The sequence below is a fragment of the Streptomyces sp. NPDC031132 genome, assembly GCF_055570595.1.
In genome coordinates this window covers 56,600-107,287 of the sequence record NZ_JBVIGX010000024.1, presented here as the reverse complement: position 1 = coordinate 107,287, position 50,688 = coordinate 56,600, and the positions used below count along the sequence as shown (strand labels likewise).

The 50,688-nt window shown below is 73.8% G+C and carries 45 protein-coding genes, 1 tRNA gene and 1 riboswitch (1 of these 47 running past the window's edge); of the genes, 30 read left to right on the top strand and 16 right to left on the bottom strand.

What is annotated here, in order from left to right; translation table 11 throughout:
* Positions 1 to 238: 238 nt before the first annotated feature.
* Entirely contained in the window at positions 239 to 1,090 is an 852-nt protein-coding gene (locus ACZ49B_RS28335; RefSeq protein ID WP_468311294.1) for a LysR substrate-binding domain-containing protein, read from the bottom strand.
* Between the two features lie 165 nt (positions 1,091 to 1,255).
* On the opposite strand from ACZ49B_RS28335, the gene ACZ49B_RS28330 reads away from it, so the two are divergent.
* Both ACZ49B_RS28330 and ACZ49B_RS28325 read left to right on the top strand, forming a co-directional pair.
* Positions 1,256 to 2,308 (top strand): bile acid:sodium symporter family protein, encoded by a 1,053-nt coding sequence (locus ACZ49B_RS28330; RefSeq protein WP_468311270.1) that lies wholly within the window; start codon positions 1,256 to 1,258, stop codon positions 2,306 to 2,308.
* A gap of 9 nt (positions 2,309 to 2,317) precedes the next feature.
* Positions 2,318 to 2,749, top strand: coding sequence for a (2Fe-2S) ferredoxin domain-containing protein (locus tag ACZ49B_RS28325; protein ID WP_468311268.1), 432 nt, complete (start codon positions 2,318 to 2,320; stop codon positions 2,747 to 2,749).
* Positions 2,750 to 2,869: 120 nt separating this feature from the next.
* Here the strand turns inward: ACZ49B_RS28325 and fdhD are convergent, their stop codons facing one another.
* Entirely contained in the window at positions 2,870 to 3,706 is an 837-nt protein-coding gene (gene fdhD, locus ACZ49B_RS28320; protein ID WP_468311292.1) for a formate dehydrogenase accessory sulfurtransferase FdhD, read from the bottom strand.
* A gap of 218 nt (positions 3,707 to 3,924) precedes the next feature.
* On the opposite strand from fdhD, the gene ACZ49B_RS28315 reads away from it, so the two are divergent.
* The 11 genes from ACZ49B_RS28315 (at position 3,925) to ACZ49B_RS28265 (ending at position 16,653) form a co-directional block, all read left to right on the top strand.
* On the top strand, positions 3,925 to 4,866 hold the full coding sequence (locus ACZ49B_RS28315; protein ID WP_468311267.1) for a beta-ketoacyl-ACP synthase III: 942 nt from the start codon (positions 3,925 to 3,927) through the stop codon (positions 4,864 to 4,866).
* Between the two features lie 160 nt (positions 4,867 to 5,026).
* Positions 5,027 to 5,488 carry a hypothetical protein gene (locus ACZ49B_RS28310; protein ID WP_468311265.1) on the top strand — a complete coding sequence of 154 codons (462 nt, stop codon included), beginning with the start codon at positions 5,027 to 5,029 and terminating at the stop codon, positions 5,486 to 5,488.
* Positions 5,489 to 5,632: 144 nt separating this feature from the next.
* Positions 5,633 to 5,717: transfer RNA gene (locus tag ACZ49B_RS28305), tRNA-Leu, on the top strand.
* A 104-nt stretch (positions 5,718 to 5,821) separates the two neighbouring features.
* Complete coding sequence (locus ACZ49B_RS28300; protein ID WP_468311263.1) at positions 5,822 to 6,307, top strand: hypothetical protein; 486 nt, start codon at positions 5,822 to 5,824, stop codon at positions 6,305 to 6,307.
* Positions 6,308 to 6,513: 206 nt separating this feature from the next.
* Positions 6,514 to 8,109 (top strand): serine/threonine-protein kinase, encoded by a 1,596-nt coding sequence (locus tag ACZ49B_RS28295; protein ID WP_468311290.1) that lies wholly within the window; start codon positions 6,514 to 6,516, stop codon positions 8,107 to 8,109.
* Between the two features lie 216 nt (positions 8,110 to 8,325).
* Entirely contained in the window at positions 8,326 to 10,149 is a 1,824-nt protein-coding gene (locus tag ACZ49B_RS28290) for an AMP-dependent synthetase/ligase (protein WP_468311289.1), read from the top strand.
* A 113-nt stretch (positions 10,150 to 10,262) separates the two neighbouring features.
* The gene (locus ACZ49B_RS28285; RefSeq protein WP_468311261.1) at positions 10,263 to 11,531 is read left to right on the top strand and encodes an ABC transporter substrate-binding protein; all 1,269 of its coding nucleotides are present in this window, start codon (positions 10,263 to 10,265) and stop codon (positions 11,529 to 11,531) included.
* 10 nt (positions 11,532 to 11,541) lie between these two features.
* Entirely contained in the window at positions 11,542 to 14,451 is a 2,910-nt protein-coding gene (locus ACZ49B_RS28280; protein ID WP_468311259.1) for an ABC transporter permease subunit, read from the top strand.
* Positions 14,448 to 15,221: an ABC transporter ATP-binding protein gene (locus ACZ49B_RS28275; protein ID WP_468311257.1), complete on the top strand. Its 774-nt coding sequence runs from the start codon at positions 14,448 to 14,450 to the stop codon at positions 15,219 to 15,221. Before ACZ49B_RS28280 ends, ACZ49B_RS28275 begins: the two co-directional genes overlap by 4 nt.
* A gap of 105 nt (positions 15,222 to 15,326) precedes the next feature.
* Positions 15,327 to 16,175: an aldo/keto reductase gene (locus ACZ49B_RS28270; RefSeq protein WP_468311255.1), complete on the top strand. Its 849-nt coding sequence runs from the start codon at positions 15,327 to 15,329 to the stop codon at positions 16,173 to 16,175.
* A 7-nt stretch (positions 16,176 to 16,182) separates the two neighbouring features.
* Complete coding sequence (locus ACZ49B_RS28265) at positions 16,183 to 16,653, top strand: RICIN domain-containing protein (RefSeq protein WP_468311254.1); 471 nt, start codon at positions 16,183 to 16,185, stop codon at positions 16,651 to 16,653.
* Between the two features lie 84 nt (positions 16,654 to 16,737).
* On the opposite strand, the gene ACZ49B_RS28260 is transcribed toward ACZ49B_RS28265, so the two are convergent.
* Positions 16,738 to 17,043 (bottom strand): 4a-hydroxytetrahydrobiopterin dehydratase, encoded by a 306-nt coding sequence (locus ACZ49B_RS28260; RefSeq protein ID WP_468311253.1) that lies wholly within the window; start codon positions 17,041 to 17,043, stop codon positions 16,738 to 16,740.
* A 207-nt stretch (positions 17,044 to 17,250) separates the two neighbouring features.
* On the opposite strand from ACZ49B_RS28260, the gene ACZ49B_RS28255 reads away from it, so the two are divergent.
* On the top strand, positions 17,251 to 19,065 hold the full coding sequence (locus ACZ49B_RS28255; RefSeq protein WP_468311252.1) for a hydroxysqualene dehydroxylase: 1,815 nt from the start codon (positions 17,251 to 17,253) through the stop codon (positions 19,063 to 19,065).
* Positions 19,066 to 19,090: 25 nt separating this feature from the next.
* Entirely contained in the window at positions 19,091 to 19,882 is a 792-nt protein-coding gene (locus ACZ49B_RS28250) for a helix-turn-helix domain-containing protein (RefSeq protein WP_468311250.1), read from the top strand.
* Here the strand turns inward: ACZ49B_RS28250 and ACZ49B_RS28245 are convergent.
* Positions 19,868 to 20,290, bottom strand: coding sequence for a hypothetical protein (locus ACZ49B_RS28245; RefSeq protein WP_468311248.1), 423 nt, complete (start codon positions 20,288 to 20,290; stop codon positions 19,868 to 19,870). The two genes, ACZ49B_RS28250 and ACZ49B_RS28245, sit on opposite strands and share 15 nt — an antisense overlap.
* A 311-nt stretch (positions 20,291 to 20,601) precedes the next feature.
* Here ACZ49B_RS28245 and ACZ49B_RS28240 point away from each other — a divergent pair, with 311 nt between their 5' ends.
* The 4 genes from ACZ49B_RS28240 to ACZ49B_RS28225 all read left to right on the top strand — a co-directional run bounded on the left by ACZ49B_RS28240 (position 20,602) and on the right by ACZ49B_RS28225 (position 25,038).
* Positions 20,602 to 21,636, top strand: a complete 1,035-nt coding sequence (locus ACZ49B_RS28240; protein WP_468311247.1) for a hypothetical protein — start codon at positions 20,602 to 20,604, stop codon at positions 21,634 to 21,636.
* Positions 21,633 to 22,196 carry a toxin-antitoxin system, toxin component gene (locus ACZ49B_RS28235; protein WP_468311245.1) on the top strand — a complete coding sequence of 188 codons (564 nt, stop codon included), beginning with the start codon at positions 21,633 to 21,635 and terminating at the stop codon, positions 22,194 to 22,196. The genes ACZ49B_RS28240 and ACZ49B_RS28235 overlap by 4 nt, the downstream gene beginning before the upstream one ends.
* A 122-nt stretch (positions 22,197 to 22,318) precedes the next feature.
* Entirely contained in the window at positions 22,319 to 23,806 is a 1,488-nt protein-coding gene (locus tag ACZ49B_RS28230) for an NAD(P)/FAD-dependent oxidoreductase (protein ID WP_468311243.1), read from the top strand.
* A complete protein-coding gene (locus tag ACZ49B_RS28225; RefSeq protein WP_468311241.1) occupies positions 23,803 to 25,038 on the top strand; it encodes an MAB_1171c family putative transporter in 1,236 nt (411 codons plus the stop codon). The genes ACZ49B_RS28230 and ACZ49B_RS28225 overlap by 4 nt, the downstream gene beginning before the upstream one ends.
* 22 nt (positions 25,039 to 25,060) lie before the next feature.
* Here ACZ49B_RS28225 and ACZ49B_RS28220 read toward each other — a convergent pair whose 3' ends face one another.
* Both ACZ49B_RS28220 and ACZ49B_RS28215 read right to left on the bottom strand, forming a co-directional pair.
* Positions 25,061 to 26,314 carry an NADH:flavin oxidoreductase/NADH oxidase family protein gene (locus tag ACZ49B_RS28220; RefSeq protein ID WP_468311239.1) on the bottom strand — a complete coding sequence of 418 codons (1,254 nt, stop codon included), beginning with the start codon at positions 26,312 to 26,314 and terminating at the stop codon, positions 25,061 to 25,063.
* A gap of 183 nt (positions 26,315 to 26,497) precedes the next feature.
* Positions 26,498 to 27,382, bottom strand: a complete 885-nt coding sequence (locus ACZ49B_RS28215; RefSeq protein ID WP_468311237.1) for a bifunctional 5,10-methylenetetrahydrofolate dehydrogenase/5,10-methenyltetrahydrofolate cyclohydrolase — start codon at positions 27,380 to 27,382, stop codon at positions 26,498 to 26,500.
* A gap of 62 nt (positions 27,383 to 27,444) precedes the next feature.
* Positions 27,445 to 27,525: riboswitch (ZMP/ZTP riboswitch) on the bottom strand.
* Positions 27,526 to 27,632: 107 nt separating this feature from the next.
* On the opposite strand from ACZ49B_RS28215, the gene ACZ49B_RS28210 reads away from it, so the two are divergent.
* Both ACZ49B_RS28210 and ACZ49B_RS28205 read left to right on the top strand, forming a co-directional pair.
* Complete coding sequence (locus tag ACZ49B_RS28210) at positions 27,633 to 28,394, top strand: class I SAM-dependent methyltransferase (RefSeq protein WP_468311235.1); 762 nt, start codon at positions 27,633 to 27,635, stop codon at positions 28,392 to 28,394.
* Between the two features lie 225 nt (positions 28,395 to 28,619).
* Positions 28,620 to 30,209 (top strand): RNA polymerase sigma factor, encoded by a 1,590-nt coding sequence (locus ACZ49B_RS28205; protein ID WP_468311233.1) that lies wholly within the window; start codon positions 28,620 to 28,622, stop codon positions 30,207 to 30,209.
* Between the two features lie 14 nt (positions 30,210 to 30,223).
* Here the strand turns inward: ACZ49B_RS28205 and ACZ49B_RS28200 are convergent, their stop codons facing one another.
* The 6 genes from ACZ49B_RS28200 to ACZ49B_RS28175 all read right to left on the bottom strand — a co-directional run bounded on the left by ACZ49B_RS28200 (position 30,224) and on the right by ACZ49B_RS28175 (position 38,021).
* Positions 30,224 to 32,026, bottom strand: coding sequence for a vWA domain-containing protein (locus tag ACZ49B_RS28200; RefSeq protein WP_468311231.1), 1,803 nt, complete (start codon positions 32,024 to 32,026; stop codon positions 30,224 to 30,226).
* Positions 32,027 to 32,096: 70 nt separating this feature from the next.
* Positions 32,097 to 33,158 carry an ATP-binding protein gene (locus ACZ49B_RS28195; protein ID WP_468311229.1) on the bottom strand — a complete coding sequence of 354 codons (1,062 nt, stop codon included), beginning with the start codon at positions 33,156 to 33,158 and terminating at the stop codon, positions 32,097 to 32,099.
* Positions 33,159 to 33,260: 102 nt separating this feature from the next.
* A complete protein-coding gene (locus ACZ49B_RS28190; protein ID WP_468311227.1) occupies positions 33,261 to 33,701 on the bottom strand; it encodes an SRPBCC family protein in 441 nt (146 codons plus the stop codon).
* A gap of 84 nt (positions 33,702 to 33,785) precedes the next feature.
* Positions 33,786 to 35,171, bottom strand: coding sequence for an amino acid permease (locus ACZ49B_RS28185; protein WP_468311226.1), 1,386 nt, complete (start codon positions 35,169 to 35,171; stop codon positions 33,786 to 33,788).
* 76 nt (positions 35,172 to 35,247) lie between these two features.
* The gene (locus ACZ49B_RS28180; protein WP_468311224.1) at positions 35,248 to 37,461 is read right to left on the bottom strand and encodes a phage holin family protein; all 2,214 of its coding nucleotides are present in this window, start codon (positions 37,459 to 37,461) and stop codon (positions 35,248 to 35,250) included.
* A 155-nt stretch (positions 37,462 to 37,616) separates the two neighbouring features.
* The gene (locus ACZ49B_RS28175; protein ID WP_468311222.1) at positions 37,617 to 38,021 is read right to left on the bottom strand and encodes a hypothetical protein; all 405 of its coding nucleotides are present in this window, start codon (positions 38,019 to 38,021) and stop codon (positions 37,617 to 37,619) included.
* Between the two features lie 127 nt (positions 38,022 to 38,148).
* On the opposite strand from ACZ49B_RS28175, the gene ACZ49B_RS28170 reads away from it, so the two are divergent.
* Together ACZ49B_RS28170 and ACZ49B_RS28165 are read left to right on the top strand one after the other, a co-directional pair.
* A complete protein-coding gene (locus ACZ49B_RS28170) occupies positions 38,149 to 38,922 on the top strand; it encodes an MBL fold metallo-hydrolase (protein WP_468311220.1) in 774 nt (257 codons plus the stop codon).
* Complete coding sequence (locus ACZ49B_RS28165; protein ID WP_468311218.1) at positions 38,919 to 39,572, top strand: DedA family protein; 654 nt, start codon at positions 38,919 to 38,921, stop codon at positions 39,570 to 39,572. The genes ACZ49B_RS28170 and ACZ49B_RS28165 overlap by 4 nt, the downstream gene beginning before the upstream one ends.
* A 51-nt stretch (positions 39,573 to 39,623) precedes the next feature.
* Here the strand turns inward: ACZ49B_RS28165 and ACZ49B_RS28160 are convergent, their stop codons facing one another.
* The 3 genes from ACZ49B_RS28160 to ACZ49B_RS28150 all read right to left on the bottom strand — a co-directional run bounded on the left by ACZ49B_RS28160 (position 39,624) and on the right by ACZ49B_RS28150 (position 42,773).
* Positions 39,624 to 40,718: an MBL fold metallo-hydrolase gene (locus ACZ49B_RS28160; RefSeq protein ID WP_468311287.1), complete on the bottom strand. Its 1,095-nt coding sequence runs from the start codon at positions 40,716 to 40,718 to the stop codon at positions 39,624 to 39,626.
* An 89-nt stretch (positions 40,719 to 40,807) separates the two neighbouring features.
* Positions 40,808 to 42,025, bottom strand: a complete 1,218-nt coding sequence (locus ACZ49B_RS28155) for an aminotransferase class I/II-fold pyridoxal phosphate-dependent enzyme (RefSeq protein WP_468311216.1) — start codon at positions 42,023 to 42,025, stop codon at positions 40,808 to 40,810.
* A gap of 175 nt (positions 42,026 to 42,200) precedes the next feature.
* Positions 42,201 to 42,773, bottom strand: a complete 573-nt coding sequence (locus ACZ49B_RS28150) for a TIGR03086 family metal-binding protein (RefSeq protein ID WP_468311214.1) — start codon at positions 42,771 to 42,773, stop codon at positions 42,201 to 42,203.
* Between the two features lie 194 nt (positions 42,774 to 42,967).
* Here ACZ49B_RS28150 and ACZ49B_RS28145 point away from each other — a divergent pair, with 194 nt between their 5' ends.
* The 5 genes from ACZ49B_RS28145 (at position 42,968) to ACZ49B_RS28125 (ending at position 48,822) form a co-directional block, all read left to right on the top strand.
* Positions 42,968 to 43,786, top strand: coding sequence for a methyltransferase domain-containing protein (locus tag ACZ49B_RS28145; protein WP_468311212.1), 819 nt, complete (start codon positions 42,968 to 42,970; stop codon positions 43,784 to 43,786).
* An 87-nt stretch (positions 43,787 to 43,873) separates the two neighbouring features.
* Positions 43,874 to 44,317 carry an SRPBCC family protein gene (locus tag ACZ49B_RS28140; RefSeq protein WP_053689660.1) on the top strand — a complete coding sequence of 148 codons (444 nt, stop codon included), beginning with the start codon at positions 43,874 to 43,876 and terminating at the stop codon, positions 44,315 to 44,317.
* A 270-nt stretch (positions 44,318 to 44,587) separates the two neighbouring features.
* Positions 44,588 to 45,421 carry a M55 family metallopeptidase gene (locus ACZ49B_RS28135; protein ID WP_468311285.1) on the top strand — a complete coding sequence of 278 codons (834 nt, stop codon included), beginning with the start codon at positions 44,588 to 44,590 and terminating at the stop codon, positions 45,419 to 45,421.
* A 1-nt stretch (position 45,422) separates the two neighbouring features.
* Positions 45,423 to 46,814: a M20/M25/M40 family metallo-hydrolase gene (locus ACZ49B_RS28130; protein WP_468311210.1), complete on the top strand. Its 1,392-nt coding sequence runs from the start codon at positions 45,423 to 45,425 to the stop codon at positions 46,812 to 46,814.
* A 13-nt stretch (positions 46,815 to 46,827) separates the two neighbouring features.
* Positions 46,828 to 48,822, top strand: a complete 1,995-nt coding sequence (locus ACZ49B_RS28125) for a prolyl oligopeptidase family serine peptidase (protein ID WP_468311208.1) — start codon at positions 46,828 to 46,830, stop codon at positions 48,820 to 48,822.
* Between the two features lie 25 nt (positions 48,823 to 48,847).
* On the opposite strand, the gene ACZ49B_RS28120 is transcribed toward ACZ49B_RS28125, so the two are convergent.
* A complete protein-coding gene (locus tag ACZ49B_RS28120) occupies positions 48,848 to 49,594 on the bottom strand; it encodes a hypothetical protein (RefSeq protein ID WP_468311206.1) in 747 nt (248 codons plus the stop codon).
* An 11-nt stretch (positions 49,595 to 49,605) separates the two neighbouring features.
* On the opposite strand from ACZ49B_RS28120, the gene ACZ49B_RS28115 reads away from it, so the two are divergent.
* Entirely contained in the window at positions 49,606 to 50,184 is a 579-nt protein-coding gene (locus ACZ49B_RS28115) for a GNAT family N-acetyltransferase (protein WP_468311204.1), read from the top strand.
* A 4-nt stretch (positions 50,185 to 50,188) separates the two neighbouring features.
* Positions 50,189 to 50,688: the 5' portion of an arginase family protein gene (locus ACZ49B_RS28110; protein ID WP_468311202.1), read on the top strand. It continues 400 nt past the right edge of the window; the window shows 500 of its 900 coding nt (coding positions 1-500); its start codon is at positions 50,189 to 50,191; its stop codon lies off the right edge, out of view.

The following is a 50,688-nucleotide window of genomic DNA, read 5'->3' as shown; positions in this document are numbered from 1 at the left end:
CCCCGCCCCCCCCCCCCCACCCCCCACCCCCCCCCCCCCCCCCCCCCCCCCCCCCCCCCCCCCCCCTCCCCCCCCCTCCCCCCGCCCCCCCCCCCCCGGCAGCGGCGCCGCAGACGCGAAGGGTCCGGGGTGTGCACCGGGAAACGGAGAAAGGGCGGGGGCGGGGAGAGGAGCCCCGCGCAGCGGCAGCAGCCCGCGCGGCGGGCCCGGGGGCTCGGGGGGCGGCCCCCGGTCAGGGTCAGGCGGGGCGGGTCAGGCGGTCCGCGCCCGAGAGGATCGCGGCAGCCAGCGCCTCCGCCGCCTGCGAGCTCCGCTCGCCCCGCAGCAGCGCGAACTCCACCGGCCCCAGCTCCGGCAGCCCCGGCACCCGCACCAGCCCCGGCGGGATCAGCCCCCGCGTGTGCGCCATCACGCCCAGCCCGGCCCGCGCCGCCGCGACCAGCCCGCTCAGGCTGCCGCTCGTGCACGCGATCCGCCACCCCCGCCCGGCCCTCTCCAGCACCTCCAGCGCCCGGGCCCGGGTGATCCCCGGCGGCGGGAAGACGATCAGCGGCACGGGCCGGTCCGGGTCCACCCGCAGCCCCTCCGCGCCGATCCACACCATCCGGTCCCGCCACACCAGCCGGCCCCGCTCGTCCCCCGGCCCGCGCCGCTTCGCCAGGACGAGGTCGAGCCGCCCCGCGTCCAGCCGTTCGTGCAGGGTCCCGGACAGCTCGACCGACAGCTCCAGTTCCACCTCGGGATGCTCGTGCCGGAAGCCCTCGAGGATCTCCGGCAGCCGGGTCAGCACGAAGTCCTCCGACGCCCCGAACCTCAGCCGCCCGCGCAACCGCGTCCCCGTGAAGTACGCCGCCGCCCGCTCGTGCGCCTCCAGGATGGTCCGGGCGAAGCCCAGCAGCGCCTCGCCGTCCTCCGTCAGCTCCACGCTGTGCGTGTCCCGCAGGAAGAGCTGCCGACCCGTCGCCTCCTCCAGCCGCCGTACGTGCTGGCTGACCGTGGACTGCCGGACGCCGAGCCGCCCGGCGGCCTGGGTGAAGCTGAGCGTCTGGGCCACCGTGAGGAACGTGCGCAACTGGACGGGGTCGTACATGGCGGGCATGGCTCCATGCTGCCACGGCCATCACGAACCGCAATGACAGTCAGTGCGGTGTGCGGGTTTCCCGATCACCGGCCCGAGCGCCACGATGAGGGGCACCCGGGCACCAGGGGCACGCCCCCGCCCCGCCGCCACCACGACAGCGAGAGAGCCCCGTACATGCGCCGCCCGCAGATACCCTCCCGGCTGCCCCTGGACCCGTACGTCCTGGCCCTCCTCGGCACCGTCGGCCTCGCCGCGCTGCTGCCCGCCCGCGGTCCGGCCGCCTCCGTCGCCGAGGGCGCCGCCACCGGGGCCGTGGCCCTGCTCTTCTTCCTCTACGGTGCCCGGCTGTCCACCCGCGAGGCCCTCGACGGCCTGCGCCACTGGCGGCTCCACCTGACCGTACTGGCCTGCACGTTCGTCCTCTTCCCGCTGCTCGGCCTGGCCGCCCGAGGGCTGGTCCCCACCCTCCTCACGCCCCCGCTCTACAGCGGACTGCTCTTCCTCTGCCTGGTCCCCTCGACCATCCAGTCCTCGATCGCCTTCACCTCGATCGCCCGCGGCAACGTCCCCGCGGCGATCTGCGCGGGCTCCTTCTCCAGCCTCGCGGGCATCCTCCTCACCCCGCTCCTCGCCGCCGGCCTGCTCGGCAACAGCGCGGGCGGGTTCTCACTCGACTCCCTGCTCAAGATCGTCCTCCAGCTCCTGCTGCCCTTCCTGCTGGGCCAGGTGCTGCGCCCCTGGGTCGGCGGTTTCCTGGTCCGCAACAAGAGGGTCCTCGGCTTCGTCGACCGCGGCTCGATCCTGCTCGTCGTCTACGCCGCCTTCAGCGCGGGCATGGCCGCCGGGATCTGGCACCAGGTCAGCGTCCCGCGCCTGGCCGCCCTGCTGGCGGTGGAGGGCGTACTGCTCGCCGCCATGCTCCTGGTCAGCTGGTACGGGGCGAAGCGGCTCGGGTTCGGGCGGGCGGACCGGATCGCCATCCAGTTCGCCGGGTCGAAGAAGAGCCTCGCGGCCGGACTCCCCATGGCCAGCGTGCTGTTCGGGGCCCAGGCGAGCCTCGCGGTGCTGCCGCTGATGCTGTTCCACCAGATGCAGCTGATGGTGTGCGCGGTGCTGGCCCGCCGCCGTGCCGGGGACCCCGGGGCCACAGCGGGCGCCGAACTGCCCGCCGGACATGTGGTGGAGGTCTCCCCCGGCGCCCAACACCCGGCCCCGCAGGCTCGGTAACGTGCGGCGGTGACTTGGATTCGCCCGCTCGCCGCGCACGCCGAACGCCCCTGCACCCTCGTGGTCTGCCGCGGCTGCTGCTGCGGCGACCCCCGCAAGAACCCCGGCTCCGACCACGCCGGCCAGCTGGCCCGGCTGCGCGAGGCCGCCGCCGCGTCGGGGGGCCGGCTGGCCGTCCGTACGAGCGACTGCCTCGGGCCGTGCGCGCAGGCGAACGTCATCGTGGTCCAGCCCACCACCGAGGCCCGCCGCCGCGGCGCCCGCGCGACCTGGTTCGGCTGGGCCCTGGACGACACCGCGACCGACGAGGTCATCGCGTGGGCGGAATCCGGCGGCCCGGGCGTCACCCCGGTCCCGGCGACCCTGGACCTCCACCGCATCGACCCGCCCGAGCCCCAGCCCAGGCCGGAAGCGAAGCGCCGCACCCGCCGGGGCCGCTGACCGGAGGGTCCCAGGGCCGCCGGGCCGCCCGGCCACGGCCGACGGGCCACGGCCGACTGCCGACGAGCCGAAGCACCGTAGGGCCGTAGGGCCGGACCTCGGAAACGCGCCGGGGAGCCGCTACAGAGTGATCCGTTCCTCGCCCGCGTAGATGTTCATGTTCTGTCCGCGCAGGAAGCCGACCAGGGTCAGGCCCGACTCCAGCGCCAGGTCCACGGCCAGCGAGGACGGCGCCGAGACGGCGGCCAGGATCGGGATGCCCGCCATCACCGCCTTCTGCGCGAGCTCGAACGAGGCCCGGCCGGACACCAGCAGCACCGCGCCCTCCAGCGGGAGGAGTCCGGCCCGGAACGCCCGGCCGACGATCTTGTCGACGGCGTTGTGCCGGCCGACGTCCTCCCGCAGGTCCAGCAGCTCGCCCTGCGGGGAGAACAGCCCGGCCGCGTGCAGGCCGCCGGTGCGGTCGAACACCTTCTGCGCCGCACGGAGCCGGTCCGGCAGCTCGCCGAGGAGCTCCGCGGGAATCCGTACGGTGTCTTCGGCCGCGCTCCGCTGGAGCGGGAAGCGGGTCGCCGTGCGCACCGCGTCGAGGCTGGCCTTTCCGCACAGGCCGCAGGAAGAGGTGGTGTAGACGTTCCGTTCGAGCGTGATGTCCGGAAGCGGGACGCCGGGCGCGAGCTGCACGTTGACGACGTTGTAGGTGTTCGAGCCGTCCTCCGTCGCCCCCTCGCAGTAGGTCACGGCCCGTACGTCCGACGCGGAGCCGAGCACGCCCTCGCTCACCAGGAAGCCCACCGCCAGCGCGAAATCGTCGCCGGGGGTGCGCATCGTGATCGCGAGCGGCTTGCCGCTCAGCCGTATCTCCAGCGGCTCCTCGGCGACCAGCGTGTCCGGGCGGACCCCGGTCACCCCGTTCCGCACCCGGATGACACGACGGCGCTCGGTGACCCGTCCCATGGTGATCAGCCCGCCCGTTCTGTCCTCGTCGCGCACCTCGTCGTGCAGCTGACGAGCCCATTCTCCCGGATCGCCGTTCCACGGCGCTCCCGGCAGGAAGATCCTCCGGAATCTCCAAATTCAGGGCAGGTAATCCTGTTGGGTCACGTGCACATGTACCCACCAGTAGCAGGTCAAGCTGGGTGATCCTGACTTCCGTACGAGGGGGGACCCCGCCCATGACCGGTTCACGCGTGGTGGCGCTAGGGCACTACCAGCCCGCGAAAGTGATCACCAACGAGGACCTCGCGGCGATGGTCGACACCAACGACGAGTGGATCCGCTCCCGGGTCGGCATCAAGACCCGGCACATGGCGGGCCCCGACGAACCGGTGGACGAGCTGGCCTTCCAGGCCGCGGGCAAGGCCCTCGCCGGCGCCGGCCTGTCCCCCGACGACATCGACCTCGTCCTGGTGGCCACCTCCACCGCGATCGACCGTTCGCCCAACATGGCCGCCCGCGTCGCCGCCAAGCTGGGCATGGGCGGCAGCCCGGCCGTCATGGACCTCAACGTCGTCTGCTCGGGGTTCACCCACGCCCTGGCGACCGCCGACCACGCGATCCGGGCCGGCTCGGCCACCCGGGCCCTGGTCATCGGCGCCGACAAGATGACCGAGATCACCGACTGGACCGACCGCACCACCTGCGTGCTGACCGGCGACGGTGCCGGCGCGGCCGTGGTCGAGGCCTGTGAGGAGCCGGGCATCGGCCCGGTCCTGTGGGGTTCGGTCCCGGAGATGGGCCACGCGGTCCGGATCGAGGGCTCCCCGCCGGTCTTCGCCCAAGAGGGCCAGTCCGTCTACCGCTGGACCACCAGCCAGCTCCCGCCGCTCGCCCGCAAGGTGTGCGAGAAGGCCGGGGTCACCCCCGAAGAGCTGGCCGCCGTCGTCCTGCACCAGGCGAACCTGCGGATCATCGAGCCGCTCGCCGCGAAGATCGGCGCCGTCAACGCGGTCGTCGCCCGCGATGTCGTGGACTCCGGCAACACCTCGGCCGCCAGCATCCCGATGGCCCTCTCGAAGCTGGTCCAGCGCGGCGAGATCCCCACCGGCGCCCCGGTCCTCCTCTTCGGCTTCGGCGGCAACCTCTCGTACGCGGGCCAGGTCATCCGCTGCCCTTAGGGGGTGTCTTGGCCGGGGCGTAGAGGGCAGGGTGACTCCTCAGGGGCATACGACCTGAGATGTACGCGGATCCCGCCCGGTGGAAGGACGCGCCGGGCCGGGGCGGGGCCGGAGGATGAAGGCACGCACGCCATCCGCCGCCGAGGGAAGCGAACGCCGCATGATCCGCAGGTCCGTCATCCTGACCACCGCCGCAGTCGTCTCGGCCGTGGGGCTCGCGACCGTGGTCGCCCTCCCGGCCGCGGCCGACTGGTACGGGAACCGCCACCAGGAGGCGGGCACGTACGCGACGGGCGCCGAGGCGAAGACGGCTCGGGCCTCGGTCCCGCGCTGGTTGGCGGACGACGCGACGTCGGTGCAGTACGCGATGAAGACGACGGGCGGCGACCGCCTGCTGACGGCCACCCTGCCGGACGAGCGGCTCCCGACCCCGTGCACGACGGAGCCGCGGCCACACGCGCAGGAGGTCCCGCTCGCGGAGGACTGGTTCCCGAAGGACGCCCGGGGGAAGGCCACCGCGCGCTGCGGCCTGTACTACGCCTACATGGACGGCACCACCCTCTACGCGTGGCAGCACAACGACGACTGGCTGAGGGCCGAGCGCACCGCGGCGGCCCGCTGACCCGCGAGACACGGCGTCTCGCTGCCCCTTCGGGGGCATGCGTGCAGGTCAGCGAGCGGCCCGGGCCCGAATACCTGGTCGGAACCACTCCGATCCTTTGCTATTGTTGTCCTTGTCGCCGCGGGAAACCGGGGCCGACCACCGGTCCGGGTGGCGGAATGGCAGACGCGCTAGCTTGAGGTGCTAGTGCCCTTTATCGGGCGTGGGGGTTCAAGTCCCCCCTCGGACACAGAGCATCAACCCCACTTCGGTGGGGTTTTTTGCGTTCCCGGCGCGGGCGCCGTCGCACAGCCGTGGTTTCATGCCTGATCAACAGGAGATGAGGGGGGACTCATGACAGGAACCGTCGTGGTGCGGGCGGACGAGCCGGGGCTGGGCCGGGCAGGGACCTTCCACGTGGTCGTCGACGACGTGGTGGTCGGCCGGGTCGAGCAGGGAACCACCGCACGGTTCCCGGTAGCCGTCGGCACCCACACGGTACGGGTCGCCGGGAAGGACCGGACCCGCTCCAACACCGTGACGGTGGAAGTGGCCGAGGACCAGGACTCCTTGGTCACGGCCCAGGGGACCGGTCTGAAGGCCGCCGTCCTGCTTCCCCTGCTCGCGGGGATCACGGTCCCCCCGGTCTACGTGGTCGTCTCCATCGTGCTGATCGCCGTGCTGTTGCGCGCCTGCCCCGGCCTGCTGTTCCGGGTCCGGGCCGATGGTGGCACCGCCCAGGGTGCGGCGGTCGCCGAGGAGGAGTACACCGGGACCGGCTTGTGGTGGGAGTCGGACCCGGCGCTCGCCAAGCGGTTCCGCAGCAATTCCAACACCTGACGCTCCCGGTGCACGGCCCCGCTCCCTCGATTCCGGCGCCGTGGGCTTGCGTTGCCCGCCCCTGTTCGCAGAGGGAGGCTCCTGATGTGCGGCATCATGGGGCGCCACGGGGTCGGAGGGGAAGCAACGTGTCGCACGACGGGCCGGACAGCAGCATCGTGATCGCCGGGCGGTACCGCCTGGAGAAGCGGTTGGGCAGAGGCGGCATGGGGACCGTCTGGCGGGCCTCCGACGAGCTGCTCGGGCGTCCCGTCGCCGTCAAGGAGCTCCATGTCGACGGGGGCGCCGACGCCAAGGCCGCCCTGCGGGAGGCCCGGACCGTCGCCCAGGTCAGGCATCCGCACGTCGTCGTCGTCCACGACGTCGTGGAGCACGACGGGCGCCCCCACATCGTCATGGAACTCGTCGACGGCGGCTCGCTGGCCGACCGGCTCGGCACCGAAGGGCCGCTCAACCCCGCCGAGACCGCGCGCACCGGGCTGGCCCTGCTCGGCGCCCTGACCGCGGCGCACGCGCGCGGCGTGCTCCACCGGGACGTCAAGCCGGCCAACGTCCTCATGGAGGCCGGGACGGGCCGGGTGGTGCTCACCGACTTCGGCATCGCACGGCTCGCCGGGTCCACCACGATCAGCGAGACCGGCGCGTTCGTCGGCTCGCCCGAGTACACCTCCCCCGAGCGCATGCAGGGAGCCGAAGCCGGACCCGAGTCCGACCTGTGGTCGCTCGGCGTCCTGTTGTGCGCGGCGCTGACCGGTGAGTCGCCCTTCCGCCGCGATTCGCTCGGCGGGGTCCTGCATGCCGTCGTGTACGACGAGATCCGGCCGCCCGCACAGGCGGGGCCGCTGGTTCCGGTCATCCGCGGCCTGCTGGAACGCCTCCCGGAGCGGCGGATGGGGGCGGCGGAGGCCGAGCGGCTGCTGTCGGCGTACGTGAGCACCGGCAAGGTCCCCGTCATCGCCGACCGGGTACCGGCACCGGTTCCGGTGACCGCGCCGCCGACCGGGACCGCGTCCGGCGCCGGCGCGGGCGCGGGCGCCGCGGTCGGCTACTCGCCGACCGAGCACGTCCCACAGCCGTCCGCCCGGCGGGCCCGGCCCGCTCTCCGGGCGGGGCTGATCGCCGCGCTGTTCGCCGTCGCGGTCGCCGGCGCCGTGGCCGTCACCTCGCAGTTCGGCGGCCGGTCGGCGGACGGCGCACGGGAGACGACGCCTGCCGCCACCGCCTCCGGATGGAGCCGGGCCTCCGCCGGCGCCGCCGACGCCAAGCCCGCGCAGACCTTCACGCCGACGGCGACACCGGCCCGTACCGCGCCCCCGTCGGCGCCTGCGGCCGCCAAGCCCGCGCCCGCCGGCTACCGGTCCGTCTCCGACCCGGCGGGCTTCAGCCTTGCCGTACCCGACGGCTTCCAGCGCTCCACCGACGCCGAGCGGGTCTTCTACGTGTCGCCGGACGGGGCCTTCCGGATCGGCGTCAAGGTGAAGCCGGCAGTGTCCGACGGGCCGGTCGCCGTCATGCGGCTCTCGCACGCGAGCGGCCCGGCCACGAACCCCGGTTACCGCGACGGCACGGTCGTCCCGACCACCCACGACGGGCTGCCCGCCGCCCTCTGGGAGTTCACGTGGAACGGCTTCACCGCTGCCGAAGGCGCCCGGCACACCTTCGACGTCTGCTGGGACGAGAACGGGCGCATGTACGACGTGTGGGTGTCCGCGCCCGTCGGCCGGCTCGCGGAGGCGCGGAGCCACTTCGACGCGGCGCTGGACTCCTTCGTTCCGGGCGGGCCGGCAGCCGTGGACCACTGAGCCCGCGCCCCGCCGCCTCCCGTCCGGCGCACGATCGGCGGGGCGCCCGGCGTTTCCGGGCCGTCGCCGCGGGGAGTGTCTCCCGGACGGCCCTTCCGCACCTCCGGCCGGCCCTTCCCCAGCTCCCTGGGGAGGTCTTGTGGAGGTCTTCGCACGGTGATCAACCGCGGGGAGGTGTGGGGTAGCGTCGCCGCGCTGCGCGGAGAGGAGCGGGGCATGCGCGAGATCACCGTCCCACCAGTCGTTGTTGCGGCGCCCGTCGGCGGGCTCGCCGACGCCGTCTTCCGGCATGCCCAGGAGGATCCCGGCCGGGTGGTGCTCGGACGCAAGACCGACGGGGTCTGGCGGGACGTGACGTCCGGGGAGTTCGCCGCCGAGGTGCTCGCGCTGGCGAAGGGGCTGCTGGCCCAGGGGGTCCGGTTCGGGGAGCGGGTCGCCGTCATGTCCCGGACCCGGTACGAGTGGACCCTGTTCGACTTCGCCCTGTGGGCGGTCGGCGCGCAGCCCGTCCCCGTCTACCCGACCTCGTCCGTCGAGCAGGTGCACTGGATCCTGCAGGACTCCGACTGCACCGCCTGCGTCGTCGAGGACGAGGACCAGGCCATGACCGTCGGGTCCGTCATCGAGCGCCTCCCGCACCTGAGGCGGCTGTGGCAGCTCGACGCGGGGGCCGTCGAGGCGCTCGTCGCGGACGGCCGCGGGGTCGCCGACGACCTGGTGCACCGGCACCGCGCCGCGGTCACGCCCGACGCCGTCGCCACCGTGATCTACACGTCGGGGACCACGGGGCGCCCCAAGGGCTGTGTGCTCACCCACGGCAATTTCATGTACGAGGCCGACACGATGGTGGCCCGCTGGGAGTCGGTCTTCCAGGCCGGGCCGGGCGAGCAGCCCTCCACGCTGCTGTTCCTGCCGCTCGCCCACGTCTTCGGGCGGATGGTGGAGGTGGCGGCCGTCCGGGCGCGGGTGAAGCTCGGGCACCAGCCGGTGCTGGCTGCGGCCGAGCTGCTGCCGGACCTCGCCGCGTTCCGGCCGACGTTCGTCCTGGGGGTGCCGTACGTCTTCGAGAAGGTCTTCGCTGCGGCCCGTCGCAAGGCGGAGGCGGAGGGGCGCACGGGTCCCTTCGACCGGGCGGTCGAGGCGGCCGTACGGTACGCGGAGGCGCGCGAGCAGAAGGCGTTCGGCCTCGGGCCGGGCCCTTCGGCGACGCTGCGCATGGAGCACCAGCTCTTCGAGAAGCTGGTGTACGGGAAGGTCCGCGAGGCGATGGGCGGCCGGGTGCGGCACGCCATGTCGGGCGGGTCGGCGATGTCGCGCCGCCTCGGGCTGTTCTTCGACGGGGCCGGGATCACGGTGTTCGAGGGCTACGGGCTGACCGAGTCCTGCGCGGCGGCCACCGCGAACCCGCCGGGCGCGACGAAGTACGGCACGGTGGGCCGGCCGATCCCGGGCAGTACGGTGCACATCGCCGACGACGGGGAGGTCTGGCTGCACGGCGGCCACATCTTCAGCGGGTACCTCAACGACCCCCGTTCCACGGAGGAGGTGCTCCGCGGCGGCTGGCTGGCGACGGGCGACCTGGGCCGGCTGGACGAGGACGGGTACCTCACCATCACCGGGCGCAAGAAGGAGATCCTGGTGACCTCCAACGGCAAGAGCGTCTCGCCGACCGCGCTCGAGGAGCGGGTGCGTTCGCATCCGCTGGTCGCGCAGTGCGTACTGGTGGGCAACGACCGGCCGTACGTGGCCGCCCTGCTCACGCTGGACATGGAGGGGATCGCGCACTGGCTGTCGATGCGCGGCCGCCCGCAGATACCCGCGGCGCAGCTGGTCCACGACCCGGATCTGACGGCGGAGGTCCGGCGGGCGGTGGTGGCCGCGAACACGCTGGTCTCGCAGGCCGAGGCGATCCGCACCTTCCGGGTGCTGGCGGAGCAGTTCACGGAGGAACAGGGTCTGCTGACGCCCTCGTTGAAGCTGAAGCGGCGGGCGATCGAGAAGGCGTACGCGATGGAGGTGGCGGCCCTCTACCAGCCCTGACGGTCCCTGCACCAGATAGCTGACGATGCGTCACTTGACCTTTGTCCGCGATATTGACGATCCGTCAGGTCGCCCACAGAATGCGGGGATTCCGACCGGAGGGGATCCCACACATGTTGCGACCGATCCGCACCCTGGCCGCCGCGGCGGCGGCGCTCGCGCTCGTCTCCGCCTGCAACTCCGCCTCCGAGAGCGGCTCCCCCGGCAAGCCCGACGCGGGCGCGGCCGCCAACTTCCGCGGGGTGACCGACCGGTCGATCAAGGTCGGTGGCATCGTCTCCATGACCAGCGCCAGCGGCTACAGCAAGAAGGACACCGATCTCGGGGCCAAGGCCCGGTACCTGCGGGCCAACGCGGAGGGCGGGATCCACGGGCGCACGATCGAGTACCTGGGCGCGGAGGACGACGGCCAGGACCCCGCCAAGAACATGGCCGCCGCCCGCAAGCTCGTCCAGCAGGACAAGGTCTTCGCGATCTCCCCGATGAGCTCGGTCACCTTCTCCGGCGCCGACTTCCTGGAGCAGGAGAAGGTCCCCACCTTCGGCTGGGGCACCCTGCCCTCCTTCTGCGGACCCAAGTACATCTACGGGTTCAACGGCTGCCTGGTCCCCTCCCCCGGCGGCACCCTGAACCAGACCTGGCCCGAGGGCATCGCCCAGATCCTCGGCGGGGCCAAGGGCAAGTCCGTCGCGGTCATCGCCAACGACAGCGACGCCGGAAAGTTCGGCATCCGCACCTTCCAGCAGGGCTTCGCGAGCGCCGGGTTCACGGTCTCCTACGCCAAGGCCTCCGTGCCCGCCACGGCGGTGCCGAGCGACTGGTCGGCCTATGTGAAGGACATCCTGGCCGGCAATGACGGCAGGGCTCCCGACGCCGTCGTATCGGTCATGCAGACCCCCAACAACATCGGCCTGTTCACCGCCCTCAAGCGCGCCGGGTACAAGGGCGTGCTCTCCGACCCCACCGACTACGACCCGGGGCTGCTCGCCAAGGACGCCACCAAGCAGGCGCTCGACGGGGTGCACGTCCTGCTCCAGTTCGAGCCCTTCGAGTCGACGAGCCCGGCCATGGCGCAGTTCAAGGCGGACATCAAGGCCGCCTCGGGTGGTCAGGAAGTCCCGCTGAACATGCACATGTTGACCGGTTACATGTCGGCGGACCTGTTCGTGTCCATCGCGCAGAAGGCGGGCAAGGACCTCACGGTCACACACTTCCAGAACGCCGCGCAGAGCTTCTCCGACGCCGGCACCCTCGTAGGCGACCGGGCCGAGCCCAAGGGGCAGAAGGACAGCTTCGGCTGCGGTGCACTGGTCCAGCTGAAGAACGGGGCGTACGAGGTCTCCGTACCGTTCAAGTGCCACGCGCCGATCCCCTTCAAGTAGGCCCGGTCCCATGGGAGATCTGCTCGTCTTCGTCCTGAGCGGTCTGGTCTCCGGAGCCCTGTACGCACTGCTCGCCACCGGGCTGGTGCTGTCGTACTCGGCGTCCGGGCTGTTCAACTTCGCGCACGGGGCCACCGCCTACCTGTGCGCGCTGACCTTCTACGAGGTGCACTCCGGGCTGGGGTGGCCGGCGGTCCCGGCGGCCCTGCTGGTGGTGTGCGTACTGGCCCCCGGGCTCGGGTGGGGGCTGGACCGGCTGATGTTCCGGCGGCTGGCGCGGGTCGGCGAGACCGCGCAGATCGTGGCCACGATCGGGCTGCTGGTCGCGCTGCCGTCGGCCGGGTTGTGGGCCGTCGAGCTGCTGGGGGATGCGGGCGCGCCCGTGAAACCCGCGGAGAACCAGTTCGGGCTGCCGGGGGTGGGGCCGAGCCCGGCGAAGTCCTGGCAGCTCACGGACGGCGTCGGCATCGACTCCGACCAGCTGATCACCTGGGTGGTGACGGCGTTCGTGGCGGTGGCCCTGTGGGTGCTGATGCGGCACACGCGGCTGGGGCTGCAGCTGCGGGCGGCCGTCGACAACCGCTCGCTGACCGAGCTGCGCGGGATCAGCGCCGACCGGCTGTCGTCGGTGGCGTGGATGATCGCCTCCGCGCTGGCGGGACTGGCGGGGGTGCTGGCGACGCCGCTGCTGGGGCTGTCGGCGCACGACTTCACCCTGTTCCTGTTCGTCTCGGCGACGGCGGCGGTGCTCGGGCGGTTCGCGTCCGTGCCGCTCGCGTTCGCGGGCGGGCTGGGGCTGGGGGTGCTGCAGAACCTGGTGGCCGGGTACGCGTCGTTCGCCGAGGGGATCACCGGGTTCCGGACGGCGGTGCCGTTCCTGATCCTGTTCGGCGGGCTGCTCGTACTGACCCGGCGGGCCCGGACGGCGGGGACCGCGGCCGTGGACGCGGCGCCCGTGGACCATCTGGCGGGAGCCTCGTGGGGACGGCGCTGGGGGGTGTGGGCAGCGGCCGCCGGGGTGTTGTGCGTGGCGTTCTACACGGTGACCACGCCGTTCTGGAGCGGGCTGCTCGCGCAGGGGCTGGCCCTCGGGCTGGTCTTCATGTCCTTCACCGTGGTGACCGGGCTCGGTGCGATGGTGTCGCTGGCGCAGGGCACGTTCGTGACGGGGGCCGCGCTGGTGGCGGGGCTGCTGATGAGCCGGGGCTGGCCGTTCGTGGCGACGCTGGCGGTGGGGACGTGCGTGGCGGCGCTGCTCGGGGCACTGGTCGCGCTGCCGGCGCTGCGGCTGGGTGGGCGGACACTGTCGCTGGCGACGCTGGCGCTGGCGTTCCTCGCGGACCAGGTGCTGTTCCAGCTGCGCTGGCTGCGGAACGGTGACTCCGGGTGGTCGGTCCCGAGGCCGGTGTTCGGGCCGGTGGACCTGGGGGACGACCGCGCGCTGGGGGTGGCGCTGGTGGTGGTCGTCGCGGTGTGCGCGGCCGGGCTGAGCGCGCTGCGGAACTCGCCCTCGGGGCGGGCGATGCTGGCCGTACGGTCGGCGCCCGCGGCGGCGATGGCCTCGGGGGTGTCCGTACTGCGCACGAAGCTGCTGCTGTTCACGCTGTCGGCGGGGCTGGCCGGGTTCGGGGGCGTGCTGGTGGCGTCGTACAACACCCGGATCACGGCGACGGACTTCACGGCGATGACGGGGCTGGTGTGGCTGGCGGTGGTGGTGGCGGCGGGGGTCCGGCGGCCGCAGTACGCGGTGGTCGCGGGGGTGGTGTTCGCGGTGGCCCCGCGTCTGCTGGCCGACTACGTGACGGAGTCCGCGCACCTGCCGGTGATCCTGTTCGGCCTGGCGGGGTTGGCCCTGGCCAACGATCCGGACGGGTATTGCGCCGCCGTTCCGGTGCGGCTGGCCCTGCGGGCGGCCAGGGCCTCCGGCGGGGGTGCGGGGGCGGCCGGGGCCGCCGGGGCCGCGGGGGTTGCCGGGGCCGCCGAGCCGGTGGGGGCTGCCGAGCCGGTGGGGGCTGCCGAGCCGGTGGGGGCTGCCGAGCCGGTGGGGGTTGCCGGGGCCGCTGCCCTCGCGGGGGCTGCCGAGCCGGGGCCGGAGGCGGGCCCTGCGGGGCTTTCCCCCACCCCGCCCCTTCCCGAAACCGGGCTGCGCCCGGCCCCCTTGCCGGGGCTCCGCCCCCGGACCGCCGGGCTTCGAACGCCGGCCGGGCCGGGCGGGCACCACCCCGGCGCGCCCGCCCTGGAGCTGCGCGGGGTCACCGCCGGGTACGACGGGGGACTCGTACTGCACGGGGTCGACCTGGCCGTCCGGAAGGGCGAGATCCTCGCCGTGCTCGGGCCGAACGGGGCCGGGAAGAGCACTGCCTGCCGGGTCGCCGCCGGACTCCTGCCCGCCGTGAACGGAGCGGTCCTCGTACGCGGGCGGGACGTGACCCGCGAGCGGGCCGTACGGCGCGCCCGGTCCGGGGTGCTGCTCGCCCCCGAAGGGCGCGGCATCTTCCCGGCGCTGACCATCGAGGAGAACCTCGCGCTGTACCTCCGCGAGGCGGACGCGCGGGCCGCCGTCTACGACCGGTTCCCCCGGCTCGGGGAGCGGCGGGGCGTCCTCGCCGGGGCGCTGTCCGGCGGGGAGCAGCAGATGCTGGCCCTCGCACCGCTGCTGCAGCGCCCGCCCGAGGTGCTGATCGCCGACGAGCCTTCGCTGGGGCTCGCTCCCCGCGTCGTGGAGGAGGTGTACGCGGTGCTGTCCGAGTTGCGGGGCGCCGGGACCGCGCTGTTGCTGGTCGAGGAGAAGGCCGCGGGGATCCTCGGAGTCGCCGACACCGTCGCGTACCTCTCCCGGGGCCGGGTGTCCTGGTGCGGTCCGCGCGCCGAGGTGGAGGCCGACCGGCTCACCGCGGCCTATCTGGGGATGGCGCGATGACGGGGCCTTACGTACTGGAGGGCGCCGGGATCAGCGTCCGGTTCGGCGGGGTGAAGGCCCTCACCGGGGTGGACCTCGGGGTCCGGGCCGGCGAGGTGTGCGGGCTGATCGGGCCGAACGGGGCCGGGAAGACCACGCTGTTCGACGTGCTGTCCGGGATCCGGCGGCCCGACCGGGGCCGGATGCTGCTCGACGGGACGGACATCACCCGGCGCTCCCCGGTCTGGCGGGCCCGGCACGGGATGCGCCGGACCTTCCAGCGGCAGCAGCTGTTCGGGCAGCTGAGCGTGGCCGACAACGTGCTCGTCGCGCAGGAGTGGCGCGGTGGCGGGGGCGGGATCGCCGCCGACCTCCTCGGCTCCCCGGCCCGGCGCCGCCGCGAGCGGGAGCGGCGGGAGCAGGGCGGGCGGGTGCTCGCCTCCTGCGGGATCGGCGCGCTGGGGGCGGCGTACGCGGGCGGGCTGCCGGTCGGTCAGGCCCGCATGGTCGAGCTGGCCCGCGCCGTGGCAGATCCGCCACGGGTGCTGCTGCTGGACGAACCCGCGTCCGGTCTGTCGGCGCCCGAGCGCGATCAGCTCGCGGGGGTCGTGCGGCGGCTGGCCGAGCAGGAGGGGTGCGCGGTGCTGCTGGTGGAGCACGACGTGGCCTTCGTGATGGACCTGTGCACCCGGGTGGTCGTCCTGGACCTCGGCACGGTCCTCGCCGGGGGCACCCCCGCCGAGGTCCGTGCCGATCCGCTCGTCCGGGAGGCCTACCTGGGAACGTCCTGACGGTGTGTCCGGTCCCGGTGCGCCGCCCCGGCGGGAATACGCTCGCCGGGGCGGCGGGTCGTCGCCCCTCGTACCCCGTCCGTCGATCCGAGGGAACAGCCAGACGTGAACGACGCCCCCGCCATCCGGCTCAACAACGGCACGCTCATGCCCCAGCTCGGGTACGGCGTCTTCCAGGTCCCGGACTCCGAGGCCGCGCAGGCGGTCGGGGCCGCGCTGGAGGCGGGGTACCGGAGCATCGACACGGCGGCCGCCTACGGCAACGAGGCCGGCACCGGCGAGGCCATCGCCGCCTCCGGGCTACCGCGCGAGGAGCTCTTCGTCACCACCAAGCTGTGGAACGGGCGTTCCCGGACCTGGCAGCGCGACGACGTGCTGCGCGCGCTCGACAACTCCCTCGCCAAGCTGGGCCTCGACCACCTCGACCTGTACCTGATCCACTGGCCGCGCCCGATGCGCGACGACTTCCTCACGATCTGGAAGACCTTCGAGGAGATCGCGGAGAGCGGCCGCTCCCGCGCGGTCGGCGTGTCGAACTTCCGCCCGGCCGACCTGGAACGGCTCGGCGCCGAGAGTGCGCTGGTCCCGGCGGTGAACCAGATCGAGCTGCACCCGCTCTTCCCGCAGGCCGAGCTGCGCGCCCTGCACTCCCGGCTCGGCATCGCCACCGAGGCCTGGTCCCCGCTCGGCCAGGGCAAGGAGCTGCTGACGCTCCCGGCCGTCACCGAGGCCGCCGCCCGGCACGGGCGCTCCCCCGCCCAGGTGGTACTGCGCTGGCACCTCCAGCTCGGGAACATCGTGATCCCGAAGTCGGTGACGCCCTCCCGGATCCGGGAGAACCTGGACGTCTTCGGCTTCGAACTGGACGCCGCCGACCTCGCCGCGCTGGACGCACTGGGCACGGGTCCCACGGCCGGGCGGATCGGGCCGGACCCCGCCGCCTTCGACGTCTGAGGCGCGGATGAGCCTGCCCGACGGGGTCTACCTGATCCGGAACGTCGCCAGCGGTCTGCTGCTCCAGCTGGAGGGCGGTACGCGGGTGCGGACGGGGCCCGAGGATGCGGCCGGTCCCCCGGCCGCCCGGCAGTGGCGGATCTCGCCCGTGCACAGCGGCGGCGGGATCGTCCACGTCGTCAGCGTGCACAACGACAAGCGGCTCGATGTCGCGAACGCGTCGACGGAGAGCGGCACCCGGGTCCAGGTGTGGCGGCCGAACGCGTTCGGCGCGCAGGAGTGGATCGTCGAGGAGCATCTCGACGATCCCGGTGTGGTGTCCCTGATCGCCTGTATCAGCGGGCTGCCGCTGGAGGGGGACGACGAGGGCCGTGCCCTCCAGTGCGAGGACACCGACTCGCCGTCGCAGTGGTGGCGGCTGGAGCCGGTCCTTCCCGGCCCGGGCAGGGCGGGTGGGGCGGGGACGGCCTCGTCGTAGCGCGCCGGGCGGGCGGGTTCGCACCGGGGTGCGGGGGCGCCGTCGGCTGCTCCCGCACCCGCCCGTGACCCCCGCCCGTCGTGATCAGCTCGCGCCGTGGACGGGGGCGAGGGCCTCGACCCGCTCGGCGAGCGCGAAGTCGGCGCCGGTGACGGCGTCGCCGGCGCTGTGCGTGTTCACCGACACCCGGACCGTGTTGTAGCCGAGGGTGAGGTCGGAGTGGTGGTTCAACTCGTCCTGGACCGCGGCGATGTGGGTGACGAGAGCGCTCGCCGCGAAGTGGGTTCCCAGCCGGTAGGTGCGGATGATCCGGTCGTCCTCGAAGGCCCAGCCGGGGAGTTCCCGCAACCGGTCCTCGATCTCCTTCTGCGAAAGCGGCTCGTCTGCCATCGGCATGCTCCTTCACCGTTCGTGGACCGACTCCTGACGTGGAGTCAAGGTTCCCACAGCGCACGCCGGAGGGAGGTTTCGCGCCATAGTGCGTGCGGGTACTTCCGCGCCTTCCGGGTCTACGGTGCCGCCCCTATGCTCCTGCGCCGGACGTGACTGTTACCGCCGGTAATGCACACCCCACCGAAGACTCCGAAGGGCTTCCTCATGACGCGCACGGGCAGTTCGAGGCGCACGTTCATCGCGGGCGCGGGGGCGGCGGCCACCGCCGGGGCGCTGGGGGCCTCCGGGGCCCTGGCCGCCCCCGCCCAGGCCCAGAGCCAGACCCGGTCCCCGGCCGCGGCCCCGGCCCCGAAACCCACCGGCCGCCGCGTCGCCGTCCTCGGCGGCGGGGTCGCCGGGCTCACCGCGGCCCACGAACTCGCCGAGCGCGGCTACGCCGTCACCGTGTACGAGCGCCGGGCGCTCGGCGGCAAGGCGCGCAGCATGGACGTCCCCGGCAGCGCCCGCGGCGGCCGCCGGCCCCTGCCCGCCGAGCACGGCTTCCGCTTCATCCCGGGCATCTACCACAACCTGCCCGACACGATGCGGCGCATCCCCTTCCCCGGCAACGCCCACGGCGTGTGGGACAACCTCGTCGCCCCGCCCGAGATGATGTTCGCCCGGGCCGGCGGCCGCGAGGACCTGCGCGCGCCCATCCCCTGGCCCGGCCACTCCTCCGCCGAGCTGACGCCCGACGAGATCCGCCGTGCCCTGACCGGCATCCTGCAGTCACTCGTCCGGCTGCCGCCGCACGAGACCGCGTACTTCGTCGACCGCGTGCTGGTCTTCCTCACCAGCTGCGACGAGCGCCGCAACGAGGTCTGGGAGCACACCCCCTGGTGGGAGTTCGTACGGGCCGCACAGATGTCGAACGAGTACCAGCGCATCCTCGCCGTGGGCATCACCCGCAACATCGTCGCGACCAAGGCCGAGGAGGCCTCCACCCGTACCGTCGGCGCCCTGGGCGAGGCCTTCGTCTTCAACGCACTGGGCCGCGGCGCGGACGGGCCGCCGGACCGGATCCTCAACCTGCCGACCAACGAGGCCTGGATCGACCCGTGGGAGGCCCATCTACGCTCCCTCGGCGTGGAGTTCAGGATCGGCTGGACGGTGCAGGAGGTGCAGTACGGCAACGGCCGGGTGAGCGGGGTCGTGGCGCTGGACCCGGCGGGGGCCCGGCAGACCGTCACCGCCGACCACTACGTCAGCGCGCTGCCGGTCGAGCACGCCCGGCGCACCTGGAGTGCGGGGCTGCGGGCAGCGGACCCGATGCTGGGCCGCTGCGACCGGCTGGAGACCGACTGGATGACCGGCATCCAGTTCTACCTCACCGAGCGCGCACCCCTCGTCCACGGGCACCTCAACTGCATCGACTCGCCCTGGTCGTTGACGGCGATCCAACAGGCCGAGCACTGGCCGGCCCGGGACTTCCCTGCCGACTACGGCGACGGGGTGGCGGTGGACTGCCTGTCGGTGGACATCTCGGACTGGGACGAGCCGGGGATCCTGTACGGGAAGACGGCCAAGCAGTGCACCCGCGAAGAGGTCGCCCGCGAGGTGTGGGCGCAGCTGAAGGCCTCCCTCAACGACACCGGCAAGGCGCTGCTGACGGACCGCACCCTGCACTCCTGGTTTCTGGACCCGGGGGTGGACGGGCTCGGCACCCCGAATCCGACCAATCAGGACCAGCTGCTGATCCACCCCACCGGCACCTTCCACAACCGGCCGAGCGCGGACACCCGCGTCCCCAACTTCTTCCTCAGCGGGGACTACGTGGCCGTCGACATCGACCTGGCGACGATGGAGGGCGCCAACGCCTCGGCCCGCGCCGCCGTCAACGCCCTGCTGGACAGGGACGGTTCGAAGGCGGAGCGGTGCACGGTCCTGTCGATGTACCGGGCTCCGGAGTTGGAGTCCTTCAAGCGGCACGACCTGTGGCGCTACCGGCTCGGTCTGCGCAACGTCTTCGACCTGGGCTGACACCCTCTGGGCTACCGTCGTGGGCATGACCTCCACCTCGTCCGTCGGAGCCCTGCTGCGTACCTGGCGGGAGCGGCGCGGCATCAGCCAGCTGGAGCTGGCGGGCCGCGCCGACTCCTCCTCCCGCCACATCAGCTTCATCGAGACCGGCCGGTCCCGGCCGAGCGAGGAGATGCTCCTGCGGCTCGCGGACCGCCTCGACGTGCCGGTGCGCGAGCGCAACGCCCTGCTCCTCGCGGCCGGTTACGCCCCGCGCTACGCACAGACCCCGCTGGACGACCCCTCCATGGAGGCGCTGCGCGAGGGCCTGGAGCGGCTGCTGACCGGCTACGAGCCGTATCCGGCGCTGGTCGTGGACGCCACGTACCAGGTCGTCGCCGCCAACCGCGGCATCGCGGTGCTGCTCGACGGTCTGCCGGAGCACCTGCTGGTGCCGCCGCTCAACGCCATGCGGATCACCCTGCACCCGGAGGGCCTGGCGCCGAGGATCCGCAACTTCGCGCAGTGGCGCGGGCATCTGCTGGCACAGATGGAGCGGCAGATCGCACTGGCCCGCTCCGCACCGCTGCGCGCCCTGTACGAGGAGGTGTCCGCCTACCCGGTCGCCGACCGGCCGGGGGACGCCGCACCCGAGGACGCCGTCCCGCGCATCGCGCTGCCTCTGGTGATCGAGCACGACGGGCACCTGCTCTCCTTCGTGTCCTCGATCGCCACGTTCAACACGCCGATGGACGTGACCGTCGCCGAGCTCGCCGTCGAGACCCTCCTGCCGGCCGACGCGGCCACCGTGAAGTACCTGCGCTCACTGGGGACTTGAGCCGGAACGCAGCGCCAGCCGCTGGAAGAGGGCGAAGGCCCCGACGACGAGGGCCTGCAGCGGGATCCACACCAGGCCGGCCGTGGTGGGCGCGTCCCAGAGGAAGAGCGAGGCCAGGCTGACGGCCACCCAGGCGCAGTTGGCCTCGACGACGCCCTTCACCGCCGGGACCGGCGGTCGGCGGCGCGTGGCCAGCCATCCGACGCCGGCCCCGAAAAGGGTCAGGAACAGGCCGAGTTCGAACAGGGTGGCCTGGCCGACGCCGAGGATCCGGCCGAGCGGGGCCGAGAAGGCGGCGTACGCGAGGCCGTTCCCGGCGGTGACCACGGAGTCGAGCGCGAGGAGCCGGCGCAGCGCGGTCTGCGGGACGGTGGTACGGGCGGCGCTGCCGGGCAGGGTTGCGGACATGGCGGATCAGCCTCCGTCGAGGGTCGGGGCGGGGCACGGCCGGGCGGCCACGCACTCGAATGCGCTGGTGGGGACGGGTCCCGAGGCCGAGTGCGCGGACTCGGGACCCGATGGCTCCACTGTGCCCCGCGGCCCGCAGCGGGGTCGATTACCTCCGGGGTCATGCCGGGCCCGTCGGCGGTCGTGCCCAACCTTCTTTGACTCACATCGCAAGAAAGGTGGGAGATCTCCTGTTTCGCCGGGGGGCTGCGGGCTACGCTGCACGGAGCCGAAGCTCTCGAACGTCCTCTCGACATACGGAGAACCTCACGGTGCCAGCCGCTGCCCGACCCGACCTGGCCTCGGCCTGGGCCCGCGTCGCGGCATTGGCGGAGCGCAGCGACCGGGACCCGGCCGAGGTGCTGTCCCCCGAGCGGCTGAGCCGTCTCTGCGGGGTCGAACCCGCGCTCGTCCCCCGGCTCGTCGCCGGGACGGCGCCCGAAGTGCCGCTGTACCGGCGGGTGCACCGGCGCTTCCTGCGGCTGCGGGCCACCCGCCGCGACAAGCACGGCCGGGAGTGGTCCCTCGCCGCCATCGCGGAGGACTTCCAGGCGCCCGGCGCCTCCCTCGGCCCCCTCAACGCGGGCACCGGGATGCCCCGGCTGGGCCACGCGGCGGGCGTGCAGCGGTTCTTCGGGGTCTACGCCGGCTTCCTCCTCGCCGACAGCCAGTGCGCGGTGGAGCACGCCCTCGCCACCAGGGGCGCCGACGCCGTGGACGACCTCGAGCACCTCTCGTACCTGACGGGCATGCCCCCGCACGACATCCGACTCACCCTCGACGGCGCACCGCCCCGGCTCCCGCTCAAGGAGCAGGTGCACCAGCGGTTCGAGCACCTGCGCCGCACCCGGCTGCGCGCGAACGGCCAGCCCCACTCCCTCACGGCCATCGCCCACTCCTTCGACGCGTCGGGGCAGTCGCTGACCCGTCTCGCGCGCGGTGAGGGCCTGCCCAACCTCGCGGCGGCCGCCGGGATCCAGCGCTTCTACGGGGTCGACGGCGGCTTCTTACTGGCCGACGACACCGAGGCGCTCGCCACCGCGCTCTCCGGGATCGAGCACGAGCTGGAAACCGCCGGACGGAACGCCGAAAACCCGGTGCTCGCCGTGCTGCGGGCGCACGATGTACGGAGCATCGTCACGCGGGCCGGACGGCTCTCTCCGGCGGGCTGGAAGTCGCTGGCCGACCACCTCGACGACCTGCTGGCCCGCGAGGGCCAGCTGGGGCGCCCGGGCGCGGGCAGTGAACGCCCGCTCCGCGCGGCGGTGCCCGACGACCGTAAGGCTGCCGAGGGGGGAGCGCCATGAGGACCACACGGACCATGCGGAAACTCGGCGGAGATCTGCTGGCGGATGCGCGCCTGGCGCAGCCGGCCGATGCCGCCGAGATCATCGGGAGTCTGTGCGCCGCGTACGGCCGCCGGCGCGGCGGCCGGCCGGTGGAGTTCCGGTTCGCCGGATTCCCGCCCGACACGGCCAGCGGGCTGTGGCTGGAGATGGAGGAGCGCGACCTGCTCGTCATCGAGGAGCGCACCCGGCCCGAGCACCAACTCGTCATCGCCTGCCACGAGTTATGGCACTTGGAGGAAGGCACGTGTGACAGCCACGGTCCGGGCATGGCCGTGGCGGCGCGGCTCACGGGGCAGCGGGGCGATCTCGCCGAGCTGCTGCACTCGGAGGCCGGACTGGGCAGCGTGGTCCGGCAGGCGGCCGCCCGCGCCGACCGGGAGGATCCGGCGGAGATCCGGGCCGAGACCTTCGGGCTGTACCTCGGCCAGGTCCTGAAGGCGTACTTGCCGGGGCCCCGCGAGGAACGGTTCCCCGAGGCGATCGAACGCATCAAGTCCTCGCTCGGATGGGGCCGTTGAGTGCACGTCCCCAGGGCGTACCGATGACGCGCGTACCGATGACGCCCCGGTGACCACCGCCTTCCCCGTCGATGCACCTCACGTGCCGCTGCCCCCGCACGGCCCTGACAGAGAGCACCACGATGACCCAGTCTTCCCCGCCCCGCCACGTCGTCGTCATCGGCGGCAGCATGGCCGGCCTGCTCGCTGCGGCCGTGCTCGCCGAGCACGCGACGGTCACGATCATCGACGCCGACACGCTGCCCGACAGCCCGGCGCCGCGGCGCGGACTCCCGCAGGCCCGGCACGTCCACGTCATGTGGTCGGGCGGGGCCCGCGCCATCGAGAAGATACTCCCGGGCATCACCGACGACTGGACGGCGGCGGGCGCGATCCGCCGCAGCCTGCCCACCGACCTGGTCACCAAGACCGCCCAGGGCTGGATCCCGCGCTGCGGGGAGAAGCAGTTCAACATCTCGTGCAGCCGCGACCTCCTCGACGCGGTGGTCCGCGCCCGGGTGACCGGCCTGCGCGAGGTCACCACGCTCCAGCTGAGCCGCGTACAGGCCCTGGAGGGTACGGCGGCCCGCGTCACCGGCGTCCGCGTCGACACCCCCGACGAGACGGGCCGGCTGCTGACCGCCGACCTCGTGGTGGACGCGAGCGGGCGCGGCTCCCGGGCCCGGGCCTGGCTGCGCGAACTCGGGGTCGGCGGGATCAGACAGGCCCAGGTCGACTCCGGCCTGGTGTACGCGACCCGGATCTTCGAAGCCCCCGCGGGAGCCCACGAGATGGGCTTCCCGATCGTCAACGTGCAGTCCGATCCGCGGGTGCGCGTACCCGGGCAGACGGCCACGATCGTGCCCATCGAGAACGGCCAGTGGCAGGCCACCCTGTCCGGCACCCGAGGCGGCCAGCCCACGGGAGACCCCGAGCAGTTCATCCCGTTCGCCAAGGGCATCCGCGATCCCGTCGTCGGCGAGCTCCTCGAGGGCAGGAAGCCCCTCACCGATGTCGCCGTCACCCAGGGCACCGCCAACCGCCGGGTCTACTTCGAGAAGGCGGACCTGCCCGACGGCTTCTTCGCCGTCGGCGATTCCGTCGCCACCTTCAACCCGCTGTACGGACAGGGCATGACGGTCGCCGCCCAGGGCCTGCTGGCCGTACGCGCCCTGCTGCGCGCCAGGGGCCTCGCCCATCCCGGCTTCGGCCGCGAGGCACAGCGCGCGCTCGTCCCGCAGGTGGCCACCGCCTGGGAGCTCGCCACCTCGCAGGACATCCTGTACCCCGGGGCCACCGGCATGAAGCCGCGGGCCGGCGCCGGGCTGCTCAACGCCTACGTCAGCCGGCTGATGACCGGGGCCACCACGCGGGAGGCGCTGACCGCCGCGTTCCTCCAGGTCATCACCATGAGCAGCGCGCCCACGCACTGGCTGCGCCCCTCGGTGGTCTGGCGCGTGCTGCGCGCCTCGGACCGGGGCGCGCTGAAGGCGCCGCCGCTGACCGCGGCCGAGAGGGCCGTCGCGGGACTCGACCGGGGGTCCGACCCGGTCGGGCCGGTCGGGCCGGCGGGCCCGGTCGACCCCGTGGGCCCGGTCGGCCCCGTCGGTCCCGTCGGCCAGGCGCGATGACCGACGGTCTCATCCTGTACGTACCGGGCTCGGTGATGATCCTGGCGCTGCTGATCAAGGCGCCGACCCTGCGCCGGGGCTGGGACCAGCCGCTCATGCGGGCCGTGTGCACCCTGCTCGTCGTCGGCTGCATGGTCATGTTCCTGGCGGCTCCGCCGACGATCGCCGCGGTCAACCGGCTCACGGGCATCGTCAACTTCTCGGCCCCGCTGGTGTACAGCGTGCTGACCGCGTTCTCGGGATCGTGCATCGTGCTGGTCCTGCAGTGGGGCGGCGGCCCGCCCGCCGTCGTGCGGCGGGCGACCCGGCTGACGGTGGCCGCGTTCGGCGCCGTCACGCTGCTCATCGTGGTCCTCTTCGCGATCGGCGACGCGCCGGTCGAGCGGCTGCGCGACCTGGACACGTACTACGCCACCACGCCCTGGCTGCGCGAGATGATCGTCTGCTACCTGCTCGCGCACACCGTGGGCAGTTCGACGCTCACCGTGCTGTGCTGGAGGTGGCTGCTGCGCGTGCGCCCCTCGCTGCGGCCGCTGCGCACCGGACTGGCCCTGATCGTGCTCGGCGGGGCGCTGGACCTGGGCTACCTCGTCACGAAGTGGGCGGCCGTGGGCGCCCGCTGGACGGGCCGCGACTGGGACGGCCTGTCCACGTACGTGGCCCCGCCGTTCGCCTCCGCGGCGGCCCTGATGGTGGGGTCGGGGTTCATCGTGCCGCTGGTAGGCGGCTCGGCGGCCTGGCGGGACTTCAGCCGGTACCGGCGGCTGCACCCGCTGTGGAAGGCGTTGCGCGGGTTCGCCGCGTCGAGCGTGACGACCGTGCCGCTGACCTGGTGGTCGCCGATCGGGATCCGGCTGATCCACCGCGAGTCGGTGATCGACGACGGGATCCTGGCGCTGGGCCGCTGGTTCGACCCGGCCGTACGGGGCGCCGCGTACGCGGCCGCGCTCGGGCAGGGCATGTGCGCATCGCAGGCTTCGGTCGTGGCCGACGCGGCCATGCTCGCCGCGGCCTGCCGGCGCCGGGAGGCCGCCGAAGCCGCGGAGGCCGCCGAAGCCGCGGAGGCGCTCGACCCGGCGGACGCGGACGGCGCCGGAGAGCACCCGGCCGGGGCCGATCAGGGGCTGCCCGAGCCGTACCGGCTGGACTCCCGGCCGCTCGCGGCGCTGGCCCGGGAGTTCCGCGCCTCCCCCATCGTGGCGGCCGTACGGCGGGACCCGGCGAGCCTGTGAGCGGCCGGCGCGGCGGCAGGCGTCAGCCGGCGAGGGCGTCCTCGGGCTCGGGATTGCGGGCGAGCCAGGCCCCGTACGCCCGTACCCTGCGCCAGTGCTGGAGCTGGTCGAGGGCGAACGCCGCCCGCGGGGAGGCCTCCGGGCGCGGTTCCAGTCCGCGGGCCAGCCGGTGCAGCTGGAAGCGTACGAAGGCCAGCAGCCCGGCGCCGGCCAGGTCCCGGTCCTTCCAGCGCAGCCGCTCCACGGTCACCCGTACGTCCTCCCCGGCGCGCCAGCGGGCCGGCAGGTCGGGGCGGAACGCCAGGGCCGAGGCGAGCCCCACGACGGACACACCGCGCTCCAGGACCCTCCGGGCGGTCTCCTGGCGGCCTATCCCGCCGGTCAGCATCAGCGGCATCGTGGCGGAGCCCAGGAACTGCTCGGCGAAGGAGAGGAAGTACGCCTCGCGTTCGAGGGTCCGCAGATCGGCGGTGCGGCCCAGGGTCGCGGGGCTCTCGACGCTGCCGCCGGACAGTTCGACCAGGTCGACGCCGAGGCCGCCGAGGACCGCGAGGACCTGCGCCGCCTCCTCGGTGTCGAAGCCGCCGCGCTGGAAGTCGGCGGTGTTGAGCTTGACCCCGACCGCGAAGCCGGGGCGCACCTGGGCGCGGACGGCGCCGACGACCTCGGTGAGCAGCCGGACCCGGTTCCCCAGGCTGCCGCCCCAGCGGTCGGTGCGCCGGTTGACGAGCGGGGAGAGGAACTGGCTGAGGAGGTAGCCGTGGGCGGCGTGGATCTGCACCCCGTGGAAGCCGGCCTCCTCGGCCCGCCGGGCCGTGGCCGCGAACCGGGCGACGGTGGCCTCGATGCCGGCCTCGGTCATCGCGGTGGGGCGGGCGAAGCGCTTCGTGTGCTTGCCGAGGCTCACTCCTATGTCGGAGGGCGCCCAGGCCGTGCCGGGCATCTCCGAGCCGACCTGCCGGCCGGGGTGGTTGATCTGCATCCAGACCCGGCCGCCGCCGCAGGACGCGGCCTCGGCCCAGCGGCGGAAGGGGTCGAGCGGGGAGCGGGCGTCGAGGACGATCGTCCCCGGCGCGGTCAGCGCCCTGCGGTCGACCATCACGTTCCCGGTGATCAGCAGGCCGGCGCCGCCCTGGGCCCAGCGGCGGTAGAGGCGTTCGATGCGCTCGTCCGGCAGCTGGCCGGCGCCGGCGAGGCTCTCCTCCATGGCCGCCTTGGCCAAGCGGTTCGGCAGGGCCGTGCCGTTGGGCAGCTCCAGTGGCGTGAACAGGTCCATCAGCAGTTCCCCCCAGGAAACGTGTTGCACGTGTCATCGCGCGCCCCGTCGGAGAACATACCGCTCCCCACCCGGCCCCCGTCAGGCTCCGGCCGCAAGAATCCGGACACCGCCGGAACGCGGAACGCCCCGGGCCGAAGGGCCCGGGGCGTGTCCCGTACGGCGCGTTCCCGTACCCGGTGGTCAGAGCTCCGCGAGCGCCAGCCCCGCCTGGGCGGCGGCGGCCTGGACGGTCTGCTCCAGCAGGACGGCGATGGTCATCGGGCCCACGCCGCCGGGGACCGGGGTGATCAGCGAGGCGCGGGCGGCGGCCGACTCGAAGTGGACGTCGCCGACGTTGCCCTCGTTGTAGCCGGCGTCCAGGACCACGGCGCCCGGCTTGATGTCCTCGCCGCGGATGAACTCGGCCTTGCCGACGGCGGCGACCAGCACGTCGGCCTGGCGCACGATCGAGGGCAGGTCCACGGTGCGGGAGTGGCAGTAGGTGACGGTGGCGTTCTGCTCCAGCAGCAGCATGCCGGCCGGCTTGCCCAGGATGGCGCTGCGGCCGACGACGACGGCGTGCTTGCCGGTCAGGTCCACGTCGTACTCGGCGAGGAGCCGCATGATTCCGCCGGGGGTGCAGGAGACGAAGCCCGGCAGCCCGAAGCCCATGGCGGCGAAGGAGTGCATGGTGACGCCGTCGACGTCCTTGCCGGGGGCGATGGCCTCGAAGGCGGCGCGCTCGTCGATGTGGTGCGGGACCGGGTGCTGCAGCAGGATGCCGCTGATCTCCGGGTCCTCGGAGAGGGCCGTGAGGGCGGCGACGAGCTCCTCCGTGGTCGTCTCGGCCGGCAGCTCCACGTGGCGGGAGGTGATCCCGGCCTTGGCGCAACGGTTCTGCTTCATCTTCACGTACGTGACGGACGCCGGGTCCTCGCCGACCAGCACGGTCGCGAGGCAGGGAGCGGTACCGGTGCGCTCGGTGATCTTCGCCGCGAGGACGGCGGTCTGCTCCGAGATGCGGCGGGCGAGGGCGGTGCCGTCCATGAGCCGGGCAGGGGCGGTGGCAGTCTGGGCAGTCGTCATGGGGTCTCCTGGGCGTCGCTGCGGAATCGCGGTTCGCCCAGGCGCGCGGCAAGCGGCGTACCCGTGGTACGCCGGGCGCACGCGAGGTGCGCCGGGCCGCTCCCCGGTGGTGATCCACCCGAACGCCAGTCACGGCCCGCCCCCACTCTAATGGACCTCGTCCGCGCGTCCGGAGCGCACGGCGGCCCCGGGGGTCCGAGATCCGGTCAAACCAGTGGATCACCGGCGCCCGGCCTGGGACGATCGAGACATGACGCGCACCTTCGATCACCTCGTCGCGGAAGCCGAGTCCGTGTCCGTCGACGGCTGGGACTTCTCCTGGCTCGACGGCCGGGCCACCGAGCAGCGCCCCTCCTGGGGCTACCAGAGACTCATGGGCGAGCGTCTGGCCCGGGCCGGCTCCGCCCTCGACATCCAGACCGGCGGCGGAGAGGTGCTCGCCGGGGTGGGGACCCTGCCCCGGCTGATGGTCGCCACCGAGTCCTGGCCGCCGAACATCGCGAAGGCGACCCGGCTGCTGCACCCGCTCGGCGCGGTGGTTGTCGCGGACGCCGACGAGCCGCCGCTGCCGTTCGGCGACGAGGCCTTCGAGCTGGTCACCAGCCGGCACCCGGTGACCATCTGGTGGGAGGAGATCGCGCGGGTCCTGCGTCCGGGCGGAACGTACCTCTCGCAGCAGGTCGGGCCGGCGAGCGTCTTCGAGCTCGTCGAGTACTTCCTCGGGCCCCAGCCGGAGGAGGTCCGGCGCGGCCGGCACCCCGACGACGCGGTCGCCGACGCCCGCAAGGCCGGCCTCGAGGTCGTCGATCTGCGCTCCGAGAGACTGCGCACGGAGTTCCACGACATCGGAGCCGTGATCTACTTTCTCCGGAAGGTGATCTGGATGGTGCCCGGCTTCACGGTCGGGCAGTACCGGGATCGGCTGCGCGAGCTCCACGAACAGATCGAACGTGACGGTCCGTTCGTGGCGCATACCGCCCGTTTCCTCATTGATGCCCGCAAAACGGGCTGACGGGAGGGCGGCGGGAGCGCGGACGGATCCACGGCCGATCGGTTGCGCGGCCACAGCGTGGCGCAGGTCACTCAATTCAGCGCGTAACGAATCGACTCGGGCATGCGATGAACCGACAGGTGTCCTCGCGCGGCCACGGAATACAGACCCCCCTCGGGTCTGTTTCCCGAGTCCGCGCGATGATGTCCCGCCCACTCCTTATCTGTTCGCAACGAGAGGCTCCTTGTGTCGCTCAGCCCGTCCCGTACGTTCCCTCCGGAGATCGCCGAATCGGAGGCCCTCGTCGCGCTCGTCGAGCGCGGCCGCGAGCAGGGTCACATCAACGGTGACGACGTGCGCCAGGCCTTCGAGGCCGGCCGCATCCCGGTGGACCAGTGGAAGCGGGTCCTGCGCAGCCTGAACCAGGTCCTGGACGAGGAGGGTGTCGCGCTGCACGTCAGCGCCGCCCCCGCCACGAAGGCTGCCGCGAAGAAGCCCCGCAAGGCGGCCGCCGCGCCCGCCCGCACCGTGACCAAGAAGGCGGCCGCCGCGCCGCGCCCCATCGGTGCGCGCAAGGCCTCGGCCACCAGCCCGGCCACCGCCACCGCGGCGGCGATATCCGCTTCGCCGACCGCGGCCACCGAGGACGAGGTGACGGCCGACGCCGTCGCCGAGCCGAAGAAGCGCACGGTCAAGAAGACCGCCGCGAAGAAGACCGCGGTGAAGAAGACCGCCGCGGCCAAGAAGACCGGCGCCAAGGACGGCGACGAGGGCGAGACCCCCGCCGCCGAGGGCGAGGACTGGGCCGCCGAGGACCTCGTCGACGACGCCGAGGAGGAGGCCCCCAAGGCCGGCGGCACCCAGGGCTTCGTCCTGTCCGACGACGACGAGGACGACGCTCCGGCGCAGACGGTCATGGTGGCCGGCGCCACCGCCGACCCCGTCAAGGACTACCTCAAGCTCATCGGCAAGGTGCCGCTCCTCAACGCCGAGCAGGAGGTCGAGCTGGCCAAGCGCATCGAGGCGGGCCTCTTCTCCGAGTACAAGCTCGAAGAGGAGGAGGACCACAAGCCCGTCTTCAAGCGCGAGCTGGAGATCCTGGTCGAGGACGGCCGCCGCGCCAAGAACCACCTGCTGGAGGCCAACCTCCGCCTCGTGGTCTCGCTGGCCAAGCGCTACACCGGCCGCGGCATGCTCTTCCTGGACCTGATCCAGGAAGGCAACGTCGGCCTGATCCGCGCCGTGGAGAAGTTCGACTACACCAAGGGCTTCAAGTTCTCCACGTACGCGACCTGGTGGATCCGGCAGGCGATCACGCGTGCCATGGCCGACCAGTCGCGCACCATCCGCATCCCCGTCCACATGGTCGAGATCATCAACAAGTTGGCGCGCGTCCAGCGCCAGATGCTCCAGGACCTCGGCCGGGAGCCCACTCCGGAGGAGCTGGGCAAGGAACTCGACATGACCCCCGAGAAGGTCATCGAGGTCCAGAAGTACGGCCGTGAGCCGATCTCGCTGCACACCCCCCTGGGTGAGGAGGGCGACAGCGAGTTCGGCGACCTCATCGAGGACTCCGAGGCGGTCGTCCCGGCCGACGCCGTGAGCTTCACCTTCCTCCAGGAGCAGCTGCAGTCGATCCTGGGCACGCTCTCCGAGCGTGAGGCGGGCGTCGTCTCGATGCGTTACGGCCTGAACGACGGCCAGCCGAAGACCCTGGACGAGATCGGCCGCGTGTACGGGGTCACCCGTGAGCGCATCCGCCAGATCGAGTCCAAGACCATGTCGAAGCTGCGCCACCCGTCGCGTTCGCAGGTGCTGCGCGACTACCTCGACTAAGCAGGCCCGCGCCCTCAGGCCAGTCGGAAGACCGGCCCCCGGGGCGTGAAGGGCAGGGAGGCACCCTGCGGAACCAGATAGGCGTGCTCGCGCCGGATCCGCAGGGTGTCGATCCACCCGTCCGTGATCACCAGCACCGGAGCCTGCGGAGGGAAGTCCTCCGCGCGCTGCAGCAGGTCGATCGCGGGCTGGAGCACGGTTCCGCCCCGCCCGCGGACCTTCACGCGCCCCGCGATCTCGGTCGGGGGCAGATAGCCCGCGTCGTACGGCGCCGCGTCACAGAACACGACGCGTGCCGCCGGTACGTCGCGGGCTTCCGCGTACGAGGCGATCGCGCCGAGCGCCTTGCCGAGCAGGGCGGCGGACATCGTCCCCGAGGTGTCGAGGACCACGCCGAACGTGCAGCGGGCGATCTCCTCGGGCGGGAAGTACCGGCCCGCCCGGGGGATGTCCGGGGTGGAGGCCTGGCGGCGCGCCGGGCGCGCGTAGCTCCGTACGGGCTCCGGGCGCGGCACGTACGCGTCGAACCAGCGGGCGAGCTGCGCGTCCCAGGGCACGGGCGGATGGGCCAGCGCCCGGATCTCCTGGACCAGCCCGGCGGGCAGCAGCCCGCGTTCCCCGTAGGTGTGCAGGTCGAAGCCCTGGACGAGGCCGCGCCGGTAGAAATCGTCCAGATCGGTGTACGGGAGGCTGCCCGCGTGGGGCAGCGCCTCGCCCAGGACGTCCCCGAGGCCCTTGCCGCGCAGGGTCGACAGCCGGCGCAGTCGGCGCAGGTCGGTGGCGATGCGGTCGTAGACCTCCTCGACGGAGAGGTCCTTCAGCTCCGGGTCGTGCAGCAGCCCCTCGGGCATGTCGCCGACGCCCATCTCCACGAGCCAGCCGTTGACCACGTAGTCGGCGGCCACGTTGTGCAGGTACGGGTCGCGGGCGCCGCAGCGCTCGCCGTGGCGCAGGGCGGCGTGCAGCATCTCGTGGGCCAGGACGAAGCGCCACTCCGGGTCCGTGAACGTACGCAGCGGGTTGACGTAGATCTCCCCGGCGCTCGCGCTGACGGCCGCGACGGCGATGTCCTGGGCGCGCGCGAGCTCGGCGTCGGCGACGATCCGCAGGCCGGCGGCGAGCCCGCCGAGCAGGGGGTACGAGGAGACGAACCAGTTCAGGGCCCGGTCCCAGGGGTGCAGGCGGACCCGTTCCCCGGTGATCCCGTCGCGACGGCCGCCGGCCGCGTCCATGGCGGCGGAGACGCTGCGGGTCAGGGCGTGCGCGAACGAGGTCTCCCAGTCGGGAACGTCCGTGGTCAGGGTGCGCCAGCCGACCAGGACCTGGTCGGGGTGCTCACCGGAGGCGCCGCAGTCCTCGTACGCGGCGGGGACGCCGTCACGGCGCCAGCGGGCGGCGAGCTGCTCCTCGTCCCCGCCGGGGTATTCGGCGGGGAGGTGGTCGGGGGCGCGGCCGACGGAGAAGGTCAGCAGGAAGCGGTTGACGACCACGCACCGGGCGGCGAGCTCGGCGGGGACGGGCTGCGGGCGGTCGTCCCCCTTGGCGGCGGGTACGTGGCCGAAGCCGAGGTGGAGCAGGCAGTGGGCCAGCGCCCAGGCCCACTCCTGCGGTTCGGCACGACGGGTGGGATGGGCGTGGATCACCCCGTTGGAGGTGACGAGGACGAGCCCGGCGGAGGTGCACGAGGCGCACCGGGGGTCACGGCAGTGGGTGGCGGAGAGGGCGCCCAGGGCCGGGTTCTGCCGGATCGCGGCCCGTCCGGCCTCGTAGGCGAGGGTGGCCGGGTCGGCGGCGGCGGGCTTCTTCTTGCGGGTCACGGGTGGATCACTTCCGGCTCACTTCGGGCGCGCACGGGCGCATGGAGTGCTCGGGGCGGGCTCGTACGGCTCACCGGCGCGCCGCGACCAGCCGCGGCATGTCGCGTGCGGCCTCCACCAGGAACCAGGCGGGCAGCACCGGCAGGCCGTCGGCGTCGTCGGCGATGACGGTCTGGGCGACCTCGACGGAGATCTCGGCGAGCTGCACGAGCAGGGACTTCGCGCGGTACGCGGTCTGCCGGACGGCGGGCGAGACGTGCTCCTTGCGTTCCGGGAGCTCCTTGACCAGGCGGCCGCGGAAGGCCTCGGCGAGGTAGTAGAGCAGATCGCGGTCGGCGAGGCGGGTGGGCCAGGAGGCATCGCCCTTGATGATCGCCTCGATGCCGAAGGTGTGACGGACGATCTTGGCGTAGCCGCAGAAGGAGACGGCGTGCGCCGGGGTGAGGGTGCCGTGCGCGACGATCTTGAGGGTCTGCTCGTCCAGGCCGGTCCCGAAGGAGTGCAGGGCGTCGGAGAGCATGTGCCAGGAGCGCGGTGTGGAGAAGGGCTCCTCGGTCTTGGGCGGCGCGGACCACAGGTGGTCGGGGCGGTCGGTGAGGTAGTCGGTGATCCACGGGTGGATGCCGTTCTCCCCTGCCCAGACCAGCCAGTCCTGCGCGGAGGCCTGAAGGTGTACGTGGGTCAGCCGGTTGACCAGCGCGGAGGCGATGGGCCGGGCCAGCGCGTTGTCGGTGGCCCGGTTGCCCGCGCCGATGACGATGGAGCCGGCGGGGAGCTCGTAACTGCCGATCCGGCGGTCCAGGATGAGCGAGTAGAAGGCCTTCTGGACGTCCGGGGTCGCGGCGTTGAGCTCGTCGAGGAACAGGCAGTACGGCTCGTCGCGGGCGATGGCCTCGGGCGGGCAGAACACGGACCGGCCGTCACGGATCTGCGGTACCCCGATCAGGTCCTCGGGCGCGAGCTGCGTGCCGAGCAGGCTGACGCACTCCAGGCCGAGGGAGTCGGCGAACTTCCGTACCAGCGAGGACTTGCCGATCCCGGGCGCCCCCCACAGGAACACGGGCCGCACGGTGGCGAGGCCCAGCAGCAGTTCGGGGATCTGGGCGGGGGTGACGGTGACGGCAGCCTGCACGAGAAGCGGTCCTCAGGGGTGGGGTACGTGGCGCGCCCAGTGTGGGCGCACCGCGTACCCCGAGGCATCCGGTTTTCCGCCGCGGGGCGGTGGCCGGGTGTTTCAGTGCTCCAGCAGGTGCTTCAGCTTCTCCTCGTTGCGCGGCATTTCCTTGCGGGCGTACGGCTTGACCAGGAGCGGGGCGATGACCCTGCCGATGCCGTGGCCCTCGAAGTCGAGGTCGAGGGTCACGCGCGAGCGCCTTCCGCCCTCGAGGGGTTCGATGGTCCCGCGCACATCGCCGCGTACGGGTCCGTCGAGCCCGTGGAGGCGCCAGCTGCGCGGCGGGTCGAGCTCCTGGACCTCCATGGTCATCGGGAACCGCCGCTTGCCCATGCGCCGGGTGACCCTGACCTTCGAACCGACGTGGAGCGGAGCGCCGTCGAGCGGGCGGGCGGAGACGGCGCTGTCCTGCCACTCCGGCAGGTGCGTGGGGTCCGTCACGTAGTCGAAGACTTCTTCGGGACTGCGGGAGATGTCGATGCTTTCTCTGATCGCTGACATGGCGACCCCTTCACTGCCCCCTGCTTGTCCTCGTCTTTCCTCGTCTTTCCTCGTCTTTCCTCTGATTCCAAACTACCGCGCAGGTCAGGCGGTGGCCCCGGGCCCGGCCCGGTGCTTTCGCGCGGACATCGCGGCGTAGACGAGGACGCCCGCGAAGAGGAACAGGACTCCCTGGTAGACGGCCGCGTAGCCGGAGCCGGCGACCAGCCACATCGAGAAGCCGAAGGCCAGGCCGGCGAGGACGCCGTCGCGGGCCAGGCGGCCGCGGTGGACGCGCTCGGACTGCCCGGAGAGCAGGAAGTAGATCTGCGCGGCGGTGGAGAGCAGGTACGGGACGGTCGCCGTGAAGGTGGTGACCAGGACGAGGACCTCGAAGACCCCGTCCGAGCCCAGCGTGTAGTTGTAGACCGTCAGGCCGGAGGCCAGGACGACGGTGACGAGCACGCCGGCCACCGGGACACCCCGCTTCTTCGTCTCGAAGACCTTCGGGAAGAGCCCGTCGCGGGCGGCGGCGTACGGGGTCTGGGCGCTGAGCAGGGTCCAGCCGTTGAGGGCGCCGAGCATCGAGATCACGGCCGCGCAGGCGACGAGGGTGCCGCCCCACGTACCACCGAACATCGCGTTGACGGCGTCGGTGAAGGGGGCCTCGGAGGAGACCAGCTTCTCGTGGGAGACCAGGCCGAAGACGGAGAGGGTGCCCAGCAGGTAGACGACGGCTGCGCCGGCGGTGCCCAGGATGGTGGCCCGGCCGACGTTGCGGGCCGGGTCGCGGACCTCGCCGGCGCTGACGGCGGCCGACTCGACGCCGAGGTAGCTGAAGAGCAGGATCGCCGCGGCGGCGGAAACCGCCCCGACGGGGCTCTGGTCGGTGGCCTGGAAGGGCCCGAGGTTCGCCGGGTCGAAGAAGAACAGCCCGCCCACGGCGACCAGCAGCAGCGGGGCGAACTTCAGTACGGTGGACACCAGTTGGACGGCGCCGACGTAGCGGGTGCCGGCCAGGTTGGCGAGCGCCGGGAGCCACTGCACGGCGAGGGCGGCCAGGCACATCGCCGCCTTGTGGTCCCCGATGGCCGGGAAGAGCACGGTGAGGTAGCCGACGGCCGCCACGGCGAGGGCCGCGTTCGAGACCCAGGCGGTGATCCAGTAGCTCCAGGCCGCAAGGAAGCCGGCGAAGTCGCCGAACGCGGCGCGGGCGTAGACGTACGGGCCGCCGGTCTGCGGGAGCCGCTGCGAGAGCCGGCCGAAGACGAGGGCGAGGGCGATCGCACCGGCGGTGAGCACACCGAAGGCGACCAGGCTGATCGTGCCGAAGGGCGCCACGGAGGCCGGCAGCAGGAAGATCCCGCCGCCGATGATGTTGCCCATGACCAGGCAGGTCGCGACCGGGAGGCCGAAGCGGCGCGCATGGGGGTCGCGGCCCTGCTCGGGGGGTGCGGCGGCCTCGGCGGGCAGGGTTGCGGTGCTGGTCATCGGTGGTGCGCCTCGGGGTGTCTCACATGCTGGGCAGGGTCAACCCATGGTTGACCACCGCGAAGGCACCACCAAATCAGCGGATTTCGTCCCGCGCGGGCACCCCTTCGGAAGGAAGGCTTCCGCTGTTTCCACCGCCGGGCGGGGGTTCCTCCACCAGCTGCCCCGCGGGGCGCCCGCCGGGGTGTCCCTCGGGGTGCCCTCCGCAGTGTCCCCCGCCCCGATCCGCAGGCCGGGCCGGAGGCTCCGCCGCCGACCCGCCCACCGGCGGAGCCACCGGCACCTGGGGCCCGTCCGCCTCCCGCAGCCAGCGCCTCAGCACCTCGTGCACCGCCTCCGCGCCCACCAGGTCGGCGTCCGGCTCCGACAGTTCCGTCGGCCACATCAGGAACGGGTGGCCCTGCTCACCGCCCAGGCCTCCGTGCGAGCCGATCTGCTCCTCGAAGGCGTGCACCGACCCGGTCCGCGGGTCGTACGCCGAGTTCACCATCACGTCGGCCACGTGCGGGAAGGCGTCGGTCCGGCGGACCGCCTGGGCCGCGCCCGGTCCGAACCGGGCCAGCAGCTCCTGCGCCGCGCCGGGCTCGTCGAGACGGGCCGCCGCCCCGCCCGGGCCCAGCACCTGCCCGTCCACCAGCAGGAACCCGATGCCCGGGTGGTTGGCCAGCGTCGCCAGCAGGGCCGGGTGCGCCCGCTCGATCCGCTCCCGCGAGGCCCGGCCCGGCAGGTCCGGGAACGAGATCAGCCCGAGGTTGCCCGAAGCCAGCACCACCGGGTCCGGGCCCCGCTCGGGATGGGCCTCGGCGCCCTCCTCCACCGGCCGGTGCAGGGCCGCGAGCACCGCCGCGCGGGCCTCGGCCCCGCTGCGGGTGCGCCCGGCCCGGCGGGAGACCGGCAGCCCGCAGCCAGCGCGGACCAGGTCCTTCAGCGTCAGCCCGTAGCGGCCCAGGAAGGTCTCCCCCGGGCTCTGGCCGTGGTCCGACAGCAGCACGATCCGGTACTCCCGCGGTGCGTGCTCGGCGACCCGGGCGATCAGCGCGAGGCTCCGGTCGAGCCGGGCCAGCACCTGGTCGGTGTCCCGCCCGTGCGGCCCCGAATGGTGCGCGACCTCGTCGTAGGCGACCAGGTCCGCGTAGATCGCGGCGCGCCCCGCGAGCATGTCGCCGATCACCGCCGCCACGACGACGTCCCGTTCGACCACCGTCGCGAAGGCCCGGATCAGCGGGTACAGCCCGCCCCGGGCCACCCTCGGCCGCTCTCCCCGCAGCCGGGCCCGCAGCGACTGGCCGATCTCCCGGACGACCTCGGCGACGAAGGACAGCGCGGTGCGGACGGCATTGGCCGGGTCGGAGAAGTACGCGAAGTAGCCCGCGCGGGAACGGTTCGCCCGGCCCCGCCGCGCCGAGACCGACAGGACGAGGGCCAGCTGGTCGGCGCCGCCGCTGAACAGGTTGCCCCGGCTCGCCCCGTCGAGGGTGAGCAGCCCGCCGTCCCCGGTTCGGGTGATGGCCCGGCGCTGGAGTTCGGCGGCGCTGGTGGGCCGGTTGCAGACCATCACCTCGCCGGTGTCCTTCTCGTACCAGCGGAAGGCGGGCACGTCGAAGTTGGAGCCGTGCAGGATGCCGAGCTGGCTGGCGCCGGTCTGGCTGGACCAGTCGGTGCGCCAGGGCGTGATGCGGTGGCTGCCCTCCAGCCAGTCGGCCACCGTGGGCATCAGGGCGTTGCCCGCGGCGTGCCGCAGCGCCTCGTACCCGACCCCGTCGAGCTGGAGGAAGACCAGGCCGGGGGCGGGTGCGCCGCCGCCGGGCGCGCCCTTGTGCCGCGTACGCCGACGGCGGCGGTCGGCGAGCCGGTAGAGCCTGCGCCGGTACGCCTCGTCGTCGCGTACGGCGAGCGCGGTGGAGGTCGCCGAGGCGACGGCGGACATCACCGCGGCCACCACCACGGCGGTCTCCGGGGCCACTTCGCCGCGGCCGGAAGGGATCAGGCTGAGGGCGAGCAGCAGCAGCGAGCCGTTGAGGAAGAAGACGAGCAGGCCGAGCACCAGGGCGGGCACCAGCAGCAGCGCCCGGACCAGCACCGGCCAGACCAGCGCGCTCAGCAGGCCGAAGGCCCCGGCGCCCCAGGCGGCGGTCAGCCCGATCTCGGTGACGCTGTCGCCGTCGCCGGACTGCAGCCGGAAGTCGGGGAGGATGCCGGCCAGTGCGAGCATCGTGAGCGTGGACACGGCCCAGACGACGGTCACCCGTGCCAGGGCGCTGCCCGTGGTCCGCCACCGTCCTCGCCACACGCCGTACCGCCTCGTGTCTCCCCCGGACCCGCGGTCCGCGCCGCACCCTCCAGCGTCGCACAGGGCGGCGGCGGAGGCCGGGTGACGGGGGTGGCGCACGGACGTACGGAACGCGCGGCGCCGGGAGCCGGGGCGCGCGGCAGCGGGGCGGGAGCCTACGTTCCGTCGTAGCCGGCGGTCGGCATGGACAGCCGGCGGTGCACCTCGGCCTTCATGGCGGAGGTGTACTGCGGCTCGGCGAGCCCGGCGGTCTCCAACCGTACGCCGCGCCGCTCGCACTCGGCGGTGAACTCCTCGACGGAGCGCAGCGCACGGGCCAGTACCCGGTGGTTGGGCGCGACGAACAGGTCGACCTGCCCGGCTTCGACGTCGCACCAGAGCCCGCAGTGGTCGGCGCGCAGCCCGTAGAAGAGCAGCTCCCTCGTCACGACGTAGCCCCGGCCGGCGGCCCAGCGGGCGCACATGGCGTGCTGGCTCCGGGTGTCGACGGCGAAGGGGTCGGTGTCCAGATCCTCGAGCGGGGCCAGGCTGGCGATCGCGGCCACGCGCAGCTCATCCATGCCGCCCGACCCTACTCCGATCCGCCGCCCGGGAGGAGGGGGGCGGCGGCCTTCGGTTCCGGGCGCGGGGGCGGGGCAGGATCTAGGCTCGAGGTGTCCGGGGACGTGAGGGCGACGGGGAGGCCGGGTGTCGGTGGAGATCACCTGGTGGGGGCATGCCACGTGCACGGTCGAGGACTCCGGGGTACGGCTGCTGACGGATCCGCTGTTCGCCCGGCGGCTCGCGCATCTGCGGCGGCGCGGCGCGCTGCCCCCGCCGGAGGCGGCCGAGGCGGACGCGGTGCTGGTGTCGCACCTGCATGCCGACCATCTGCACCTGCCCTCGCTGGCCCGGCTGGCGCCCGGGACCCGGCTGCTGGTGCCGCGCGGGGCGCGCCGGGCCGTGCCGGGGCTGGCGCGGGTCGCCGGGGTGCGCGGGCTGGCGGTCACGGAGATGGCTCCGGGCGACGAGATCGGCGTACGGGCCGGCGTACGGGTACGGGCGATCAGTGCGCGGCACGACGGGCGGCGGATGCCGTTCGGCCCGCATCTCGCGCCGGCGCTCGGGTACGTGATCCAGGGCTCGGCGCGGACGTACTTCGCCGGGGACACCGGGCTGTTCGACGCCATGGCCGAGGAGGTCGGGCCGGTGGACGTGGCGCTGCTGCCGGTCGGCGGCTGGGGCCCGTACCTGGGGCCGGGGCACCTGGACGCGGGCCGGGCGGCGCAGGCACTGGCCGCGCTGGCGCCGGCGGCGGCGGTGCCGGTGCACTACGGGACGTACTGGCCGATCGGGCTGGACGCGGTGCGGCCGCACGAATTCCACGCGCCGGGCGAGGAGTTCGTACGGCGGGCCCGGCAGCTGGCGCCGAAGGTGACGGTACGGGTTCCGGACCACGGCGAGCGGGTGCGGCTGCCGTGACGTGGCGCGAGCTGGTGGCGGCGGGGGTGGGATCGGGGGTCGGGGCCGGGGTCGGCCAGGTGCCGCCGGAGACGACGCAGCAGGCGGTGGGCTACCCGGCGCTGTTCCTGCTGGTGGCACTGGGGGCACTGGTGCCGGTGATCCCGACGGGGGCCCTGGTCAGCACGGCGGCGGTGGTGGCGTTCCATCACCAGTCGCTGCCTTTCGGGCTGTTGCTGGTGTTCGCGGTGGCGGCGGTGGCCGCTTTCACCGGGGACGTGGCGCTGTACTGGCTGGGACAGCGCGGGGTGGCGTCCCGCAACGGCTCGCGCTGGCTGGAAGCCCTGCGCGGGCGGGCGACGCCCGAGCGGCTCGCCCAGGCGCAGCGCAAGCTGGACGAACACGGGGTCCTGGTCCTGGTCGTCTCCCGACTGGTACCGGCGGGCCGTATCCCGGTGATGCTGGCCTGCCTGCTGTCCCGTCTCCCGCTCCGCCGGTTCGCCCGCGGCGACGCCCCGGCATGCCTGGCCTGGGCGGCGACGTACTGCCTGATCGGCATCCTGGGCGGCTCCCTGTTCACGGAGCCCTGGAAGGGCGTCGCGCTGGCGGTAACCCTCACGCTCCTGATCAGCACGGCTCCTGCCCTCTGGCGCCGGTTGCGAGGTCTCTGACTCGCGCGCCACGGTCCCGCCCGGCGCCGCCGCCGACCCCGGCCCGGAGGGCTAGAGGGCCCGGGAGCCCCCGATCGGCAGATCCCACAGGTCCGCCCGGGCCAGCCCGGCCCGGGCCCACGCCTCCCGCACCCGCTGCAGCGGCTCCATCACCGGCTCCGCAGAGAGCACGAACGTCCCCCAGTGCATCGGCGCCATCCGCCGCGCCCCCACGTCCAGGCAAGCCTGAACGGCCTCCTCCGGATCCGCGTGGACATCGCTGAGCCACCACCTCGGCGCGTACGCGCCGATCGGCAGCAGGGCCAGGTCGATCCCGGGATGACGCCGCCCGATCTCCCCGAACCAGTGCCCGTACCCCGTGTCCCCCGCGAAGTACACGCTCCTCGGCGTCGCGGCCCGCGTGTCGGTCAGCAGCCAGCCGCCCCACAGCGTCCGGCAGGTGTCGAGCAGCGACCGCTTCGACCAGTGGTGCGCCGGGACGAAGTCGAAACGTACGCCGCCCAGTTCCGCGCACTCCCACCAGTCGAGCTCCGTGACCCGGGTGAAGCCGCGCCGCCGGCACCAGCGGGCGAGGCCGGCGGGGACGAAGAGCGCGGTGTGCCGGGGCAGCCGCTTGAGGGTGGGGGCGTCGAGGTGGTCGTAGTGGTTGTGGCTGATCACCACCGCGTCCACCGGCGGCAGTTCCTCCCAGCGGACCCCGACCGGGGTCATCCGCGCCGGTGTGCCGAGGATGCGCCGGGACCAGACGGGGTCGGTCAGTACGGTCAGCCCGCCGACCCGCAGCACCCAACTGGCATGTCCCGCCCAGGTGGCGCAGAGCGTGGCGGCGCCGGCCGCGGGCAGCGGGGCCGGGGCGTACGGGAGGTCGGGAATGCCGCGCAGCCCGTCGGGGCCGGGCCGGAAGGCGCCCTCTCGGGCGAGCCGCGCGAAGGAACGCACGCCGGGCAACGGGGTGGTGAGCCGGTCGGCGAAGGACCGCGGCCAGCTCCGCACCTCCCCCAACGCCCGCGGCACACCGCGACCGACCCCGTGGCCCGCAGCACCGGAACCCGGACGGCCGGGTCCAAGACCGGGGGCAGGAGCAGGAGCAGGGGCAGGAGCAGGACCAGGGGCCGCGGGAACGGGGCGCCCGGGGGCCGCAGGCATGGGGGCCGTCGGGGTGTGCGTCTCGTCCCTCATCAAGAGCTCTCCCTTCACCGCACAGCGGGCTCGTCGCGTCGGTCGGGGAAAGTCGGTCAGGAGGTCAGCCCGGCCAGGACCGATCCGAGGAGGTCCAGGGAGCGCCCTACCTGCGGGAGCGCGAGGGGGTCGCGCGCGGTGAGCGCGGCGAGCCGCTCCTCCGGGGTGGCGCCGAGCAGCGGACCGGTCGACAGGCGGAACCGCAGCGCCCCCAGGTCGTCCGCGAAGCGCTGTCCGCCGGGGGTGGGTGCGCCGAGCCGGCCGCCCAGGTAGTCCTCCAGTTCCATGGCGTCGCGGACCCCGTGCCGCGCCAGCCCGGCCCGCAGCGGGGTCAGGTCGGCGTACAGGTGCCGCCCGGCCTGCGGCGGCCGTGCAAGGGCGCCGACGGCCAGCAGTCTCCGGTGGGCCGCGGCGGCGACCACCCCGTGCAGCGCGGCCGCGGCTCGGGCGCGGCCGGAGACCGCGTCGGGCTCGTCGAGCGCGTGCGCGGCGGCCCCTGCGACCGGGCCCGCGACGAGGGCACCGGTCGCGGTGAGGATGTCGAGGGTGCGGGCCCGCAGCCAGGTGCCGCGCGGGGTGCCGGGGAAGCGGACCACGGCGGCGGGCCACCCGGCGGGCAGCAGCGCACCGGACAGGTCGAGGAGTACGGCGGCGGAGTCGGGCAGCATCTCGGCCGGGCTCAGGACGAGGGTGTCGTGCGGCCGGTGGACGGTGTCGCGCCAGCTCTCGTCGCTGACGACGAACAGCCCGGCGTCCCCGGCGGCCTCGCAGGCCTCGCGCAGCATTTCGGGCGGGGGCACGGTCGCCGTCGGGTCGTCGGCGACGGACAGCAGCAGCACGCGCGGGTCTCCGCCCTCGGCGCGGACCCGCCGTACGGTCTCCAGCAGGGCGTACGGGTCGGGGATGCCGCCGCACTCGGCCGGGGTCGGCACGTGGTAGGCCCGCTTTCCCAGCAGTCGGACCTGCGGCGTCCACCAGGCGGGACAGGGTCGCGGCAGCATGACGTCGCCCCCGTACGCGCCGAGCAGCGCCAGCAGCAGGGCGGGCGCGCCGGGCCCGGCGGCCACGTTCTCCGGCTCGGTGGGGAGCCCGCGCCGTCCCCAGTGCCGGCACGCGGCCTCGCGTACGGGCTCGCCGCCGCCCGGGGGTTCGGGGGCGGACCGTTCGGCGGCCGCGGCGATCACGGCGGTGAGCTCGGGCAGCACGGGCAGGCCGGGCTGGGGCGCGGGCGGCCCGTACCGGACCGGACCTCGGCCCTCCGCCGTGCGCTGCATCCCCGACACCTCGCCGCCCTGCCTTCCCCGTCCCGTACGTACCGCCGGCTCCATCCGGGCCGCCGACTCCGTCCGGGTCGCCGACTCCGTCCGTGCCGCCGACCGACCATGCTCTTTATACGGTTATTTGCGGTGGTACGCCTGTTGTCGCCCGCCGCGGGCCGGAGGCCACGGCTCAGCCCTGTCGGCCCACCATGGCCAGCAGCCGGGTCTGGGCGTCCGCGCCCGCCGGCACGTCCAGCGGCGCGGCGAACATCCCGCCGGCCGCGAGCCCGTCGGCGTACGGCATGACCTCCTTGATCGCGAACTCGACCAGGCCGTCCGGGAGCCGGTCGTCGGCGCCGATGCCCCGCGACAGGTCCCAGGCGTGCACGACGCAGTCGGCGGTCAGCTCCGCGCAGTACGCCCGGCCCAGCGCGGGCCCGTACGACAGCCTGACCGTGCGGTCCAGCGCCCCGGGCGCGGTGAACGCGGCATGCGCGGCGCCCGCCGCCCGCTCCCACGTGCCGGCCGGGTCCTCGCCGAGGACGTCGCCGGAGAACGCGTCGCCGATCTCCTCGACGGTGCGGCCCTCGGTGACCATCGGCGGGATCCAGAGCTGCTCGCCGGTGACGTGGTTGACCAGGTCGCGCACGGTCCATTCCGTACACGGGGTCGGGGCGTCCCACTGGTCGTCCGCGACGGCGCGCACCCGCTCGCCGAAGAGCCGCAGGGCCTCGGCGTGCTGTTCGAGCAGCGTGTCCGGCATGGCTCCCACCGTCCTCGGCCAGGGGGTCCCGTCTCTGGAGCCCACTGTCCTCGCACCTGCATTTCCCTGCCACCGACCCGCACGACTCCCTTGGGGCACAAGCAGGGTGTCCACATGTCAAAACACGTATCTCATATCCCGAACCCATCCCCTACGGTGATCACAACGGTTCAACGACGAGGAGGAGTCGGGTCATGAGCGCCAAGGAAACGGCTGTCTACACGCACGGGCACCACGAATCCGTTCTGCGCTCGCACCGCTGGCGCACCGCCGCGAACTCGGCGGCGTACCTGATCGGCGAGCTGCGGCCGGGGATGTCGGTCCTGGACGTGGGCTGCGGCCCGGGCACGATCACGGCGGATCTGGCGGAACTGGTCGCGCCGGGCGGGCGGGTGACCGCGGTCGACGCGGCGCAGGACGTCCTGGAGCAGGCCGCGGCGTACGTGGCGGAGCGCGGCCTGGCCGGGGCGGTCGACTTCGCCGCTGCGGACGTCCACGCGCTGGACTTCCCGGACGACTCCTTCGACGTGGTCCACGCCCACCAGGTGCTGCAGCACGTCGGCGACCCGGTACGGGCGCTGCGCGAGATGCGGCGGGTGTGCCGGCCGGGCGGGATCGTGGCCGCCCGCGACGCGGACTACGCGGCGATGACCTGGTACCCGGCGGAGCCGGGCCTGGACGAGTGGCAGGGCCTGTACCGCCGGGTGGCCCGCGCGAACGGCGGCGAACCGGACGCCGGGCGCCGCCTGCTGGCCTGGGCCAGGGCGGCGGGCTTCACGGAGGTGTCCCCGTCGGCGACGGCCTGGTGCTACGCCACTCCCGAGGAGACGGCGTGGTGGTCCTCCCTGTGGGCGGACCGTACGACGGCCTCGGCGTACGCGTCCCTCGTGACGGGCGGCGGCCACGCGACCGCGGCCGAACTGTCCGCCGTCGCCGAGGCCTGGCACCGCTGGGGCACGGCACCGGACGCCTGGTTCTCGGTCCTGAACGGCGAAATCCTGGCCCGGGCCTGATCGTCACGTCTGACCCGGATTTGGGCCCTTGCCCCGGAGGTGGTTGGCTTGCCGCGACGAGCGAAGACAACTGCTGGAGGAACAGCTATGGCGCAGGTCGAGGCCACCACGGAGCGGATCATCGCGGCCGACGCGGAGACCGTGTTCGACGCGCTGGCGGACTACACCGGGACCCGGGGGAAGCTGCTGCCCGAGCACTTCAGCGAGTACGAGGTGCGCGAGGGCGGCGACGGCGAGGGCACCCTCGTCCACTGGAAGCTCCAGGCCACCAGCAAGCGCGTACGCGACTGCCTGCTCGAGGTCACGGAGCCCACCGACGGCCAGCTCGTGGAGAAGGACCGCAACTCCACCATGGTCACGACCTGGGTCGTCACCCCGGCCGGCGAGGGCAAGTCCAAGGCCGTGGTCACCACCGTCTGGAACGGCGCCGGCGGCATCGGCGGCTTCTTCGAGCGCACCTTCGCCCCCAAGGGCCTCGGCCGGATCTACGACACCCTGCTGGCCAACCTGGCCGCCGAAGTCGAGGGCTGAGCAAGGCCGTTGCCCGCCGGCGGCGCCGGGCGGCTCACCGGATCGGGTGGATTTCCCGGCGGAGGTGAGCCCCCGGCCCGGGTGTGACCTCCGGGCCCGGATGTGACCTCCCGGCGATACCGCGGGGGCACGTGCGGGCACCGCCCCGATGCCACCCCGGGCGGCGTGGGAACGTGCCCCCCTTCCCCGAGACCGCTTAGGGTGGAAGTCTGCGTGGACGGCTCCGTCCGTGTCGGCCGCGCCGTGGCAGCCGACCGCCCGGGGGGCCCGATGAAGATCCTCGTCTCCGCCGACATGGAAGGCGCCACGGGCGTCACGTGGCCCGCCGACGTCCTGCCCGGCACGCCCGAGTGGGAACGCTGCCGCCACCTGTTCACCTCCGACGTGAACGCGGCCGTACTCGGCTTCCTCGACGGCGGCGCCGACCAGGTCCTCGTCAACGAGGCCCACTGGACCATGCGCAACCTGCTGCTCGAACAGCTCGACGAGCGGGCCGAAATGCTCACCGGCCGCCACAAGTCCCTCACCATGGTCGAGGGGGTCCAGCACGGCGACGTCGACGGCATCGCCTTCGTCGGCTACCACACCGGCGCCGGAACGCCGGGCGTCCTCGCCCACACCTACCTCGCCAACTCCATCACCGGGGTCTGGCTGAACGGGACCCGCGCCAGCGAAGGGCTGCTCAACGCCCACGTCGTCGCCGAGTACGGGGTGCCGGTCGTCCTCGTCACCGGCGACGACCTGACCTGCGTCGACGCCGACGGCTACGCCCCGGACGCGGTGAAGGTCGCCGTCAAGGACCACGTCTCGCGCTACGCGGCCGTCTGCCGCACCCCGGCCCGTACCGCCGCCGACATCCGGGCCGCCGCCAAAGAGGCCACGGCCCTCGCCGTACGCCGGGACCCCGTGCGCGGCGGCCCGTACACCGTGGAGCTGGAGTTCGACGCCGAGCACCTGGCGATGGCCGCCACCGTCGTCCCGGGCGCCGAACGCTCCGGGGAACGCAGGGTCGCGTACACCAGCGAGACGATGTACGAGGGGATCCGGACCTTCAAGGCGGTCACGACGGTCGTCTCGGCGGCCGTGGAGGAGCAGTATGGCTGACATGCCCGCAGTCACCCCCCAGCGCCCGGCCGAGGAGAGCCCCACCGGGGAACCCTCCGCCGGGGAGTCCCCTGCCCCCGTCGACCGGGTGGCGCTCGACGAAGCCGTCGAGTTCACCTCCGGCCTGATCCGCATCGACACCACGAACCGGGGCGGCGGCGACTGCCGCGAGCGCCCCGCCGCCGAGTACGTCGCCGAGCGGCTCGCCGCGGCCGGCCTCGAGCCGGTCCTGCTCGAACGCACGCCCGGCCGCACCAACGTGGTGGCCCGGTTCGAGGGCACCGACCCCGGCGCGGAGGCCCTCCTCGTCCACGGCCACCTCGACGTGGTTCCCGCCGAGGCCGCCGACTGGAGCGTGGACCCCTTCTCCGGCGAGATCCGCGACGGGGTGGTCTGGGGCCGCGGCGCCGTCGACATGAAGAACATGGACGCGATGGTGCTGGCCATCGTACGGGCCTGGGCGCGCGCAGGCGTGCAGCCGCGCCGCGACATCGTGATCGCCTACACCGCGGACGAGGAGGACAGCGCGGTCGACGGCTCGGGATTCCTCGCCGACGAGCACCCGCACCTGTTCGAGGGCTGCACGGAGGGCCTGAGCGAGTCCGGCGCCTTCACCGTGCACAACGGCCCCGGCCAGGCCCTCTACCCGATCGCGGCCGGTGAACGCGGCACCGCGTGGCTGAAGTTGACCGCGCACGGCACGACCGGCCACGGCTCCAAGCCCAACCGGGCCAACGCCGTCAGCCGGCTCGCGGCCGCCGTGGCCCGGATCGGCGAGTACCGGTGGCCCGTCCGGCTCACCGCCACGGTCGCCGCCTGCATCACCGAACTCGCCGCCCTCCAGGGCCTGTCGGTCGACCCCCGAGCCCGCGACTTCGACCTCGACGCCGTCCTCGGCAAGCTCGGCCCGGCCGGCCTCCTCGTCGAGGCGACCGTGCGCAACAGCGCCAACCCGACCATGCTCAGCGCCGGTTACAAGCTCAACGTCATCCCGGGTACGGCCACCGCCTACGTGGACGGCCGGATGCTGCCCGGCAGCGAGGCCGAGTTCATCGCCACCCTCGACGAACTCACCGGCCCCGAGGTCACCTGGGAGTTCCACCACCGCGAGGTGGCCCTCGAAGCCCCCGTCCACGGGAGGACGTTCGGGATCCTGCGCGACTCCGTGGAGCACTTCGACCCCGACGGCCACGTGGTGCCGTTCTGCATGGCAGGCGGCACCGACGCCAAGCAGTTCTCCCGGCTCGGGATCACCGGATACGGCTTCTCCCCGCTGAAGCTGCCGCCCGGCTTCGACTACTGGGCCCTCTTCCACGGCGTGGACGAGCGGGTCCCCGTCGACGCCCTGCACTTCGGCGTGCGCGTCCTCGACCGCGCCCTGCGGACCCTGTGAGGGGGAGCCGGTGATGGCGGTCCCGACCGGGCCCTACGGCAGCTGGCCCTCGCCCCTCGACGCGGCGGCCGCCGCCTCGCTCGACGGGCGGCCCGAGTACGTCGGCACCGTCGGCCCCGAGGTGTGGTGGACCGAGCCCCGGCCGGCCGAGGGCGGCCGCCGCACCCTGGTGCGCCGGCCCGCCGACGGCGGCCCCGAGGCCTCGGTGCTGCCCGCCCCGTGGAACGTCCGCAGCCGCGTCACCGAGTACGGCGGCCGGCCCTGGGCGGGCACCGAACGGCCCGCGGGCGGACCCCTGGTGGTGTTCGTCCACTTCGCCGACCAGCGGATGTACGCGTACGAGCCCGACGCGCCCAGCGGCCCCGCCCCGCGGCCCCTCACCCCCGTCTCCGCGGTCGGCGGCGGCCTGCGCTGGGCCGACCCCGTCCTGCGGGGCGGTGAAGTCTGGTGCGTGCTCGAGGAGTTCACCGGCCCGGCGCCGACCGACGTACGCCGGGTCCTGGCCGCCGTACCGCTGGACGGCTCGGCCGCCGAGGACCGGTCCCTCGTACGCGAACTGACCGACGACCGGCACCGGTTCACCACCGGACCCCGGCTCTCCCCCGACGGGCTGCACGCCGCCTGGCTGGTGTGGGACCACCCGCGGATGCCGTGGGACGGCACCGAGGTGCGCCTCGCCGGCGTCGCGGCCGACGGGACGCTGACCGGGGCCCGTACCGTGCTCGGCGGTCCCGAGGAGTCCGTGGCCCAGGTGGAGTGGACCCCGGGCGGGGCCCTCCTCGCCGTGAGCGACCGCAGCGGCTGGTGGAACCCGTACCGGGTGGATCCGGCGACCGGCGAGGCCGTCAACCTCTGCCCGCGCGAGGAGGAGTTCGGCGGCCCCCTGTGGAAGCCCGGCCTGAGCTGGCTCGCTCCGCTGCCCGGCGGACTGCTCGCCGTCCTGCACGGCCAGGGCTCCTCGGTGCTCGGCATCCTCGACCCGGAGAGCGGCGACCTGGTGGACGCCGCCGGGCCGTGGACGGCCTGGCAGCCGACGCTCGCCTCGCACGGCAACCGCGTCTACGGGGTCGCGGCCAGCCCGCGCAGCGCCTACGAGGTGGTGGAGCTCGACGTCGAGGACGGGCACGCCCGGGTGGTCGGCGCGGCCGGGGTGGACCCGGTGGACCCCTCCTACTACCCGGAACCGCAGACCCGGACCTTCCTCGGTCCGGGCGGCCGGGAGATCCACGCCCACGTCTACCCGCCGCACCACCCCGCCCGCCGGGCCCCCGCCGACGAACTGCCCCCGTACGTGGTGTGGGCGCACGGCGGCCCCACCGACCATGTCCCGCCCGTACTCGACCTGCACATCGCCTACTTCACCTCGCGCGGCATCGGCGTGGCCGAGGTGAACTACGGCGGCTCCAGCGGCTACGGGCGCGCCTACCGGGAGCGGCTGCGCGAGCAGTGGGGCGTCGTCGACGTGGAGGACTGCGCGGCGGTGGCCCGGGCGCTGGCCGCCGAGGGCACCGCGGACCCGGCCCGGCTCGCCATCCGGGGCGCGAGCGCGGGCGGCTGGACGGCGGCGGCCTCACTGGCCGCCACCGGCCTGTACGCCTGCGGGACGATCATCTACCCGGTGCTGGACCTGCTGGGCTTCGCCGAGGAGACCCACGACCTGGAGTCCCGCTACATCGACGGCCTGGCCGGACCCCCGCAGACGCTGGCCGTACGCTGCCGCGAGCGCTCACCGGTGGCCCGCGCCGGGCGGATCACCGCGCCCTTCGTGCTGCTCCAGGGTCTGGACGACCCGGTCTGCCCGCCGGCCCAGGCGGAGCGCTTCCTGGCCGCCCTCCGGGGCCGCCCGGTCCCGCACGCCTACGTCGCCTTCGAGGGCGAGGGCCACGGCTTCCGGCGGGCGGACACCATGATCCGTGCACTGGAGGCGGAACTCTCCCTGTACGCCCAGGTGTTCGGGCTCGACCGGACGGACGTACCGAAGGTGGTGCTGGCGCCGAGGCCGCTCTAGGGGGCGGTCAGGGCGGTCAGGGCGGTCAGGACGTGTGCAGCCAGACGCGGAGCGGGCCCAGGGGGGTGAAGCCGTGGCGGACGGCGGTGTCGAGGTCGTTCCCGCTCTCGTAGCCGACGACCGGGAGGCCGGGCCAGAGGTCCGCGACGGCGGTGAGGGCGCCCGCCCAGGCCTCGTCGTCCGGGGTGCCGTCCGTGGTGAACACGTTGGAGAGGCCGACGACCCTGTCCGTCAGGTCGGCGCCCGTCCGGTTGGCCGCGGCCCCGGCGACGATGCGGCCGTCGGCGGACCGGCCGGCGAAGAAGGCGATCTCCTCGGCGAGCAGGCCCGGGTGGAACAGGCCGCTGCTCTCCCCGCCGTCCCAGGCCGCCTCCCAGGCGGCCAGCTCCCCGGCGTCGGCGACACGGGACCAGTCCAGGGCGGACGCGGCCGGAGCCGGGGCGGCGGCCGGGCGGTGGATCCACTCGGCTCCGAACAGGACCTCGAAGCCCGCCGGGGCCAGGTCGAGCACGGCGAAGCTGTCCTTGACCGAGCAGCCGGGGGAGTCGGTGTCCATCCCGGCCAGCAGTGCGTCCGCCGAGGCCTCCCGGATCAGGGTCACGCCGTCGGGGTAGTAGGGCGGGGTGCGGCGCGCACTGGTCCACGCGCCGGCCCCGAACGAGCCGCCGCCGCTGACCGCCGCGCACCACTCGGCGTTGTTGTGTACCGCCGCGCGCAGCAGTTCTTCGGTGTCCCTCTCGATGATCACGCCGGGGATCCTGTCACACCTCATAGCCTGGGCGGATGTCATATTCCACGTACCTCCGCGAGGGGGAGCACGTCGGCCTGCGGCCGTTCCGGCTCGCCGACGGCCCCGAGTTCACCGCACGCGTGCACGAGAGCCGGGGCCTCCACCGCCCGTGGCTGTCCCCGCCGGCGACGATCGAGGAGTACGAGCCGTACGCGACGCGCCTGATCGAGGGCGGGAGCCGGGCGGGGTTCCTGGTCTGCGAGCGCGAGACCGGAGCCATCGCCGGGTTCGTCAACGTCAACAACATCGTCCGCGGCGCCTTCGACTGCGGGGCGCTCGGCTACGGCGCCTTCGCGCACGCCGCCGGGCGCGGGCTGTTCCGGGAGGCGCTGGGCCTGGTCGTCGGGTACGCCTTCACCCCCGAGGAGGAGGGCGGCCTCGGACTGCACCGGCTGGAGGCCAACATCCAGCCGGGCAACGCCGCCTCCCTCGCCCTCGTGCGCGGGGCCGGGTTCCGGCTGGAGGGGTTCTCGCCGGACTTCCTCTTCGTCGAGGGGGCCTGGCGCGACCACGAGCGCTGGGCGATCACCGCCGAGATGTGTGGTCCCACGGGCTCCGATCGCGCAGGATGAGGGCATGCGAAGCCTGGTGCTCCTCGACGCCCCGTCCAACCTGGGCCTGCGCCCGTCCGCGCCCGGCACCGTTCCCGGTGTCTACAAACTGGCGGGCGCCCTGCGCGACCAGGGCCTGCTGAGCCGGCTCGGTGCCCGCGAGGGCGGGGTCGTGGTGCCGCCGCGCTACGACCGCGGCAGCTGGAAGGAGGGCGACGGGGTCTTCCACGCCGGCCCCCTCGCCGCGTACACGCTCGCCCTCGCCGACCGGATCGAAACGCACCTGCGCGACGGGGAGTTCCCCGTCGTCCTCGGCGGGGACTGCTCGATCCAGCTCGGCGCCTCCCTCGCGATGCGCCGCCTCGGACGGTACGGGCTGGCCGCGATCGACGGCTCCGCCGACTTCCGCCACCCCGGCAACGAGGCCGTCAACGGGCCCGTCGGGGCGGCCGCCGGGGAGGAGCTCGCCCTCGCCACCGGCCGCGGCCAGGCCGACCTCGCCGACCTGGAGGGGCTCGGACCCTA

What these genes read in the sequence shown, in the direction of transcription:
- ACZ49B_RS28300 (WP_468311263.1), top strand. Translation starts at nt 5,822, where the DNA reads ATGACAGGAACCGTCGTGGTGCGGGCGGACGAGCCGGGGCTGGGCCGG.
- ACZ49B_RS28140 (WP_053689660.1), top strand. Translation starts at nt 43,874, where the DNA reads ATGGCGCAGGTCGAGGCCACCACGGAGCGGATCATCGCGGCCGACGCG.
- ACZ49B_RS28230 (WP_468311243.1), top strand. Translation starts at nt 22,319, where the DNA reads ATGACCCAGTCTTCCCCGCCCCGCCACGTCGTCGTCATCGGCGGCAGC.
- ACZ49B_RS28280 (WP_468311259.1), top strand. Translation starts at nt 11,542, where the DNA reads ATGGGAGATCTGCTCGTCTTCGTCCTGAGCGGTCTGGTCTCCGGAGCC.
- ACZ49B_RS28115 (WP_468311204.1), top strand. Translation starts at nt 49,606, where the DNA reads ATGTCATATTCCACGTACCTCCGCGAGGGGGAGCACGTCGGCCTGCGG.
- ACZ49B_RS28120 (WP_468311206.1), bottom strand. Translation starts at nt 49,594, where the DNA reads ATGAGGTGTGACAGGATCCCCGGCGTGATCATCGAGAGGGACACCGAA.
- ACZ49B_RS28220 (WP_468311239.1), bottom strand. Translation starts at nt 26,314, where the DNA reads ATGGACCTGTTCACGCCACTGGAGCTGCCCAACGGCACGGCCCTGCCG.
- ACZ49B_RS28190 (WP_468311227.1), bottom strand. Translation starts at nt 33,701, where the DNA reads ATGTCAGCGATCAGAGAAAGCATCGACATCTCCCGCAGTCCCGAAGAA.
- ACZ49B_RS28260 (WP_468311253.1), bottom strand. Translation starts at nt 17,043, where the DNA reads ATGGCAGACGAGCCGCTTTCGCAGAAGGAGATCGAGGACCGGTTGCGG.
- ACZ49B_RS28265 (WP_468311254.1), top strand. Translation starts at nt 16,183, where the DNA reads ATGAGCCTGCCCGACGGGGTCTACCTGATCCGGAACGTCGCCAGCGGT.
- ACZ49B_RS28285 (WP_468311261.1), top strand. Translation starts at nt 10,263, where the DNA reads ATGTTGCGACCGATCCGCACCCTGGCCGCCGCGGCGGCGGCGCTCGCG.
- ACZ49B_RS28145 (WP_468311212.1), top strand. Translation starts at nt 42,968, where the DNA reads ATGAGCGCCAAGGAAACGGCTGTCTACACGCACGGGCACCACGAATCC.
- ACZ49B_RS28255 (WP_468311252.1), top strand. Translation starts at nt 17,251, where the DNA reads ATGACGCGCACGGGCAGTTCGAGGCGCACGTTCATCGCGGGCGCGGGG.
- ACZ49B_RS28235 (WP_468311245.1), top strand. Translation starts at nt 21,633, where the DNA reads ATGAGGACCACACGGACCATGCGGAAACTCGGCGGAGATCTGCTGGCG.
- ACZ49B_RS28160 (WP_468311287.1), bottom strand. Translation starts at nt 40,718, where the DNA reads ATGCCTGCGGCCCCCGGGCGCCCCGTTCCCGCGGCCCCTGGTCCTGCT.
- ACZ49B_RS28315 (WP_468311267.1), top strand. Translation starts at nt 3,925, where the DNA reads ATGACCGGTTCACGCGTGGTGGCGCTAGGGCACTACCAGCCCGCGAAA.
- fdhD (WP_468311292.1), bottom strand. Translation starts at nt 3,706, where the DNA reads ATGGGACGGGTCACCGAGCGCCGTCGTGTCATCCGGGTGCGGAACGGG.
- ACZ49B_RS28290 (WP_468311289.1), top strand. Translation starts at nt 8,326, where the DNA reads ATGCGCGAGATCACCGTCCCACCAGTCGTTGTTGCGGCGCCCGTCGGC.
- ACZ49B_RS28215 (WP_468311237.1), bottom strand. Translation starts at nt 27,382, where the DNA reads ATGACGACTGCCCAGACTGCCACCGCCCCTGCCCGGCTCATGGACGGC.
- ACZ49B_RS28330 (WP_468311270.1), top strand. Translation starts at nt 1,256, where the DNA reads ATGCGCCGCCCGCAGATACCCTCCCGGCTGCCCCTGGACCCGTACGTC.
- ACZ49B_RS28250 (WP_468311250.1), top strand. Translation starts at nt 19,091, where the DNA reads ATGACCTCCACCTCGTCCGTCGGAGCCCTGCTGCGTACCTGGCGGGAG.
- ACZ49B_RS28155 (WP_468311216.1), bottom strand. Translation starts at nt 42,025, where the DNA reads ATGCAGCGCACGGCGGAGGGCCGAGGTCCGGTCCGGTACGGGCCGCCC.
- ACZ49B_RS28150 (WP_468311214.1), bottom strand. Translation starts at nt 42,773, where the DNA reads ATGCCGGACACGCTGCTCGAACAGCACGCCGAGGCCCTGCGGCTCTTC.
- ACZ49B_RS28210 (WP_468311235.1), top strand. Translation starts at nt 27,633, where the DNA reads ATGACGCGCACCTTCGATCACCTCGTCGCGGAAGCCGAGTCCGTGTCC.
- ACZ49B_RS28310 (WP_468311265.1), top strand. Translation starts at nt 5,027, where the DNA reads ATGATCCGCAGGTCCGTCATCCTGACCACCGCCGCAGTCGTCTCGGCC.
- ACZ49B_RS28295 (WP_468311290.1), top strand. Translation starts at nt 6,514, where the DNA reads ATGGGGACCGTCTGGCGGGCCTCCGACGAGCTGCTCGGGCGTCCCGTC.
- ACZ49B_RS28175 (WP_468311222.1), bottom strand. Translation starts at nt 38,021, where the DNA reads ATGGATGAGCTGCGCGTGGCCGCGATCGCCAGCCTGGCCCCGCTCGAG.
- ACZ49B_RS28275 (WP_468311257.1), top strand. Translation starts at nt 14,448, where the DNA reads ATGACGGGGCCTTACGTACTGGAGGGCGCCGGGATCAGCGTCCGGTTC.
- ACZ49B_RS28185 (WP_468311226.1), bottom strand. Translation starts at nt 35,171, where the DNA reads ATGACCAGCACCGCAACCCTGCCCGCCGAGGCCGCCGCACCCCCCGAG.
- ACZ49B_RS28225 (WP_468311241.1), top strand. Translation starts at nt 23,803, where the DNA reads ATGACCGACGGTCTCATCCTGTACGTACCGGGCTCGGTGATGATCCTG.
- ACZ49B_RS28335 (WP_468311294.1), bottom strand. Translation starts at nt 1,090, where the DNA reads ATGTACGACCCCGTCCAGTTGCGCACGTTCCTCACGGTGGCCCAGACG.
- ACZ49B_RS28245 (WP_468311248.1), bottom strand. Translation starts at nt 20,290, where the DNA reads ATGTCCGCAACCCTGCCCGGCAGCGCCGCCCGTACCACCGTCCCGCAG.
- ACZ49B_RS28130 (WP_468311210.1), top strand. Translation starts at nt 45,423, where the DNA reads ATGCCCGCAGTCACCCCCCAGCGCCCGGCCGAGGAGAGCCCCACCGGG.
- ACZ49B_RS28125 (WP_468311208.1), top strand. Translation starts at nt 46,828, where the DNA reads ATGGCGGTCCCGACCGGGCCCTACGGCAGCTGGCCCTCGCCCCTCGAC.
- ACZ49B_RS28135 (WP_468311285.1), top strand. Translation starts at nt 44,588, where the DNA reads ATGAAGATCCTCGTCTCCGCCGACATGGAAGGCGCCACGGGCGTCACG.